Origin of the sequence: Glutamicibacter sp. BW77, from assembly GCF_002332285.1 — a bacterium.
In the GTDB taxonomy this organism is placed as follows: domain Bacteria; phylum Actinomycetota; class Actinomycetes; order Actinomycetales; family Micrococcaceae; genus Glutamicibacter; species Glutamicibacter bergerei.
This window is the reverse complement of sequence record NZ_NRGT01000076.1, coordinates 25,490-83,160: the sequence shown is the minus strand read 5'-3', so window position 1 is coordinate 83,160 and position 57,671 is coordinate 25,490. Positions and strand designations below refer to the sequence as shown.

46 protein-coding genes are annotated in these 57,671 nt (G+C 54.2%); 42 read left to right on the top strand and 4 right to left on the bottom strand.

Features of this window, described 5'->3' with window-relative positions; translation table 11 throughout:
* Positions 1-72: 72 nt before the first annotated feature.
* The 12 genes from CIK74_RS15770 to secA all read left to right on the top strand — a co-directional run bounded on the left by CIK74_RS15770 (position 73) and on the right by secA (position 15,374).
* On the top strand, positions 73-1,164 hold the full coding sequence (locus CIK74_RS15770; RefSeq protein WP_096257159.1) for an ABC transporter permease: 1,092 nt from the start codon (positions 73-75) through the stop codon (positions 1,162-1,164).
* A 2-nt stretch (positions 1,165-1,166) separates the two neighbouring features.
* Positions 1,167-2,144 carry an ABC transporter permease gene (locus tag CIK74_RS15765; RefSeq protein ID WP_096257158.1) on the top strand — a complete coding sequence of 326 codons (978 nt, stop codon included), beginning with the start codon at positions 1,167-1,169 and terminating at the stop codon, positions 2,142-2,144.
* A complete protein-coding gene (locus tag CIK74_RS15760) occupies positions 2,141-3,826 on the top strand; it encodes an ABC transporter ATP-binding protein (RefSeq protein WP_096257157.1) in 1,686 nt (561 codons plus the stop codon). Before CIK74_RS15765 ends, CIK74_RS15760 begins: the two co-directional genes overlap by 4 nt.
* Positions 3,827-3,922: 96 nt before the next feature.
* Complete coding sequence (locus tag CIK74_RS15755) at positions 3,923-4,294, top strand: chorismate mutase (protein WP_096257156.1); 372 nt, start codon at positions 3,923-3,925, stop codon at positions 4,292-4,294.
* Complete coding sequence (locus CIK74_RS15750; RefSeq protein WP_096257155.1) at positions 4,287-5,339, top strand: hypothetical protein; 1,053 nt, start codon at positions 4,287-4,289, stop codon at positions 5,337-5,339. The genes CIK74_RS15755 and CIK74_RS15750 overlap by 8 nt, the downstream gene beginning before the upstream one ends.
* Positions 5,340-5,474: 135 nt before the next feature.
* On the top strand, positions 5,475-6,155 hold the full coding sequence (gene mtrA, locus CIK74_RS15745) for an MtrAB system response regulator MtrA (protein WP_096257154.1): 681 nt from the start codon (positions 5,475-5,477) through the stop codon (positions 6,153-6,155).
* The gene (gene mtrB, locus CIK74_RS15740; protein WP_096257153.1) at positions 6,152-7,966 is read left to right on the top strand and encodes an MtrAB system histidine kinase MtrB; all 1,815 of its coding nucleotides are present in this window, start codon (positions 6,152-6,154) and stop codon (positions 7,964-7,966) included. The genes mtrA and mtrB overlap by 4 nt, the downstream gene beginning before the upstream one ends.
* Entirely contained in the window at positions 7,966-9,669 is a 1,704-nt protein-coding gene (locus CIK74_RS15735) for an LpqB family beta-propeller domain-containing protein (RefSeq protein WP_096257152.1), read from the top strand. Before mtrB ends, CIK74_RS15735 begins: the two co-directional genes overlap by 1 nt.
* Positions 9,670-9,912: 243 nt before the next feature.
* On the top strand, positions 9,913-10,512 hold the full coding sequence (locus CIK74_RS15730; RefSeq protein ID WP_096257151.1) for a ComF family protein: 600 nt from the start codon (positions 9,913-9,915) through the stop codon (positions 10,510-10,512).
* Positions 10,513-10,685: 173 nt separating this feature from the next.
* Positions 10,686-11,384 carry a ribosome-associated translation inhibitor RaiA gene (gene raiA, locus CIK74_RS15725; protein ID WP_096257150.1) on the top strand — a complete coding sequence of 233 codons (699 nt, stop codon included), beginning with the start codon at positions 10,686-10,688 and terminating at the stop codon, positions 11,382-11,384.
* A 68-nt stretch (positions 11,385-11,452) separates the two neighbouring features.
* Positions 11,453-12,577, top strand: a complete 1,125-nt coding sequence (locus CIK74_RS15720; RefSeq protein ID WP_205738296.1) for a crosslink repair DNA glycosylase YcaQ family protein — start codon at positions 11,453-11,455, stop codon at positions 12,575-12,577.
* A gap of 133 nt (positions 12,578-12,710) precedes the next feature.
* Positions 12,711-15,374, top strand: a complete 2,664-nt coding sequence (gene secA, locus CIK74_RS15715; protein ID WP_096257148.1) for a preprotein translocase subunit SecA — start codon at positions 12,711-12,713, stop codon at positions 15,372-15,374.
* Here secA and CIK74_RS15710 read toward each other — a convergent pair.
* Both CIK74_RS15710 and CIK74_RS15705 read right to left on the bottom strand, forming a co-directional pair.
* Positions 15,371-15,886: an Rv3235 family protein gene (locus tag CIK74_RS15710; RefSeq protein WP_096257147.1), complete on the bottom strand. Its 516-nt coding sequence runs from the start codon at positions 15,884-15,886 to the stop codon at positions 15,371-15,373. The genes secA and CIK74_RS15710 overlap by 4 nt on opposite strands.
* 13 nt (positions 15,887-15,899) lie before the next feature.
* On the bottom strand, positions 15,900-16,559 hold the full coding sequence (locus tag CIK74_RS15705) for a LysM domain-containing protein (RefSeq protein WP_188685696.1): 660 nt from the start codon (positions 16,557-16,559) through the stop codon (positions 15,900-15,902).
* Positions 16,560-16,749: 190 nt separating this feature from the next.
* Between CIK74_RS15705 and CIK74_RS15700 the strand changes: the two genes are divergently transcribed.
* The 5 genes from CIK74_RS15700 to CIK74_RS15680 all read left to right on the top strand — a co-directional run bounded on the left by CIK74_RS15700 (position 16,750) and on the right by CIK74_RS15680 (position 25,722).
* Positions 16,750-17,301, top strand: a complete 552-nt coding sequence (locus CIK74_RS15700) for a hypothetical protein (RefSeq protein WP_096257145.1) — start codon at positions 16,750-16,752, stop codon at positions 17,299-17,301.
* Positions 17,302-17,389: 88 nt separating this feature from the next.
* Positions 17,390-18,055 carry a hypothetical protein gene (locus tag CIK74_RS15695; protein ID WP_096257144.1) on the top strand — a complete coding sequence of 222 codons (666 nt, stop codon included), beginning with the start codon at positions 17,390-17,392 and terminating at the stop codon, positions 18,053-18,055.
* The gene (locus tag CIK74_RS15690; protein ID WP_096257143.1) at positions 18,052-19,290 is read left to right on the top strand and encodes a chromosome partitioning protein; all 1,239 of its coding nucleotides are present in this window, start codon (positions 18,052-18,054) and stop codon (positions 19,288-19,290) included. The genes CIK74_RS15695 and CIK74_RS15690 overlap by 4 nt, the downstream gene beginning before the upstream one ends.
* 120 nt (positions 19,291-19,410) lie before the next feature.
* The gene (locus tag CIK74_RS15685; RefSeq protein WP_240520565.1) at positions 19,411-24,216 is read left to right on the top strand and encodes an NAD-glutamate dehydrogenase; all 4,806 of its coding nucleotides are present in this window, start codon (positions 19,411-19,413) and stop codon (positions 24,214-24,216) included.
* 9 nt (positions 24,217-24,225) lie between these two features.
* Entirely contained in the window at positions 24,226-25,722 is a 1,497-nt protein-coding gene (locus CIK74_RS15680) for a PAS domain-containing sensor histidine kinase (RefSeq protein ID WP_096257142.1), read from the top strand.
* Between the two features lie 66 nt (positions 25,723-25,788).
* Here CIK74_RS15680 and CIK74_RS15675 read toward each other — a convergent pair whose 3' ends face one another.
* Positions 25,789-27,507 (bottom strand): LysM peptidoglycan-binding domain-containing protein, encoded by a 1,719-nt coding sequence (locus tag CIK74_RS15675; protein ID WP_096257141.1) that lies wholly within the window; start codon positions 27,505-27,507, stop codon positions 25,789-25,791.
* A 202-nt stretch (positions 27,508-27,709) separates the two neighbouring features.
* Here CIK74_RS15675 and CIK74_RS15670 point away from each other — a divergent pair, with 202 nt between their 5' ends.
* Positions 27,710-28,063: an Rv2175c family DNA-binding protein gene (locus CIK74_RS15670; protein ID WP_096257140.1), complete on the top strand. Its 354-nt coding sequence runs from the start codon at positions 27,710-27,712 to the stop codon at positions 28,061-28,063.
* 208 nt (positions 28,064-28,271) lie between these two features.
* On the opposite strand, the gene CIK74_RS15665 is transcribed toward CIK74_RS15670, so the two are convergent.
* Positions 28,272-29,330, bottom strand: coding sequence for a polyprenyl synthetase family protein (locus tag CIK74_RS15665; RefSeq protein ID WP_096257165.1), 1,059 nt, complete (start codon positions 29,328-29,330; stop codon positions 28,272-28,274).
* Between the two features lie 196 nt (positions 29,331-29,526).
* On the opposite strand from CIK74_RS15665, the gene dinB reads away from it, so the two are divergent.
* From dinB to nrdR, 24 genes are all read left to right on the top strand, one after another.
* Positions 29,527-30,705, top strand: a complete 1,179-nt coding sequence (gene dinB, locus CIK74_RS15660) for a DNA polymerase IV (protein WP_170947912.1) — start codon at positions 29,527-29,529, stop codon at positions 30,703-30,705.
* 182 nt (positions 30,706-30,887) lie between these two features.
* Entirely contained in the window at positions 30,888-31,274 is a 387-nt protein-coding gene (locus CIK74_RS15655; protein WP_096257139.1) for a DUF3040 domain-containing protein, read from the top strand.
* Positions 31,275-31,689: 415 nt separating this feature from the next.
* Positions 31,690-32,103 (top strand): division/cell wall cluster transcriptional repressor MraZ, encoded by a 414-nt coding sequence (mraZ, locus tag CIK74_RS15650; RefSeq protein WP_096257138.1) that lies wholly within the window; start codon positions 31,690-31,692, stop codon positions 32,101-32,103.
* 179 nt (positions 32,104-32,282) lie between these two features.
* The gene (rsmH, locus tag CIK74_RS15645; RefSeq protein ID WP_096257137.1) at positions 32,283-33,275 is read left to right on the top strand and encodes a 16S rRNA (cytosine(1402)-N(4))-methyltransferase RsmH; all 993 of its coding nucleotides are present in this window, start codon (positions 32,283-32,285) and stop codon (positions 33,273-33,275) included.
* Between the two features lie 3 nt (positions 33,276-33,278).
* A complete protein-coding gene (locus tag CIK74_RS15640; protein WP_096257136.1) occupies positions 33,279-34,061 on the top strand; it encodes a hypothetical protein in 783 nt (260 codons plus the stop codon).
* Positions 34,062-34,137: 76 nt separating this feature from the next.
* A complete protein-coding gene (locus CIK74_RS15635) occupies positions 34,138-35,952 on the top strand; it encodes a penicillin-binding protein 2 (RefSeq protein WP_240520564.1) in 1,815 nt (604 codons plus the stop codon).
* Positions 35,946-37,529 (top strand): UDP-N-acetylmuramoyl-L-alanyl-D-glutamate--2,6-diaminopimelate ligase, encoded by a 1,584-nt coding sequence (locus CIK74_RS15630; protein ID WP_096257135.1) that lies wholly within the window; start codon positions 35,946-35,948, stop codon positions 37,527-37,529. The genes CIK74_RS15635 and CIK74_RS15630 overlap by 7 nt, the downstream gene beginning before the upstream one ends.
* A 50-nt stretch (positions 37,530-37,579) precedes the next feature.
* Positions 37,580-39,037 (top strand): UDP-N-acetylmuramoyl-tripeptide--D-alanyl-D-alanine ligase, encoded by a 1,458-nt coding sequence (gene murF / locus CIK74_RS15625; RefSeq protein WP_096257134.1) that lies wholly within the window; start codon positions 37,580-37,582, stop codon positions 39,035-39,037.
* Positions 39,034-40,137 carry a phospho-N-acetylmuramoyl-pentapeptide-transferase gene (gene mraY / locus CIK74_RS15620; protein ID WP_096257133.1) on the top strand — a complete coding sequence of 368 codons (1,104 nt, stop codon included), beginning with the start codon at positions 39,034-39,036 and terminating at the stop codon, positions 40,135-40,137. Before murF ends, mraY begins: the two co-directional genes overlap by 4 nt.
* A complete protein-coding gene (gene murD, locus CIK74_RS15615; RefSeq protein WP_096257132.1) occupies positions 40,119-41,654 on the top strand; it encodes a UDP-N-acetylmuramoyl-L-alanine--D-glutamate ligase in 1,536 nt (511 codons plus the stop codon). The genes mraY and murD overlap by 19 nt, the downstream gene beginning before the upstream one ends.
* 26 nt (positions 41,655-41,680) lie before the next feature.
* Positions 41,681-42,922, top strand: a complete 1,242-nt coding sequence (locus CIK74_RS15610; RefSeq protein WP_240520563.1) for a putative peptidoglycan glycosyltransferase FtsW — start codon at positions 41,681-41,683, stop codon at positions 42,920-42,922.
* Between the two features lie 55 nt (positions 42,923-42,977).
* Positions 42,978-44,102 carry an undecaprenyldiphospho-muramoylpentapeptide beta-N-acetylglucosaminyltransferase gene (gene murG / locus CIK74_RS15605; protein ID WP_096257130.1) on the top strand — a complete coding sequence of 375 codons (1,125 nt, stop codon included), beginning with the start codon at positions 42,978-42,980 and terminating at the stop codon, positions 44,100-44,102.
* A 3-nt stretch (positions 44,103-44,105) separates the two neighbouring features.
* Positions 44,106-45,509 (top strand): UDP-N-acetylmuramate--L-alanine ligase, encoded by a 1,404-nt coding sequence (gene murC / locus CIK74_RS15600; RefSeq protein WP_096257129.1) that lies wholly within the window; start codon positions 44,106-44,108, stop codon positions 45,507-45,509.
* A 17-nt stretch (positions 45,510-45,526) separates the two neighbouring features.
* Positions 45,527-46,258 (top strand): FtsQ-type POTRA domain-containing protein, encoded by a 732-nt coding sequence (locus tag CIK74_RS15595; RefSeq protein ID WP_096257128.1) that lies wholly within the window; start codon positions 45,527-45,529, stop codon positions 46,256-46,258.
* 218 nt (positions 46,259-46,476) lie between these two features.
* Complete coding sequence (gene ftsZ / locus CIK74_RS15590) at positions 46,477-47,649, top strand: cell division protein FtsZ (protein WP_096257127.1); 1,173 nt, start codon at positions 46,477-46,479, stop codon at positions 47,647-47,649.
* Between the two features lie 19 nt (positions 47,650-47,668).
* The gene (locus CIK74_RS15585) at positions 47,669-48,391 is read left to right on the top strand and encodes a polyphenol oxidase family protein (protein WP_096257126.1); all 723 of its coding nucleotides are present in this window, start codon (positions 47,669-47,671) and stop codon (positions 48,389-48,391) included.
* Between the two features lie 125 nt (positions 48,392-48,516).
* Positions 48,517-49,068, top strand: coding sequence for a cell division protein SepF (gene sepF, locus CIK74_RS15580; RefSeq protein WP_096257125.1), 552 nt, complete (start codon positions 48,517-48,519; stop codon positions 49,066-49,068).
* A 24-nt stretch (positions 49,069-49,092) separates the two neighbouring features.
* A complete protein-coding gene (locus CIK74_RS15575) occupies positions 49,093-49,389 on the top strand; it encodes a YggT family protein (protein ID WP_096257124.1) in 297 nt (98 codons plus the stop codon).
* A 225-nt stretch (positions 49,390-49,614) separates the two neighbouring features.
* Positions 49,615-50,352 carry a DivIVA domain-containing protein gene (locus tag CIK74_RS15570; protein ID WP_096257123.1) on the top strand — a complete coding sequence of 246 codons (738 nt, stop codon included), beginning with the start codon at positions 49,615-49,617 and terminating at the stop codon, positions 50,350-50,352.
* 108 nt (positions 50,353-50,460) lie between these two features.
* Positions 50,461-51,033 (top strand): signal peptidase II, encoded by a 573-nt coding sequence (gene lspA / locus CIK74_RS15565; protein ID WP_229677106.1) that lies wholly within the window; start codon positions 50,461-50,463, stop codon positions 51,031-51,033.
* Entirely contained in the window at positions 51,030-51,977 is a 948-nt protein-coding gene (locus CIK74_RS15560; RefSeq protein WP_096257121.1) for an RluA family pseudouridine synthase, read from the top strand. Before lspA ends, CIK74_RS15560 begins: the two co-directional genes overlap by 4 nt.
* A gap of 83 nt (positions 51,978-52,060) precedes the next feature.
* On the top strand, positions 52,061-55,624 hold the full coding sequence (gene dnaE / locus CIK74_RS15555; RefSeq protein ID WP_096257120.1) for a DNA polymerase III subunit alpha: 3,564 nt from the start codon (positions 52,061-52,063) through the stop codon (positions 55,622-55,624).
* Between the two features lie 73 nt (positions 55,625-55,697).
* Positions 55,698-57,050 (top strand): histidinol dehydrogenase, encoded by a 1,353-nt coding sequence (gene hisD, locus CIK74_RS15550; RefSeq protein ID WP_096257119.1) that lies wholly within the window; start codon positions 55,698-55,700, stop codon positions 57,048-57,050.
* Between the two features lie 85 nt (positions 57,051-57,135).
* Complete coding sequence (gene nrdR / locus CIK74_RS15545; protein WP_096257118.1) at positions 57,136-57,624, top strand: transcriptional regulator NrdR; 489 nt, start codon at positions 57,136-57,138, stop codon at positions 57,622-57,624.
* Positions 57,625-57,671 lie beyond the last annotated feature (47 nt).

The window sequence follows — 57,671 nt, the reverse complement described above, 5'->3', positions numbered from 1 at the left end:
CAGGTAGATCCCCTTGGCATGTCCACTTTGGACCAAGCACCAAAATTCTGATCCTGATACTAAGGACAAAAGATGACAATCACGTCGCAAACGGGCACAACACCTAGCCCGACACCTGCGCGCAAACCAGCGAAGCAGAAAGGCGGAGGTTTCCTCCGCTATCTGATTACCCGCTTTCTGCTGATCATTCCCACCGTTTTTATCCTCATCACGGTGGTCTTCTTCCTCATGCGCGTCACCGGTGATCCAATTACCGCGGCCATGGGTGGACGCCTAACCCCTGACCAACTAGCTATAAGAATCCATGAGGCTGGCTACGACCGTCCAGTCTTTATTCAATACATTGAATATCTAGGTCAAGTATTCTCCGGAAACCTCGGACGAACGATGAGCGATAATCGTGCAGTGACCGAAGTACTGGTCACCTACGGCGCGGCCACCTTAGAACTGGCTATTAACGCGGTCATCGTCGCTCTCGCAGTGGGCATTCCCCTGGGCCTCGTGGCCGCAAAATTCCGTGATCGCTACCCCGATGCAGTATTGCGAATCTTGGCAATTCTTTCCTACGCCACCCCGGTGTTCTTTGCCGGGTTGCTGCTGAAGCTAATTTTTGGGGTCTGGCTCGGTTGGCTGCCAATTAGTGGTCGCGCCGATTGGCAGACCGAACTAGCGCTGACTGGACTGCAGAACCCTTCCGGAATTTACTGGTTGGACGCCTTACGTAGCGGCAATATGGCCGCCCTAGGCGATGTCACTGCCCACGCGCTACTTCCTGCTTTGGCCTTGGGCCTGCTCACCGGTGGCGTGTTCTTGCGCCTAGTGCGCACCAATGCGATCGGAACGCTGGGCCGCGAATATGTGGAAGCCGGACGCTCCCGTGGTGTCAGTGAATTCCGCTTGGTGACCAAGCACGCTTACCGCCCGGCGTTGATCCCGATCATCACCGTGATGGGTCTGCAGATCGCTATGTTGCTCGGTGGTGCGGTACTGACCGAGACCACCTTCGAATGGGCCGGACTCGGCTTTAAACTCGCTGAGTATCTCACCGCCCGTGACTTTGTCGCCGTGCAGGGCATCGTGGTGGTGCTCGCAATTATCGTGGCTGTCACCAACTTTATTGTTGACATCCTTGCGGCCCTGATCGACCCGAGAGTCAGGTACTAACCATGAGTATCCCTTCGCTAGCTTCAGCCCGTAAGCCCTGGTTCGCTAGGCTCCCGGTAGTTTCGCACTTGCGCATGTCCTCTGGCCTGCAACGCGGAATGCTCATCGCAGGCCTCGTACTATCGGTGCTGTTCATCGTGTCGGCGCTTTTTGCTCCATTGATTGCTCCGTTCGACTTTGCGCAATCCTCCGATATGTCAGGTGACTTCCCGCGTCAATCGGCACCCGATGACAAATTTATTTGGGGCACCACCGTCACCGGCTACGACGTATTTTCACGCACCATGTATGGTGCACGTACCGCGATCTGGGTCATTATTGCCGCCGTGCTGATGTCCCTATTTATCGGTGTCCTGCTGGGCCTGATCTCCGGTTACCTCGGCGGCTGGTTTGACCGCATCATGGTGGTCCTGGCTGACGCGATCTACGCTTTCCCTTCCTTGCTCCTTGCCATCGTTATGTCGATTGTGATTTCTCAGGGGCAATCAAGCCTGTGGGGCGGCATCATGGCAGCGGCGATTTCCATCACCGTGGTCTTCATCCCGCAGTATTTCCGTGTGGTTCGCGCCGAGGTCATGCGACTGAAGGCAGAACCATTCGTGGAGTCGGCACAAGTTATTGGCTCAAGCCCGTGGCGCGTGATGTTCACGCACCTATTGCGTAACGCCACCCGCACACTGCCATTGATCTTCACCTTGAACGCGACCGAAGCGCTGCTCACCTTGGCAGGGTTGGGCTTCTTGGGGTTCGGCATCGAACCGACTGCTGCCTCAGAATGGGGCTTCGACCTCAACCGCGCGATGTCTGACGCCACCAGTGGCATCTGGTGGACCGGATTGTTCCCTGGCCTTGCCATCGTATTAACGGTGATGGGCCTGACCCTGGTGGGCGAATCAATGAATGATTTGAACGATCCACGGTTGCGCCGTTTTAGCCGCAAAAAAGCACAGCGCATCACGCAGGCAGGAGTCACCCGGTGAACAAGAAACTGAACACAGATCCGCAAAGCAACGATGATGTGTTGCGCATTGAAAACTTGAACATCGACTTTGTCACCGATGCCGGGGCTGTTCCGGCGGTTCGCGGTGTTGATCTGAGCGTCAAACCCGGGGAGATCCTGGCCATCGTTGGTGAATCCGGATCCGGTAAATCGGTTACCGCACGCACCGCGTTAGGTATTTTGGCCGAGAATGGTGCCTCGCATGGTGCGGTGTACCTCAAGGGCAAAAACATGCTCACTCTTCATGGATCAGCCTTGCGCGCCGCGCGAGGCCGCGATGTCTCGATGATTTTCCAGGAGCCCTCCACCGCACTGAACCCGGTGTACACGGTGGGTTGGCAGATTATGGAAGGCATCCGCGCACACACCAAAGTCTCGAAGAAGGAAGCTAAAGCACGCGCCATCGAGGCAATGCGACAGGTAGGAATTCCGGATCCCGAACAACGTGTGGATTACTACCCGCACCAGTTCTCCGGCGGACAGAAACAGCGTGTGGTGATCGCCTCGGCTCTGGCGCTGAAACCAGCTCTGATTGTTGCCGACGAACCGACCACCGCGTTGGATGTCACGGTACAGGCAGAAATCTTGGCCTTGCTACGCAACCTCCGCGACGAGTTGGGTACCGCAATCGTGATCATTACCCACAATATGGGTGTGGTTGCCGATATTGCAGATCGTGTCATCGTGATGAATCACGGGCAGGTCGTGGAGCAAGCTCCAGCAGTTGAGCTTTTCGAAAACCCGCAAGATGACTACACCAAGTCATTGCTTGCGGCGGTCCCACACCTGGGACGCAATTCTTCCTCAGAAGGTTTGAACGAACGACCACATTCTCGGGCTGAGGTACTGGTCGAGGCCAAGGGCTTACGCGTGCACTTCCCAGGGCGCATGGGTGCCCCAGGTTTTACCGCGGTCAACGGAGTGGATCTAAAAATTCATGCCGGTGAAGTCTATGGACTGGTCGGTGAGTCAGGTTCCGGTAAGACGACCATTGGTCGCAGTATCGCGGGTCTGAACAAGATCACCGATGGCTCACTTAATGTGTTGGGCTATGAAATGGCGCAGTACAAAGAACGAAGCTTCAAACCACTGCGTAAGCAGATTGGGTTTGTGTTCCAAGATCCGGCGGCAAGCTTTAACCCGCATCTGACTGTGGGTGAATGCGTCGCCGAACCGCTGAACGTGCACCGAGATCTGAATCCATCACAGACCCGGGCAAAAGTTGCTTCGCTCTTAGAAGCGGTTCAATTGCCAGGTGCTTATGCAGACCGTTATCCGCATGAGCTTTCCGGCGGGCAGCGTCAACGTGCATCTTTGGGGCGTGCCTTGGCACTTGAACCAAAATTGTTGATCGCTGATGAACCAACCAGTGCGTTGGACGTTTCGGTACAGGCGAAGGTTTTGGATTTGTTCCGTGAGCTTCAAACCGAGCTTGGCTTCGCAGCCTTGTTCGTCTCCCACGACCTAGCAGTCGTTGACATGCTGGCCTCGTGGGTGGGCGTGCTATACCGCGGTTCATTGATCGAGGAGGGTCTTGGCTCGCAAGTTCTCTCGAATCCGCAGAACGACTATACCCAGCGTTTGATCGCTTCCCTGCCGGTTCCGGACCCCCGCGAACAGGCCGAGCGACGCAAGCTGATTGAAGAACTGAACCGCGCTTAGGCGTAGTTAACGTTTTTGCCCCGACAACCGATCTTGGTTGTCGGGGCATCGTCACTTAATGGGAAATATAGGAGGTGAACACGTAAACTAAAGACCATGAGCGAGCCGAACAATACTGTGCCCAGCGAGGAATTCGACCCGCATGCCAGCTCCCTGCCTGGAGAGGTTGAGCAGGCAGTCCTCGACGAGTTATATGCAATCCGCGGGAGCATCGATAATTTTGATGCCCAGCTGGTCTATCTGCTTGCCGAACGTTTTAAAGCCACCCAGCGTGTGGGGCTACTGAAAGCTCGCCACGATCTGCCGCCAAGCGACCCAAACCGTGAAAAAGCACAAATTCAGCGGCTGCGTTCGCTAGCCCATGAGGCGCACCTTGACCCGGAATTTGCGGAGAAGTTTTTGAACTTCGTTATTTCCGAAGTAATCCGACACCACCAAAACATTTCTGACGCGCATAAAAATGACTGAAACCGGTGACGATTTCGCCCGCTCGGATGTTTTCGTCACTTCGTTCTGCCACTTTCCGGGGCAGGAACCGATGGAGATCCATAAGGTTGTTCGTGGGGAACTAGGCGAACCAAATCTTGCGGTCATGCCACAGCTGGCCGAACGTGGAGTAGGCGCAGACCCTTTGGGGCGAAGTACCTCGATGGTCAGCGACATGGGATTCGATTTGCAGCCTCATGGTTGGCGCATCGGTGTTGGCGATGGCATTGATGCCCGCCGAGCTCGTAGTTTCCTCAGAAGCGACGAAAACCTGCTTGCCGACGTTCTGGGAGCCGAGAAGAAGCCAGCTCAACGCCTCAAAGTTTCGGTGCTGGGACCATGGTCGTTAGCAGCGGGACTGTATTTGAGCCATGGCGAACGGATCTTGATAGATTACGGTGCCCGACGAGATATTCTCCAGGCCTACGCAGACGGGGTGAAACAGCATCTGCTCCGCCTGCGTTCAAGCACCTCGATTCGACAGTTCACGGTTCAACTTGACGAGCCTGAGCTTCCCGGCGTACTTGATGGAACGCTTCCCACCGCCAGTGGATATCGCACGCTGCGTTCAATCCCGCGCGCCGAAGTCCGCGAAGTTTATGCTCAATTTGTGCAAACCATGGCACAGATTGAGGGCACCAGCGTGATCGTTAACCTGCCCGGAGCCGATACTGACTGGATCAAACGCGTTGATATTCTGCATCAGGCAGGTGTCAACGGGTATTTGATTGACCCGCCATCGATGAACCACCCGCGATGGGAGCGGATGGCATCTTTGATTGAAGCCGGTTCACAAATCTATATGCAACTCTTAGCGCCGGGTATGCGAGCACCTGGCGTGGTCGAAGGCGTGCATCACGTGTTGCGTCCGTGGCAGCAATTAGGTCTTCCGTTGACGCGCCTAGGCCAACTAACACTCATGCCGGCTACGAGCTTCGCTCACTCTAGCTCTAGCCAGGTCATTGAGTGCCTGCAACACCTCACCGGTTATGCCCAAGCTCTGGAGCAAACCCGAGTGGATGCATAGAAGAAGTCTTGATTCGTGCGGTCACACCACGAAAGTGGGGGTGCGTCATGTATCTTAGGAAGAGTGGGGAAAGTAAAAGTACCCGTTTAGGTCACGTGGCTTATGCCAATGCTTTCGGTTTCAGGGGGATGTTGTATGAAGGCTCGGATTTTAGTCGTCGACGATGACGAGGCGCTGTCGGAAATGATCGGCATCGTCCTACAGAATGACGGCTTTGACGCATCATTTTGTTACGACGGATCCGGAGCATTGGAAGCTTTCCGCGAATCAAATCCAGATCTGGTCTTGTTGGACCTGATGTTGCCTGGAATTGACGGCATCGAGGTATGCAAGCAGATCCGTGCTGAATCTGATGTACCGGTAGTCATGCTGACGGCCAAATCAGATACCGCCGACGTAGTGCGCGGACTAGAATCTGGCGCAGATGATTACGTACCCAAGCCATTTAAACCAGCCGAGCTGGTAGCGCGCGTCCGTGCACGCTTACGCCCGAATGAGACTCATGCGGCAGAAACTTTGACCGTAGGAGATGTCTCCATTGACGTCGCCGGACACCGAGTGACCCGCGCGGATAAACAAGTTTCGTTAACTCCTTTGGAATTTGACCTATTGGTCACCATGGCACGTAAGCCTTGGCAGGTCTTTAGCCGTGAACAGCTATTGGAGGCAGTCTGGGGTTACCGTCACGCTGCCGACACCCGTCTGGTCAACGTGCACGTGCAGCGTTTGCGTTCAAAAATTGAGGTAGATCCCGAGAAGCCACAGGTCATTCAGACCATTCGCGGTGTGGGTTACAAGGCTGGTACGGCAAGTTGAGTGAACACGCCACGACCGGAAACGAGATTGTGCCGGTCGATGCGCGTGTCCAAGTCCCTCCGGTAGCTCCTGCATTCTTGCGCTTGAAGCTCTGGATTCGGCGACCAATCGAATGGATTCGCCAGCGCTGGCAGCGACACTTGATGTATCGCACGGTGATTTCCACCCTGCTCTTTACCTCATTAGCGCTGTTAGCAGCCGGCGCCTTTCTTTCCAACCAGATTTCCTCTGCGCTTTTCAGCGAACGCTTCAACCAGATTTCCAAAGAATCTGAACGTGGCCTGACCCAGGCGCGTTCTATTTTGGAATCGGCATCAACCACCGACCGTGTCTCTACCCAGTCATTGGTCAACTCGACACTGGCCACGCTTGAAGGTGATGGAGCCACGGTGATCCGTGACTTTGTACTTAAACCAGTTCCGGTGGCGGGCGATGAGAACCTGTATGTAGGACCAACGGCGTCAGGCTCCTTGACAACTCGCGTTGTTCCCGAAGATCTTGCCGAAAGCGTACAGAGCAATTCGGGGATTTTCTGGCGTTCCATTGAGCTCGGCGTGGATTCTGACCGGCAACCCGGGATTATTATCGGCACCAAGGTACTGATCCCACCAGGTCGTGAATACGGACTGTATCTGGTCTATGACTTATCCAGCGTGCAAAGCACCTTAGAGTTCATCAACCGTGCCATGGCCTTTACTGGTCTAGTGCTCCTGTTGGTCGTCGGTTTCATTTCTTGGTCTGTTTCCCGAACAGTAGTTCGCCCCGTGGCCGATGCCGCTTATGTTTCGGAACGTATTGCCGCCGGCGATCTTGATCGCAGAATGAAAGTTGCAGGTAAAGACGAGGTCGCACGCCTGGGAACCGCTTTTAACCACATGGCGCAGTCTCTGCAAGAACAGATCACTGCGCTAAATAATCTTTCGGCTATGCAACAGCGTTTTGTTTCAGACGTTTCTCATGAATTGCGTACCCCGCTCACGACGGTGCGAATGGCCGCCGAGCTGATTCACGACGCACGCGAAAACTTTGATCCGCTCACCTCACGTTCCGCGGAGCTGATGTACGAACAAATCGAGCGATTCCAGAACCTGCTCAACGATCTGCTTGAAGTCTCCCGGTTCGATGCAGGAGTCGCGGTGCTTGATCGTGAATCTACTGATTTAAATGTCATCGTTCGTAAGGTGATCGACATTGCCACTCCGGTCGCTGATGAGTACGGTTCGATCATTCGATTTAACGCCCCGGCGGAGGGCTGTGTCGCAGAATTTGATCCGCGTCGAGTGGAGCGCATTGTACGAAACTTGGTGTTAAACGCGGTGGAGCATGGTGAGCAGAACCCCATTGATATCACCATCGGACAGAATGACTCATCCGTTGCGGTCACCGTGCGTGACTACGGCATCGGTATGAGTCCCGAAGCCAGCCAGCACGTTTTTGATCGATTCTGGCGCGCAGATCCGGCTCGCGCTCGCACCACGGGCGGATCCGGCCTGGGACTTTCCATTTCTATGGAAGACACTCGCTTGCATGATGGACGTTTGGAAACCTGGGGAAAGAAGGGTGTTGGATCGGTATTCCGGCTCACCTTACCTCGAACCGAATTCGATTCCATTTCCTCCTCACCGCTTCCTCTGGAACCGTCCGTGACCGAAGAGATCGTTGGATTGCTTGGGGATTCCTTCCCGCTGACCGGCGAAGTGCCAAAGATTGGTTACACCCCACTGATTTTGGATGACGAAGATATTTTGATTGAGGATGAAATTTCCCTCAAACCTATGGATCCAACAGACGGCCAAGGGGAGAGTAAATAATGCGCCTACGTCTACCTCAGCTCCTGGCACTCATACTGACCGGACTCTTAGTACTGGCTGGTTGCGCTACTATTCCGCGCAATTCGATGGTGCAACAGATCGAGGCCGAGTCTAATCAGGAAGAGTCCCAGCCCTTCCGCTTCGACGCGCAAGGCCCCACTGAGGGATCGGACGCGCGGCGTATCGTTGAGGGGTTTGTTGAGGCCGGGCGTTCGGTCCTTGAAGATTATGCGCTCTCACGCGAATTCATGACTCCCGAACTGGGTGCCGACTGGCGAGGTGATAGCCGCACCCTGATTTACGAGGCAATGAACGTGCTGACCGGGGCCGACAGCAATCGGTATACGATACAGCTTGAAATATCAGGCGAAATAGATGCGATGGGCGTCTATACCCAGGAACCAGAGCACTCCACGCGTGCGGTGGATGTTGAAGTGACCAAGGTCGAAGACCAATGGCGGATCTCAAAGGCCCCAGACGGCATCATGCTTGAGTCAAGCTCCTTCAGCAAGATTTTCTCGCCCCAGACTATTTATTTTTACGACTCCAGTTTCAACTATTTGGTGCCTGACGTCCGGTGGTTCACCTCTGGCGCCGGCACCACGACTTCCATGGTGGAAGCGCTGCTGGCCGGCCCCGCACCCTATCTGCAGAACGCTGTAGTTTCTGCTTTTTCTCCAGCTAGCACTCTTGTGCGTTCAGCAGTGCCGGTACAAGACGGTGTGGCGACGGTTGACCTTAGCGCCGAAAGCATTCGGGAATCCTCCGACCGTGCGAAGCAATTGATGCAGCAACAACTAGAGCAAACGCTGACCGCCTTGTCCTCGGTCAGTACTGTGCGCATGTTGCAAGAGGAAACCGAAGTAACCCTGGGCGCTCCAGCAGCGAACTTTGTTACCGCGCAAATTAATCCAAGTACTCCAGACACACTCATCGCGATCTCCAACGAGTCGCTGGTGTACGTCAAGGGACGTTCGATTATTCCCGTCGGTGGCGTGCCAGACATCTCGGCTTATCACCCGCGCAACCCGGCTATGTCAGCGGTGGGCAATAGATATGCTTTCCTGAACGGTAAATCCACTCAATTGATGACAATCGATGAAAGTGGAAGAGTTGGACTGGCCGCAACAGGCGGGGCATTTATCCGGCCATCGATTGATGTGGCTGGCTGGACCTGGACAGCGGACAACGCGGCGGAGCATCCCTTACTAGTAGTTCCGGAAGACGTGGCCGGGCAAGGCGAAGCCCGCCCGATTAGCGTGTCGTGGCTTGAGGATACGAAAGTAACCTCGCTATCGATTTCCCGAGATGGGGCCAGGGCGTTGATTGTTGCCGAGAAGAACAATGAATCAACCGTATACATTGCCGGAATAGTGCGTGACGCCGATGGCGTTCCGCGTGGCCTGAGCGATGAACCAATGAAGGTCTACCCCTCCGTTCCGGTATCAACGGCGGTCTGGGACTCGGACCGGTCAATTATCGTGGCTAAACTGAGCACCACCGAACAGGTAGCTGCCGAGCAGCTCACCTTTGAACATGGTTCGGAACGCTTGGGGCTTCTGCTGGGAATGACCGGTATAACTTCTGGTGTAGGCGACCTCCGACCGGTATATGCCGAAACCAGCGAGGAACTTTATACTCGAGTGGGCAATTCTTGGCATGCGCTAGATGATTATGCCAAAGACGTCGCCTACCCGGGCTGAGTCCACAAACCGCCAATAGTTCACTGCGTACGCACCGAGCACCTCCAAGCTTGAGGTATGCCGGTTCCGTCACGCCTACTGAATTTTCTGGACACTCAAATACATTCGCGCAGTGTTGGGTGGCTGATGTTTGCAGTGCGCGAAACGATAAACCTTTTATTACCTGCGAGTTGTGCAATTTGCGAGCGTGCCGATTTTCGGCTTTGCCCCGAATGCCGGCGCAAGGTTCACCAGCAATTATTTTTGCCCCCACTCGGTGAGCAACTCCAGTTCTATGTTGAATTACCTACTCTTCAATGGCAGCTACCGGTCAGTGCGACCGGCATTTATCGTAACGAGTTGGCCCGCGCGATCTTGTCCTTCAAAAATCAGCAACGCTATTTTTTGGCACAAGAATTTGCGCCGTTTCTGGCCGCCGCAATTAACACTGCCTGCCCTCCTCGACTATTCGATCAACCCACGTTGTTGGTTCCCATGCCCAGCTCAGTGCGTGCCATAGGTACTCGTGGCTATCGTCCGGTCCAGGTGATGCTGCACGAGGCGCAACGTAGGGGCCTTCTGGCCGCGCACACTCGAACGGCACCCTTGTTGCATTATCGGTTCGGGCGTCTTTTGAGCGGAGCGCAGAAATCTAAGTCAGGTTCGGCTCGACGTGGTGGCGACTCGCCGTTGATTGCCGAAATTCCGGCAGAACTAAGGCAGCCGATCCTCCTGATCGATGATGTAACTACTACCGGAGCTACGTTGCGCAAAGCTGCGATTGCCTGTTTTGACGCCGGTTATGACGTGGTTGGTGCGGTCGTTCTTGCCTATACGAAACCCCCTATCGATGACGAGGACTAAACGATTTCGCTGAACGCGATATGAAATCTAGCGGTTGGGTACTTGAATCTTGACGGAAGTGGCATAGGGTGAAGTATGGGTTGCATCACAGATGCAGCGAAGGCCCATCTTCAGCCTTTGGGGGAGGAAACCCCCGGGCTGTTGTGTCACCCGACTCCCTATTGGAGGACACCATGGAGCTGAATTACAGCGGACGTAATATCACCGTTTCGGATCGATTCCGTGAGTACGTGGACGAGAAAATCACGAAAGTTGATCAGCTGGCCAGTAAGGTCCAGCGCATCGATGTGAAAGTTGTCCAGGAAACACATGCACGCAATCAGAGCACAGCGCTCAGCGTCGAATTGACGGTCGTTTCCAAGGGGCCGGCCATTCGTGCTGAAGCCCGTGGAGCCGATAAATTTGCGGCATTCGACATTGCATTCGCAAAGCTCCTTGAACGACTGCGCAAGGCACGTGACAAGAAGAAAGTGCATCGCGGAAACCATGCGCCGATCGCAGTTCACGAGGCGACCAGTACGTTGCCGGTAGTGCAAAGCGGCAAGTCGCTGGTTGAAGAAACTCTCGAAGCACAAGCAATCGCTGAGGCTCAGGCTAACGAGAAGGAAGCGGAATACTCACCAGTTGTTATTCGCCGCAAGGTCTTCCCAGCAGAAGTCATGAGTGTCGATGATGCAGTAGACCGCATGGAGCTAGTTGGGCACCCGTTCTACCTGTTCATCGATGAAGCCTCCGGTGCGCACTCGGTAGTTTACGGACGAACCCAGTACCAGTACGGTGTGATCACCCTTGACCCTTCATTGAGTGAAAGCGACGAACTGCCAACCGAAATTCGCGGCTACCGCGATAAGGCTTTGGCAACTGAGGGTTAGTCATTAACAACTCGAACGACCTGGGCGGTCAACGCACTCTGGGCTTACCTCAAGCCCGCAGAATCGCGTTGGCCGCCCAAGGTCTGTCTCGTCCCCGCACCGAAGCAAAAATCTCCCCAAGGCATCTCAAAGGAACTCTTGGCAGGATTGCGCAATTGCAGATCGATTCGATCAATGTGGTCAAGCGAGCCCACTACGTTCCACTGTTCGTAAGATTAGGTCATTACGACACCACGCTTTTAGACACGCTTGTGTCGCAACAGCATGGGCCAATCACCGAATACTGGGCTCATGAGGCCAGTTATGTGCGTAGTGATCTGGTGCCGGACCTTATTCCGTGGCAGCGCCGTCGCTGGGTAGACCGTTCGGAAAGTTTTGATAGTGAGCTCAGTGCATTGGCTGACCGAGTGCTTGTCTATCTCGAAGCACACCCAGGCACCAGTGCTCGTGAATTGAGTATTGCTCTGGACGTAGCGGCGATGAAAGATCGAGAACACTGGGGATGGAATTGGAATGACACCAAGATCGTCACTGAATCGCTCTTTGCTCAGGGAAAAATTCTCGCGTTAGGCAGAAACTCACGATTTGAACGATTGTTCGCTTTAGGGCAAGTAGTCCTGCCTACTCTTCAGAACGTAGAAAGTAGAGCTAAAGAAGACGCGCTGCGAAGGTTAGTCTTGGAATCCCTTTCGGCCCAGGGGATCGGGACTAAGCACTGCATTGCAGAGTACTTCCGACTTCCGCTAAAGGAAGTGGGAAGTGCTTTGGAATCTCTAGCAGAGCACGGGCTAGTCCAGAAGGTGCAAGTTCAAGACATTAATGAACAGTGCTATCTGTTGCCAGAGACAAAAATTCCTCGGAATATCGTACCTGATCTGCGCTTATTGGCCCCATTCGATTCCATGGTCTTCAACCGGCGACGCCTGGAACTATTTTTTGATTTCGAATACCGTGTCGAAATTTATGTGCCTAAGGATAAGCGGAGGTATGGCTACTATGCATTTCCGATGCTTTACGGTGACCGCTTCATTGGTAGGGTCGATCTAAAAGCGGACCGCGCGGGCGGCGAATTACAGGTAAATTCGGTGCATTACGAGAGTCATGCGCCGACTGAAGTTTCTGCGGCCCTCGATTTTGAACTTGAGCGGATGGCCAATTGGCTCGGCTTAGGCGAAGTGAAATATTTTCTGTGAACGGGCTGTCAGTGCAGTTCTTTTTCGCTTGTAGAACATCAAATCGCCCCGGGAAATAGCAGATTGTGCTGTTTCCCTCACGTAGACTAAAGACGCCAGAATTTACTGTGCTTGAGATATTGGGAGCTACCACGTGGCATCATTGCTAGAGCGTATTTTACGTACCGGCGACAAGAAGACTTTAAAGACTCTTCGAGCTTACGCCGACACGATCAATACGTTGGAAGACGAATTTCGCGAAATGTCGGATGAGGAGCTTAAAGCCGAAACCGATAAGTTCCGTGCTCGTCTAGCCGAAGGCGAGAAGCTCGAAGCTTTGCTTCCGGAAGCTTTTGCTGCGGTGCGCGAAGCCTCTGACCGAGTCCTTGGCATGCGGCACTTTGACGTACAGCTCATGGGTGGCGCCGCATTGCATCTGGGTAATATCGCTGAAATGCGTACCGGTGAAGGTAAGACCTTGGTTGCGACAGCACCGGCTTACCTCAATGCGCTGACCGGTAAGGGCGTCCACGTGGTGACGACCAATGACTTCCTGGCGCAGTACCAATCAGAGCTTATGGGACGTGTCTTCCGGTTCCTCGGTTTGAGCTGCGGTTGCATCTTGTCGAATATGGATCCTGCGGCTCGCCGTAAGCAGTACGAAAACGACATTACCTACGGTACGAATAACGAATTCGGCTTTGACTACCTGCGCGACAACATGGCCTGGAATAAGGAAGAACTCGTTCAGCGTGGCCACAACTTTGTCATCGTTGATGAGGTCGACTCGATCCTGATTGATGAGGCTCGTACGCCACTGATCATTTCGGGTCAGGCTTCGGGCGACGTAAACCGCTGGTACACCGAATTCGCTAAAATCGTGAAGCGCCTTGACCGCGATGACGACTATGAGGTCGACGAGAAGAAGCGCACCATTGGTGTGCTCGAAGCAGGCATCGAAAAAGTCGAAGACTATTTAGGTATCGATAACCTCTACGAGTCGAACAACACGCCATTGATCGGTTTCCTGAATAACGCCATCAAGGCAAGGGAACTGTTCAAGAAGGATAAGGACTACGTCGTAGTCAACGACGAAGTCATGATTGTTGATGAACATACCGGACGTGCACTTGAAGGTCGTCGTTACTCCGAAGGTATGCACCAGGCAATCGAAGCCAAGGAAAATGTCAGCATCAAGGCTGAAAATCAGACCTTGGCCACTATTACGTTGCAGAACTACTTCCGCATGTACGAAAAGATCTCGGGCATGACAGGTACGGCTCAGACCGAAGCCGCCGAGTTCATGGGCACCTACAAGCTCGGCGTGGTGGAAATCCCCACTAACCGCCCGGCTATTCGAAACGATCAGGCTGACCTGATCTATAAGAATGAAATCTCTAAGTTTGACGCCGTTGTAGAAGATATCGCTGAACGTCACGCAAGTGGCCAGCCAATCCTTGTTGGTACCACCAGCGTGGAAAAGAGTGAGTATCTCTCGCGTCTGCTCGCTAAGCGAGGCATTCGCCACGAAGTACTCAACGCTAAGCAACACGCGCGTGAAGCGGCCGTAGTCGCTATGGCAGGTCGTAAAAACGGCGTCACCGTCTCCACCAACATGGCTGGCCGTGGTACCGATATTATGCTCGGTGGTAACGCCGAGTTCCTAGCCGTAGCGGAGATGGAACGTCGCGGACTAGATCCAGAGAATAATCCCGAAGAGTACAACAAATTATGGGACGAGGTCTTTGCGAAGGCCAAAAAGACCGTTGCCAGCGAAGCGGAAGAAGTCACCTCACTCGGTGGACTTTACGTACTCGGTACTGAGCGTCACGAATCGCGTCGTATCGACAACCAGCTTCGTGGTCGTGCCGGCCGTCAGGGTGACCCGGGCGAATCGCGTTTCTACCTGTCGATGACCGACGATCTGATGCGACGCTTTAATTCCGGTATGGCCGAACGCATTATGAACAATCCATCGATGCCAGATGACGTGGCACTCGAATCAAAAATGGTTTCTAAGGCAATCGAATCTGCTCAGGCTCAGGTTGAAGGCGTAAACGCCGAACAGCGTAAGAACGTGCTGAAATACGACGACGTGATGAACCGTCAGCGTGAAGCAATTTATGCTGATCGTCGTGCCATCCTAGAGGGTGCCAATATCGACGAGAAGGTAGGTCACTTCCTCGAAGATGTTGTCACCGCCATGGTTAATGAAGTGACTTTGGTTGGTAATCCTGATGACTGGGATCTGAAGCAGCTATGGACGAACCTCAAGCAGCTCTATCCCATCGGCTTGACCATCGACGAGGTTGTCGAAGAGGTCAACGGGCTGGGGCATCTAACGCCAAAGTTCTTGGAGACGGAAATTCTTTCCGATGCTAAGTACCAGTATGAACTTCGTGAAAAAGCCATTGGCTCTGAGGTTCTGCGTGATCTTGAGCGCCGTGTAGTGCTTTCTACCATTGGACGTAAATGGCAAGAGCACCTCTACGAAATGGATTACCTCAAGGAAGGCATCGGCCTTCGTGCCATGGCACAGCGTGACCCATTGGTCGAGTATCAGCGCGAGGGCTTCACCATGTTCCAGACCATGATGGAATCCATTCGCGAGGAAAGCATCGGAACATTGTTCAATCTCGAAGTTCCTACCAGTAGCGAGACCAATACTGACGGCCCTGCGGCGGTACAAACGCCAGCTTCTCCAAAGAACTTGCAGTTCACTGGGCCCGACGAAGACGGTGAAGCTAGCACTCAGGCTGAACAGGCTTCCAATCCCGCTAAGGCAGCCAAGAAAAACAAGAAGGCCAAGCGCCGCTAAATTGTTTCGACGCTTGTGATCTGCCACCGTCCGTGCCATGGCTCAATTCTGAGAGCTACGGCGCGGACGCGGTGTTTAAACGCGATAATTACCGAACATTCATAGGCTCCAGAGAGTGTGGGCCAAAGGTGCAGTGATCGGACTTGCCCATGACTCGTCCCGGGTTCGGGCTGAAGTGTATATCCTCCGGTTTGCAGAATCGCTTGGGCACGAAGTTTCTTCACGCATTCGGGTTCCATAACAAACGCTAATTGACCCACCGAGCGGTAACCGGCGATGATCTCAAAGACGGCCCGAGACACAGCGTGTGAGAGCTCGATTACGGTTTTGCGTTCGGAGGTAGTCACCGCATGGCGGCGGAAGATCCGATCCATTGCCAACGAAATTTGCTGGGGCGATCTCGCTTTATTATTCTCACGATGTCCTGAAGCGATACGCAGCGGAACATTGGCGCAAGTTTGATTGGCCGATTCGGTCCTGAGCTCGGTGATCGTGTCTGATTCAATACTCACTTTGGTTTCCTCCTTAGTTGATAACGGGTAGTTTCAGCTCAAGACCGAGCTGGAGCATATTCGGATCTTCTCCAATCACCTCGCGATTCATCTCGTATATTTGCGGCCACAACTTGGCAATCTCTGCAGACGACCCGTCGCTGTGCAACATTTGTTGGGCAATGCTCCACAGCGTTTGCCCTGACGCAACGATCACTACTTCCTTATCGGGTACTGGCCGATTGCGCTCTTTTCCCGAACCCATCAACCGATTCATCGGAATACTTAGCGAGCCGGGCAACCAGCCAGGGGTGGGAACAGTCGTATTCGGTTGTGCGTTCACCGCAACTCTGTCATCTGAAAACGCCGCAAGTTCTTCGCTCTGAGAAGAGGAAACTTGCGCAATGGCAGAGGGTGCGGCTTGGGCGAGCCCGGTAGAGGCGAATGCCAAGCTAGTGCCCACAACGGAGCCTAAGATCCGACGGGTCAGCGTTGGGGCTATCTGGCAAAAGAGTTCTAAAAGTCCGGTATGTCCGCGTCGTGCTGCGAAGATAGCGATGCGCAGCGTTGCGTAGGCGAGAAGACCCGTTAACACACAGATGCCTGCCGCACAGAGAAAAAGAATCAATGAGTTCTGCAAGAGGTCGCCGTCCGCTTCGAAGCGCGGACCGGTGGAACGTACCCAATCGAGCACGGCAAGGGCAACTACAGAGCAAGCAGAGACTAGCAAACAAATGATGAAGGTCCTCCTGTGACGGATCATTGCTTTGCCTCACTTAGTTGAGTTAGATGCAATTTGATGTTATTAGATATCGATCATGACACTTTAAGTCAATTTAGGGAAGAGGGTTTCGCAATAAACTCTTCTCTCGTACAGTTGGCGCATGCGGTGGGAATCTTTCTTTGAAGACCTTGAGGCGCAAGCGGAAGCACAACATGCAGCGCAATTACGCGATGAAATAGCTGAAGGTATCCGAGTTGAGCGCGCTACCGAAAACATGCGTAACCGTCTGTTGGAGATGCAGAGCTCAACCGTGGACGTCAAGCTGACCGGGGGAGTAGAACTCAATGCCCGGCTCGGACCGGTTGCCACCGAGTACTTCTGTTTGGAAAACGACGGGACGCGATGGTTGGTTCGCTGGCTAGCATTACGGTCGCTCGGAGTGCCATCGATGAAATTGAATCAGGGTGGCCGTTTATCCCCGATAAAATTTGCGGCCGTAGTTCGTGGCGTATTACGCGATCGGCAACGAGTCGTTATTTACGATGTCAGCGGCCAGCTGGTTGCCGAAGGAACATTGTGGCAGGTAGGCGCAGACTTCCTCATCATCGCTATTCATCCGCGCGATGAATATGCACGTGATCGCAATATCACTGGCTATCAACTTTTACCTTTGGAAACCATAGGATGGCTCCAAGTCGCAGGGTCGACTTAATCCACACCCTCACGGCAAAGGGTTCACAGCGTGCGCAAGTTGTCGTAGGCTCGCGAAATAAGCAACTAGCGCGGTCAAAGGATAAACAATGATTGGTGAACAGAGTAGTAGCGCATCTCGTTCAACAACAGCGGCCCGGGTCAAACGCCCTACCTGGAAGGATCCTCGACTCGCTCTGGGTGCAGTACTGGTGGTCGCTTCGGTGGTTGGCACCGTATATTTGGTCCGCGAGCTGAACCATACGACAGAGGTCTATGTCGCAGGTGCCAACATCACACTAGGGGAGGAGCTAACGCTTCAAAACCTCAGGATTGAAAACGTCCAACTTGGTGAGTCAGACACACAATATCTAGCAGCGAACCCGGAATTGATCAGTGAGGCACGCGCCAATACGTTTATCGGAGCAGGAGAGTTCATACCGAACTCCTCGATCACGCACAATGATTTAGGCTCACGCCGTCCAATAAATATTGAACTTCCAGCAGATCTAACACCCGCTATCACTCCGGGGAGTTTTGTGGACGTGTGGATCGCGCAGCGTGAAAAAGCAGGATCAACCTATGGAGTGCCAGAACAACTAGCGAGCATGGTTGAGGTCTCTGCCAGAGTGGCCAGAGCTGGCGGACTGGTGAACCAAACCGGTACCAATCTGGAACTGCTCGTCGAACCGACCCACCTTGAACCTTTGCTCCAAGCGCTAGCTAACGAATCAAGAATTATTGTTATCTACAATCCTGCCGGAACCCAGCAATGAGTATCACCGTCGTTGTCTTAGGAAATGATGAGCATGTGGTGCGCCAAATCGAAGGCTACCGAGGCGAGCTTATGGTGACACGCGTGTGTGAAGATGTTGCTGAAGCAATTGCAGTATGTGCTGTTGGCGCGGTAGACGTGCTGTTGGTTTCGGGCCGAGAGCTTTTGCCCCCTGTTGAACAGATTGATGCGATAGCCGCTCTCCAAACTGTCTTGGTGCTCCTTGACGACAAGCCGCGGACCGAGAACATAATTACCGGTCTTCTGGAAGTTGAACCAAACATCTCGATGATTGAATTAGAACCACTTGTACTGCGAACGCTTCGTGAACTGACCCATCCGGCGAGATCAGATACCGGGAACTTAGCGCCAAACGGTACGGAAACCGATGACGCGACCGGAAAAATTGTGTGTTTTTGGGGAGCGCCAGGTTCGCCAGGGCGAAGCACCGTTGCTTTGAACTATGCGGTGGAAGCAGCCCTTGCAGGGCAATCGGTGGTGATCCTAGACGCGGACACTTTCGCTGCCTCGATTTCGATACAACTGGGATTATTAGATGAGTCTGCGTCAATCGCCCAATTGTGCCGAGTTATTGATTCGGGATCCAAAGAACCAGCCCGTTTGGCTGCAACATGTCTTAGCGTCGAGGTTGCAGCGGTAGTCATCAAAGTGGCTACCGGTTTACCTCGAGCAAGCAGGTGGCCAGAAGTACGTGCGTCAGCTTTACGCCGTGCCACCGAAGTGCTTCGTGAACATCATGATCTGGTGGTGCTGGATGTGGCATCACCCATCGAATTAGACGAGCAACTCAGCTTTGACACGCAAGCACCGCAGCGGAATGCGGTAACTGTAGAAATGCTGCGTAGTTCTGATGAGGTCTTCATGGTTGTTGCAGCCGATAGTGTGGGAATTCCTCGTGCACTTCGAGCCATCGATGAGTTTGAAGAACAAATACCGGGCGTTGAACTTCAAATTCTTTTCAACAAGCTTGGCACTGCCAATACTGGTCACAGCCCCAAACGCCGTCTTTTGGAAGCATGGGACCGGTTTGGACCGCGCCATACTATTGCTGGCTATCTCCCACAGGACACCGTGAGCTGTAACGCCGCGTTGCTTGCTGGATCACCTTTGGCTGAAATTGCCCCCAAAAGTACATTGCGTACTGAAATCAAGGGTTTGGTGGGGATTAAATCTTTGGATAAGAGGAAGAAACGGTTGAGTCGTCGATTTGGCTAAAGGCATGAACTTGACCAAACGAAAACACGGTAGTGTGGATTACATCGGAGATCCGCAAAGACGCGGATTGATAAGAATTTCGTTCTTGGAGGCGTTCACTTGAACTCGTCGGAATCCAACATGTCAGAATCATTTATGGATGCGACACTCACCACGCAGTTGGTGGGCGAGTACTATGGGCAAACCGCGCAAGAGGACGTTGCGGCGTACACGCCCGACGAACTTGAAGCGCGAGTGGCTGCACACTTGGAAATTGGATATGGTCGTGACGTTGACACGGCTAACGTATCTATCACCCGCAACAACGGCGTTTCGGTGGTACATATCGTCACCGATGACATGCCCTTTTTGGTTGACTCCGTCACCGCGGAATTGGTTCGTCTAGCGGCGCCCATCCAGCTTGTAGTTCACCCAACATTCGTGGTCTCGCGTGACCGCGAGAGTGGGTTCATCAAGAAGCTGTCACACTCTGGATTACAGCATGTTGCCAGTGGAGATACTGCCGCACTGTCAGATCTCAGCACACTGACCTCCCTTGATACCCACACTAAGGTTGAATCGTGGATCTCGGTGGAGGTCGCTCGGGACCTGAGCGACGAAGAAGCCGTGACCATCGTCGAAAACCTAAATAAGGTTTTGTCGGATGTGCGTATCGCTGTCCAAGACTGGCCAGCCATGCTTGATCGTGCAAAAGACATCGCTGCAACATTGCCACAGACCGCAAATGCAGGGGACATCGCGCAACTAGATCAGGCCGTTGAGCTGCTGAACTGGATGTCTGATGGCCGCTTCACCTTCTTGGGATACCGTCATTACGATCTCAGCACCGAGCACGGTGAAGATGTTCTGGTTGCCCGAGAAGGCAGCGGTCTAGGTTTGATGCGTGAACTGGAGAATCAGGGTCCACAGCATTTGACTAAGCGCGGACGTGCCATGGCCCGCGATAAGAGCGCTCTGATCATTACCAAAGCCAACTCACGCTCCACAGTGCACCGCGGGGTCTACCTCGATTATGTGGGTGTGAAGAGCTTTGATGCTAACGGCGAGGTCAACGGCGAACGTCGTTTCATCGGCCTCTTCGCTTCGAAGGTTTATACCTCAAGCGTGAAGACCGTACCGGTGGTTCGTGAAAAGGTTGAAGCAGTACTAAAAAACACTGGCTTTGCTGGCGATTCGCACTCGGGCAAGGACATTGTCACGATTCTGGAAGCGTACCCGCGCGATGAACTATTCCAGATTTCAATTGAAGAACTCACCGAAATCGCTTTGGGTATTCTGCGACTGCAGGAACGTCGGCGTACCTCGGTCTTCTTGCGCACCGACTCTTACGGGCGTTTTGTGACCGCAATGGTGTACCTGCCTCGTGACAGATTCTCTACCGATGTGCGTCAGCGTATTGAAAAGGAACTTGCCTCAAGCTTCAACCCGGTATCCACCGAATACGAGGCACAACTTGGTGCTGGTGCGCTGGTTCGTCTCTTCTACCGCCTGCGCCTGCAACACCACGGGCTTGCCCCGGTCGTGGACCGTAAGGCGCTGGAAGACCGTATCGCTAAGGCTGTTCGTTCGTGGAGCGATGCGATCACGGACACCGCACGCCTTAGCCTCTCTTCGGGAGATGCTAACCAGTTGGCAAATGCTTGGGCCGGTGCTTTCCCCGAGGCATACAAGGTGCAATTCGAAATTGAAGACGCACTGGCCGACATCGATTTGCTCACCGAGTTGAATGCCCCGGAGCATCAGGGTCCGGTAGTTTCGTTCTACGACGCACCTTTTGATGAGAGCTCTCCGGTCACCAAGCGCATGAAGATCTTTGTTGATCGTCCATTGCTGCTCTCGCGTATCCTGCCTGTGCTTCAAGATCTGGGACTGGATGTCGTCGACGAACGACCATTCGAGTTGAGCCCAGACGGTCTGGGGGAACGCTATATCTATGACATGGGCTTGCAGGTTGATCCCGACGTTGATTTCTCTGCCATCGAAGGCAAAGTTGCCGACGCATATTCGGCAGTGGTTCGTTCGGCAGCTGAATCGGACAAGCTAAACGCACTAGTACTGCGAGAAGGCCTCACCTGGCAAGAAGTGGCGATGCTTCGCGCCTACGCTCACTACCTGTTGCAGCTGGGCGTCTCGAACTCCACGGGGTTCATTGCTTCGACTCTGGTGAACAATTCCGCGGTAACTCACGGAATCGTTGCACTGTTCCAGGCAACCTTTGATCCTTCCTTGTCCGCTGAGGCTTCGACTTCGGCACGCGACCAAGCACATGCGCAGATCACCGAGGCACTGGAGAACGTACCGACTCTGGACGCCGACACTCTTCTTCGTCGGTTCGTAAAGGTCATCGAAGCAACCAAGCGCACCAACTACTTCGCTGATGGTGTGGCGCTCGCTTTCAAGTTGGCTCCAGAAGAAATTGACTTCGCACCATTCCCACGTCCAAAACACGAAATGTGGGTCTACTCGCCACGTGTAGAAGGCGTTCATTTCCGATTCGGCGCGGTGGCTCGTGGCGGCCTGCGCTGGTCGGATCGTCGAGAAGACTTCCGCACCGAAGTACTGGGTCTGGTCAAGGCACAGATGGTAAAGAACTCAGTCATCGTTCCAACCGGTGCCAAGGGTGGTTTCTACGCTAAGCAACTGCCTAATCCTGCCGTGGACCGTGCAGCGTGGATGGAAGAAGGCAAAGCTTCCTACCGAATCTTCATCAAGACCTTGTTGGACCTGACGGACAACTTGATCACCGATGAAAACGGAGAACACGTTGCGTACCCGGAGAATGTAGTGCGTCGCGACGGTGACGATACATATCTTGTTGTCGCAGCGGATAAGGGAACTGCAAGCTTCTCCGATATCGCAAACTCGATCTCGCAAGATAAGGGCCACTGGTTAGGCGACGCGTTCGCCTCCGGCGGGTCGGTGGGCTATGACCACAAGGGCATGGGAATTACCGCTCGTGGTGCATGGGAATCGGTCAAGCGTCACTTCTTCGAGCTGGGTGTAGACACACAGAGTGAAGAATTCACCGCCGTAGGCGTGGGCGACATGTCCGGTGACGTTTTTGGCAATGGCCTACTGCGAACCCGCACGGTGAAGCTGGTGGCAGCCTTTGACCACCGCGATATTTTCTTGGATCCAAATCCTGAGCCAGAGGCAGCTTTTGTCGAGCGTCAGCGCTTGTACGATCTACCTCGCTCTAGCTGGGCTGATTACAATAAGGACTTGCTCTCCGAAGGTGGCGGGGTCTACTCCCGCAGCCTGAAATCGGTCCCCATCAACGCACAGGTTCGTGAAGTTCTTGGCTTGGACGCTTCGGTGACCAAGATGAGCCCTAACGAATTGCTCAAGGCCATCTTGTCGGCCCCGGCCGACTTGTTATACAACGGCGGTATCGGCACGTATGTGAAATCTAGCGCCGAAACTCACGGGCAGGTTGGAGACCGTGCAAACGACGCGATCCGCGTTGATGGACGAGACATCCGAGTCAAGGTTATTGGTGAGGGCGGAAACCTTGGCATGACCCAACTTGGCCGTATCGAAGCCGCGCAAAATGGTGTTGTGCTCAACACCGACGCGATTGATAACTCGGCTGGTGTTGACACCTCTGACCGCGAAGTGAATATCAAGATCTTCGTTGATCGCCAGATCAAGGCCGGCCAGCTGACCGCTGAGGAACGAAGCGAGTTCCTCTTGTCCATGACCGACAACGTAGGCGACCTGGTCTTGCAGACCAACTTCGATCAGAACGTATTGCTACTCAACGAGAAGCATGCAGCGAAAGTTTGGGCTCCAGCTTACGAACGACTCATGCAGTGGTTGGAGGAGCACGCGGATCTGAATCGTGAATTGGAATTCCTTCCAAGTAACGAGGAACTCGAAGAGCGCAAGAACTCCGGTGGAGTAATGACTGCACCAGAAATTTCGGTGCTCGCCGCCTACGCTAAAATTCAGCTCGCCCACGCGTTAGCCGAATCAGACCTGGCAGATGATCCGTACTACGTTGCAACGTTGCGCCGCTACTTCCCAGAACAGCTCGTTGAGCGTTTTGGGGACCAGTTGGAGACGCACCCGTTGCGTCGTGAAATCATTGCGACGGTTGTCGCCAACGACATGATCAATATCGGTGGCGTCACCTATGTCTTCCGTGCCATGGAAGAGACTGGTGCCAATGAGGTCCAGATCGCAAAGATGTTCACCGCACTGCGCGATGTATACGGCTTCGACCGTCAGTTCGCTGCGATCAACGTCCAGCGGGCCGGCACGGACGTCGAATACTGGGGACGTCAGCACCATGACATGCGCCGTCTGCTCGATCGTACGACCCGTTGGTTCATCAACCGCGTCGATCAGCAGCAGCCGGTAGATGACATCGTGCACACCTACGAGCCGATTGTCAGCCAGCTACGTAAAAGCTTGCCGACCTTCCTTGTGGGCTCGGATCTTGAGCGATACACCGAATGGCAGCTAGACGCCGTCAGCAATGGAATCGATGAGCATCGGGCCAGCATGTGGGCCTCGCAGTTTGAGTCCTACACGTTGCTAGATATTGCCGATCTAGTGGGTCGCTCAGAGTATTCAGCGCAGCAGATCGCTGAGACCTACTTCGTGCTTTACAACGAATTTGGTGCCGATGATTTGCTGAACCGAATCACCAAGTTGCCTCGTTCAGACCGCTGGCAGGCCTTGGCTCGTGCGGCAATGCGTGATGATCTGTACACGACGCTTGTGGACCTCACAGGCAATGTGTTGGATAACGGCGCACAGATTGCCGACCCGGCAGAGCGTGTTGCGGCCTGGGAAGAGGCAAACGCGGCTAACCTTGATCGTGCGAAGACAATGTTTGCTGAAGTAAACAGCCTCGGACGCGACGACATGGCGTCGCTGTCTGTAGCCCTTCGCCTTCTGCGTTCCATCGTCCGGAGGTAACACCCGCTAATGGCCCTCATTACCGAGCAACAACGTCAACGCGCAAATCTCGGGCCCGGTGATGAGGACTGGCTGCACCTACTGGTGGGGGACTGGCAACTAATCTCGGATCTAGCATTCGCAGACTTGGTTCTCTGGTTCCCCACCGGGGACGGTTCTTACGTGGCTCTCGCGCACGTAAGACCGTCAACGTCCCACACGGTATTCCATACCGACTTTGTGGGCGAACGGATCCGCAAGGATCTGCGAATGATGGTTGATCAGGCTTGGGAGAGCCAAAAGGTGCAGAAATCTGCCGAGCAACCAAGCGCAGAACTGATCTCCGGCCTGACCTCGGTCCAAGCGATCCCATTGGTGCGTCAGCATCGATCGGTTGCGGTGATCACTTCACACTTCGATCCAAATCAAGCTCGAACCCCCTCAAATCTTGAACTGGTGTACCGGCAGAGCGCCGATGACCTATTGACCATGGGCACTCGTGGTCTGTGGCCCGATTTTGCAAGCCCCACTGGGTCGCGTCGCGGTGCGCCGCGAGTGGGCGACGGGTTTATCCGACTAAATGTCGACGGTGTGGTGGAGTATGCGAGCCCCAATGCTGTGTCGGCCTTCCGCCGTTTGGGAGCAGCCGAAGTGCTCCAAGGACAACCGTTAGCAGATCTCACGATGGCACTGGTTAGTGACCGTCGTGTAGTCGATGAAACTTTGCCCCTAGTACTCCAAGGGAAAATGCCGTGGCGTACCGAAGTAGAGTTCTCCGGAGTGACGCTCTCGTTGCGTGCCATTCCACTTCGTGATGAATCCAAACGGTGGGGTGCCTTGGTATTGTGCCGAGACGTCACCGAACTTAGGCGTCGGGAGAAAGAACTCGTCACCAAGGACGCCACCATTCGCGAAATTCACCACAGGGTGAAGAATAATTTGCAGACGGTTGCAGCCCTACTGCGTATGCAGTCACGTCGTATGAGCTCCGACGAGGGTAAACAAGGCCTTGAACAAGCAATGCGTCGTGTCTCGACCATCGCCTCGGTACACGACTTCCTATCTAAGGGTCTGAACGAAACCGTAAAATTTGATGATCTTATGGATCGTCAATTCAGGCTGATCGTCGAAATTGCCTCGCCCGGCCAGCGTGTAGCAACCCGGCGTGAAGGTGAATTCGGGATGCTGGACGCCGATTTAGCCACTCCATTGTCGCTGGTCATCAACGAGCTGGTGACAAACGCGGTTGAACACGGGTTAGCGAACCGTGATGGTGAGGTCGGGCTGCTAGCTAACCGCTACAGCGGACACGATGGTAAAGACTGGCTACGAGTAGTGATCCAGGATGACGGGCATGGTTTGCCGGCAGGTCCACGGCGTGAAGGCTTGGGCCTACAGATCGTCCGCACATTGGTCACTAGCGAATTATCTGGTGAAATCCAGTGGATGCAGTCGGAACCGCAAGGGACCAAGGTCGTCATTGAGATGCCATTGCATCGACATCGCAGAGATCATCATAGTGTCTAAACAATTTGGCTGAGCACAAAAAATGCGGGTAAGTTCCGAAAGGAACCTACCCGCATTTTCTTATGTCTAGCTGTACTGCTTCATCAAAGATTTGACGCTAGCAACGTAGCGCTTGGTGTCTTCGAACATCCCGTACTTTCGAACTCCACCTAAGCCCTGGTAGTAGGATGCGATTGCTTCATCCAGGCTGTTGGTGTTATCCAAGTTGAAACGAATCGTAGCAACACCGGCTGCGACGTTGTCCTGAGGCTTCAGAAGGTTCAGATCGCGTCCTAGACGAGATGACATCCACTCGCCGGTACTTGGAATGACCTGCATGGTGCCAAGGGCGTTAGCAGGGGATACAGCACGCATGTCGAAGCCAGACTCCTGCATGGCGTGTGCCATTGCGAGCGACGGGTCTACTCCCATGCTGTTCGCAGTGGAACGAATTATTGCTTTCATCTCGTCGCGGCTTGGGACCGAGACGGAATCGAGGTAATTCTTATTCTCGTTGGCACTGTTCACGGTGGCATCTGGGTAGGTGCGGCCCAAGAAAGAATTACCGATCTTACGGTCCTTCTTCTTTTCAATGTTTCCATTTGGCGATACCGAAGAACCTGAGACTCGGAGTTTTTCACCGATCTTCAGCGCAGTCTGCGAGCTTACCTGCGGGTTCAAGTTCAGCAGCGCAGACAGCTTCATATCGTGCTGACCGGCGATGCCGCCGAGGGTGTCACCACTCTTGACAGTGTAAGTTGCGTTGCCCGACTTCTTTGGTGAGCTCTTCTTTTCGGTGTTTTTCGATTCCGAGGAACCGCCTGAAACAACGAGTTTATCGCCTGGGAAGATGTGCTTACCGGAGCTAATGTTGTTCTTGCTGAGCAAGGTCGACAGGCTCATATCGTGCTTGACTGCGATTCCCCCGAGGGTATCGCCACTCTTGACGGTGTAGGTCGAGGAGCCCGATGTTGATTTAGGGGAGCTCGACTTAGAGTCTGAGTTGTTGCTTGTTGACTTGCCAGAAACGGTGAGCTTATCACCGGGGAAAATCGACTTCGAAGCTGAGAGATTGTTTTTGCTAAGCAGTGTCGACAGGCTCATATTGTGCTTGACTGCAATGGCTCCGAGAGTATCGCCGTCCTTGACGGTATATGTTGCCTGACCCGAGTTCGAGCTATTGCGCTGCGAATCTTTCTTTGGCGCAGATGATTTAGAGCTCCCTGCAACGGTGAGCTTATCGCCAGGGAAGATCAAAGTGCTGGCAGATATGTCGTTCTTGCTCAACAGGCTAGACAGGCTCATATCGTGCTTGGCAGCGATACCACCTAGGGTGTCGCCGTTCTGCACGGTGTAAGAAGAACTCTGCTGGGTTTGCGGAGCAGACTTTTTCTTCGAGGATGACGCATTGCCAGGGACTTTGAGCGTCTTCCCGGCGACAATCACATCATTCTTGAGATTGTTGATCTTCTTTAGTTCGGAGATCGAAGTGTTGTATTCCTTGGCGATGCTCCACAAGGAAGCTCCCGGTTCAACTTTAATTTCCTTGGTGCTGCGCTGCGCAGGCAGACCAAGAGTTGAAACTCGTGAAGCGAGTAAGTGAGCTTTGATTTGGCTTTCAGCAATTTTTAGACTTGCTGGCGAGACGCTTTTAGGTGCAAGCACGCTCGGGCTCTGTGGAACTGAAACAGGTGCCGCGTGTACCGCTGGAGCTAACGCCAGACTGCCGATCACCGCGGCAGGTATAGCGGCGCCAGCTACGACGCCTAGAGCATGCTTAGCTGCATTGCTCGATTCGTGGGGCATGGAGTGAATCCTCAAATCAGTGGAGTAGGTAACAACTTCGTTCGCACGTCCTCGTTGGCAACGGGGCCAATGTGGTTCGTGTTGAAATTGTTATCAAAGTGATACATGAAAATTTACACTACTAGTGGGGCGCAAGGAAACCATTGTGGCGAGTCGGGAAGAAGTTTCTGCACGGTTTACCTTTTTGTGGGAACCTTAAGAGGTGAATGAACTTCAAAAAACCGTTGGCCAGTGGCTGACTCTTCCGGACTTAGCCGAAATTCTTGATGTCGATATCCGGGCAATACACCGGTTACTCGATGAACGAGCCATTATCTCTGTGCGAATCGGAGAGCGAAACGTGCGGTCAATCCCCGCTGACTTCGTTCTTGATGGTGCAGTCGTGGAAAGTCTTAAGGGAACGTTGTCGGTCCTGCTGGATGCTGCGTACTCGGATGAAGAAGCCATCACGTGGCTATTCACCGAAGACGAATCGCTTCCAGGGACTCCAATGAATGCCCTTCGTACTGGGCGCAAGACAGAAATCCGACGCAGGGCTCAAGCTCTAGCTTGGTAATTGAGCAGAACTAATCGTAAAGATTTCATAAAACTTTGGTCTCGAACGTGTTGTTGATAACCACATGTTCGGGACCTTAGTTCGTGCTGGGGTATTTGCGAAAACACATCGACGGTGCCCGGCAATCGAAGCTGGAAATAGCAGTGGCCGACTACGAACAAAAAGTTCGTGGTCGGCCACTGCCAAATGCCTATGAAATTAAGGTTGTTTACTTACTGCGTTTGGTGACGATGTCGCTGAGGTAATGCATCCCTGCCAACGACAAGTCCGCAACGGTGATGCGTTTGAGTGCGGTAAGAGACTGCTCCGTCAGTTCGCTAATACTCGCTTCGGTTTCCACAAGGGCTCCCGAGCTTTTCAAAATTGTGCTCATCTTCTCTACTTCAACGTCGCTCATATCGGAGGCACCGAGGCGGTCTTGGATGAAGTCTCGTTCCGCTGGGGCGGACTTTGCCAACGCATGGGCGATCAATTCGGTACGTTTACCTTCACGCAAATCGTCTCCCGCTGGCTTCCCAGTCACTGAAGGGTCACCGAAGACGCCAAGAACGTCGTCGCGAAGTTGGAAGGCTTCACCTAGCGGCAATGCAAACGCGCTATAGTTTTCTAGCAATTCTGCACCGGCATTAGCTAATGCCCCACCTAATAAAAACGGGTTCTCCGTCGAGTACTTTGCAGACTTAAAGCGCACGATAGTTCGAGCGCGCTTCACGGCTTCTGCCGGATCATAGGCAGAGCCGGCTGACTCTTCCAGGACGTCGAGGTACTGCCCGGCCATGACTTGCAGTCGCATCCTATTAAAAATGGATCGAGTCGCTGAATTGAGCCCATCAATCTCGGCAAATACTTCTTCACTCAGAGACAGGCATAGGTCGCCAGTTAGGATGGCGCTTGCCATTCCATAAGCGGCGGCGTCACCGGTTAGACCGAGTGATGAGTGCTGCGCTTCAAATCTCTTGTGCACGCTTGGCTGTCCGCGACGAGTGTCGGAATTGTCAATGATGTCGTCGTGGATCAGGGCCGCACCCTGAAATAGCTCCAGAGAAACGCCTAAACGAACGATATTCTCGTCATCTGGATTTCCTCCCGCGCCGAGGTATCCCCAGTACGCAAAGAGCGGACGCAGGCGTTTACCGCCACGTACTAAGTCTTGGATGCTGCTGACAATTTCAGTGGCGCTGGAGGTAATCTGAGCAACTTCGTCACCTTTTGAAGACAAGAATTGTTCCAGAAGCTTGGCGACCGCATCGGTATAAGTACGACTCATCTGTTCAGCTTTGGATACCAGAGCTGACAGAGGTTCAAGCGAGGACATGAAAAACCATTTTCTAAGCGTGAACTACTAACGGATACTGTCAACTCTACAGTCATCTTTGTACCGCGCTCACGGAGACTGGATCGGCGGACTTCTCAGGATTGTTCGTGGTCCGCAGAACCGTCGGGTCGCTCACTAGACTAGGGATATGGCAGATCTGGAAAATCGCGCAATATTGCACGTGGATATGGATGCGTTTTTCGTATCCGTAGAGCTTCGCGACCGACCAGAGCTACTTAATGAACCAGTCATAGTGGGATTCCCTGGTGGTCGTAGCGTCGTGCTTTCAGCATCCTATGATTGTCGCGCACGTGGGGTACGTTCGGCCATGCCAATGAGCCAAGCCATAGCCTTGATGCCTCAGGCCACGATCATTGAACCTCGACATAGCGTGTATACCGAAGTTTCGGCACAGATTATGAACTATTTTGAGACCATTACGCCGCTGGTCGAACAGGTAAGTATCGACGAAGCTTTCTTAGACGTGACTGGAAGTATGCGATTGCATGGTGGACCGGTAGCAATCGCACATAAGATCCGTGCGCATGTGGCAGAAGAACTGCATCTTCCTGCGAGCGTGGGCATTGCGAGAAACAAGTTCGTGGCAAAACTCGCCTCGACACATGCGAAGCCAGACGGCCTCATTGTCGTCGCTCCAGAGCGAACTACAGAATTTTTGCATCAGCTCCCGGTGTCAGCGATGTGGGGAGTGGGAAAGAAAACCGGGGAACAATTGCACGCCCTGGGAATTGAAACCATCGAGCAGTTGGCCACCGAGCCGCAATCCCGAATGATCCAACGCTTTGGAGAACATGGACGTTCTTTGCATCTGCTGGCCCACGGTATCGATAACCGTCACGTGCAAACTACCCGGCAGGAGAAAAGTATCTCAGCTGAGCATACTTTTGCTGGTGATGTGAAGGATGTCGAGGTGCTGGAGGAAGAACTGCTGAGGTTGGGCCACCGGATTGGACAGCGCCTAAGGGCCTCTGGAAAGGCCGCGTCAGGGGTGGGGCTAAAACTGAAGTATCAGGACTTTACCGGAGTGACTCGAAGTAGGGCTATGACGGTACCGACCGACTCCTCGGCGACTATAAGTCAACATGCCGTCGAACTGTTGCGCCGCATGACTCCGCTATCTCAGTCCGTCAGGCTGGTGGGTGTCAAAGCGGAAAGGCTAAGCGATCCTGAACTGGGAATACAGTTGAGTCTGGACCCTATAGAAGGAAAAACCCGTGAAGCTGAAAGAGTTGCTGACGAAATAAGCCAACGTTTTCCTGGCTTCGGTTTGTCTCCAGCTCGGTTCCTGCGACCTAAAGAAAAATAGGTCTGCCACTCACAATGATGGAGTTGCCTGAAAGTGCTGAAGATCAACTAGCAGGGGAGCGGCAAAAGAGACTATCCTAATAAGTAGGTAGCAAATACCGATTGGGAACGATTCCAAGTGGTTGTGCGTTATACCTGTAGGCGGTGGTGGACCGCTTCGGAAGTGATTGGAAGGAGAAGGCGATGCCCCTATCAGAGCATGAGCAACGTCTATTGGAGCAGTTGGAGAAGCAACTGCACGAGGATCGTCGCTTCGCTTCCAGCATGAAGGCTCCAGCAAGTACTGGTCGTCTTTCAACGCGCAACATTGCGCTTGGTGCGCTCCTGGTCATCGTGGGACTCGGTGGTCTCATCTTTGGAATTTCCCAGCAGCTGATCATTGTCGGTGTTATCGGATTCGCAGCCATGTTCGCTGGCGTTCTTCTGGCCCTTGCTAAATCGGCGGAAGGAAAAGTCGGTGGCATCAAAGCTCCGGCCAATTCCAAGCCATCGGGATCAGGAAATTCGCCGTTCATGAGCGGTTTGGAAGAGAAATGGAACCAGCGTAAGCGGGACCAGTCCGACGGATAGATTTTAGTTTTCGAGGTGTAACCCTTTGTGGGGTTGCACCTCTTTTTCTTTTAATTGACCTTCAACAGGCGCCGGCACAATTCTCGGCAGATTCCTAGGTAACGGGTTTTATGGGGTATTTGCCCACCCCCACTTTCCTCCCCGCACCCCTCCATAGTGCTCCCCAAACTTAGATTCCGCCCATAAACAGCGGTATCTCGGCCTTTTTACGTCAGAACTCCTTAACTGTCGGTCCATTCTTCCTTAGACCCTCCACAACAGAAGCTGGGAAAAACCCGCGAAATCAAGGCCTTTTTTAATTCCAACACCTCGCGAAAACGCGTTGTTTGCGTTGACAGTGGAGGGTTGTGGAGTAAAGTGGAGTGCAGTAGAGGGAATTGGGTAATTGGACCACTTTGCGGGAGAGGCGGTGTGCATGTTCCTTGGAACGTACACGCCCCGACTCGATGAAAAAGGTCGACTAATTCTGCCTGCTAAATATCGTGACGAGCTCTCATTTGGCCTAGTGCTTACCCGAGGGCAGGAACGTTGCATCTATGTCTTTAGCCAGCGCGAGTTTGAGAAGCAACATGAGCAACTAGCTCAGGCATCACTGACTTCGCGTAAAGCACGAGATTATGCGCGTGTGTTCTTGTCAGGCGCTTCTGATGAATTGCCAGATAAACAAGGACGAGTCACGATTCCGCAGGTATTGCGCAGCTACGGAGGGCTGGACCGTGAAGTGACGGTCATCGGTGCGGGAAACCGGATCGAGATTTGGGACTCCGCTGCCTGGCAGCAGTACTTGCAAGAACAGGAAGAAGTATTTTCCGAAACGGACGAAGACTAGAACCCTTGACGGGTTCCGGTATTTTCCACAGAAACAAGAACGCTGGGATGAGATCTCCAGCCACCTTGACGGTGACTTGCTCTGGTTCCACTTCCCCGGATCCAGATCAAAGTTCACTGACGCGAGGTTGGAGGGGGATCTGATTCCAGCGGAGACAACAACAGCGAAAAGGGGGCGCAGTGCCGAATCAAGATTCTCAGCGACCAGCTTCGGAACGGCATGTTCCGGTATTACTGGATCGATGCGTCAATCTTTTGGCACCGGGCATCGAGCGCGCCAATGCCGAGGGACGTAGAGCCGTTGTTGTGGACTGCACCCTAGGAATGGGTGGACACTCCGAGGCGATCCTTCAACGCTTCGACAATCTCCATCTGATCGGTCTTGACCGTGACGAGCAGGCTCACCAGCTTGCGGGAGCTCGACTTGAACCCTTCGAGGATCGAGTGGACCTAGTACATGCGGTCTACGACGAAATCTCGGATGTGGTGGAAGATCTGGGTTTCCCGGGAATCGACGGCGTACTTTTTGATCTTGGTGTTTCCTCATTGCAACTCGATGAGCGTGAACGAGGCTTTGCATATTCCTACGACGCGCCGCTAGACATGCGTATGGACACCTCGGTTGGTCCAACTGCCGAAGACTTGGTCAATGACCTGGACCGTGAGCGACTGCTACGGATTATTCGGCAATGGGGTGAAGAGAAATTTGCAGGTCGAATTTCTACAGCCATCGTAGAGGCACGAGCCAAAGAACGAATCACGACGACAGCCCAGCTTGTCGATGTGATTCGCTCGGTAGTTCCTGCTGCAGCAGCACGAACGTCAGGGCACCCCGCAAAGCGCACTTTCCAGGCATTGCGTATTGCGGTGAATGAAGAGCTTGACGTTCTGGAACGAGCCATACCTGCGTCGATGTCTTCACTAAATATTGGCGGCCGGGTGGTCGTCATGAGTTACCACTCACTTGAAGACAAAATCACCAAACGTCACTTCGTCAAGGGTTCTACCTCTTCGGCACCTCCGGGTTTTCCAGTTGAATTGGACGAGCACAAGGCCGAATTCAAGGTACTCACCAAGGGCACCGAGAAGCCGACAGAAGCAGAAATCGCAGAAAATCCACGTGCTGCATCGGCCCGCTTGCGAGCGGTCGAAAGAGTTCTGAAAAGGAGCTAGCCCATGACCCAGCGAGCCCAACGTCGAGTCACCAAGACCGCCGCAATGACCGCACAGACGGTTGTCGACGGTAGTGCTGCTCGCGCCGTTCGTCCGGAACCAGTGGCTGCAAGTGAACTTCCAGAGATTGATTCGCGTCAGCGCGTTACACTCTCACTCGTACCACGTATTAACGAGACCAACAAGCGTTCCATGTTGGTCATGGTGATTGCGCTGGTCGTCGTGGCATTCTCGGTGATTGTTACGCTTGTGCTGATGAACACGTCGGTAGCTCAACGACAATATGACATTGTGTCATTGCGAAACCAAGAACGCGTGCTCTCGCAAGAAAACCAAGCACTGCTCAAAGAAGCTCAATCGTTGTCGGCTCCGCAGGCGCTGGCCAAGAAAGCGAAAGCGCTTGGCTTAGTGGCACCGGGGGCTCCTGGCTTGGTAGATCTCAACGACAACTCCATCACCAAGTCGGCAGACAAGGCTGTGAAGGCGGAAGGCAATTCCGCTAACTACGCAACGTTGCCACTACCGGGCCAGAGCATCCGCGACAAAGCAAAGGCCGAAACAAAGAAGAGCGAGTCCAAGGCTCCAGTGCCTACTGTGGGCAATACCTCTAAAGATGATGCGAAGTCGGCTACTGATTCAGCGGACTCGAAGAATTCCACGAAGTCTGTAGTGAAAGACGAAACGACAACCCGCAAGGTTGCCGACGACGGACGCCCGGTCTTCAAAGATAGCGAACTCAACGGCGGCACGATCCCAGCACCAATGATCAAATCCCCGACGAACTAGCTTTCGCTTTCTAAGCTAGAACCACGACGGTAATTCTCGCTGTCAAGAAACCACGTTGAGGGGACTGAGTATCACCGTGAGCTCGACCGCACTGGACACAGCAAAAAAGCGTATGCGTTTTTTGCTCATCTTATCTTTGGCAGCACTCTTAGCAATCGCGGGCCGGTTGTTTTGGGTACAGGGAATTAACGCTTCGACCGTAGCTGATGCCGCGCAGGCAGACCGCCAGCGCGAAGAAGTCATCGCGCCTACTCGTGGTTCTATCGTTGATCGCAACGGCACGTTGTTGGCGGTCAGCGTGGACCGTTACGACCTGGTCATTGACCAGCGAGACCAGCGAGATGAGTTTCGCCGCGCCAAACGCGATGGCACCATCGGTAGCGAGTTCATCGGTTGGGATCAGGCGGTCAAGGAACTAGCCCAGATTCTCGACCAAGACCCAGCAGAACTTGCCACTTCCGTTCAGCCGCAGGACGGTGCTAAGCCCAAAGGCTACGTGGTCCTCGCCAAGGGGGTCACTCCAGAAGTCAAAAACGAAGTTATGGAAGTCGGCATCCCACGCCTGTCCCCATTGCTACGTAGCGAAAGACAGTACCCGCAAGGTGTGATCGCCGGACCACTACTAGGTTTTGTGCGAAACTCTGAGGATCAGACATCCGTGGTGGGTGCTGAAGGCTTAGAGCTGAGCCAAGAAAAGCATCTTAAAGGAACCGAAGGCAGTCGCAAGATTGAGGTCAGTGCCGACGGCGTCCGCATTCCGGTCACCGAGGTTGAAGAGACTCCCGCGGTTAACGGCCAAGACGTCATGCTGACCATCGACTCTGACGTCAATTACGTCGCGCAGCGTGAGGCCGAAAAGAAGCAGAAGCAATTTAACGCCCAATGGGTTTCGGTCGTTGTGAAAGAAGTGAAGACTGGCAAGATTCTTGCCATTGGCGACTCTGCCCAATTAGATCCCAATGATCCTGGCGCCACCGATCCGGAATTCCGTCGTTCCGTCTCCATTACCCGTGCTTTTGAGCCAGGCTCCACCGGCAAAGCTGCCATCTTTGCTGCGGCAATTGATCAGGGAGCGATAACGCCCAAGACCGAGTTCCGAGTTCCTAACAAGTACACGGTCACCAAGGAAACGATTAACGACTCCTTGCCACACGATACTTTCGACATGACTGCCGCTGGAATTTTTGCCCGTTCCTACAACACCGGCACGGTGATGGTCGGAAACAAGCTGACCAATAAACAACGCTATGACTACATGCGTAAGTTTGGGCTAGGGAGCCCGATTTACCTGGGCCTTAATGGCGCAAGCGCTGGACAGTTAGCGAAACCAGAAAATTGGGATCGCCGCCAGCAGTACACCACGATGTTTGGCCAAGGTTATTCGCAAACCGTCCTGCACACCGCCTCGATTTTCCAGACTCTAGCCAACGGTGGAGAGCGCATCGCACCGAGCCTCATCGAAGGTTATAAAAACGACGATGGAAGCGTAACCGAACCGGATACGCCTAAATCGAGCCGCGTTGTGAAGAAAGAGACAGCAAAAGAGATGCTGAAGCTCATGGAAGGTGTCGTGGAATCGGGCACCGGTACTAAAATGAAGATACCGGGATACCGCGTAGGCGGTAAAACGGGTACCGGACAGGCCGCAAGTGATAAGGGCTATGACGGGTACAGCTATTCCTTCGCTGGCGTAGCACCACTGGATGACCCACAGTACGTTGTGGTGGCAACCATGTACCGTCCGCAGGGTAGCTGGAAAAACTTTTCGGTCGCCGACACGTTTACTGAAGTGATGAGTCACGTGCTCAACACCTACAACGTGCCACCAAGCTCCACAAAATCAGAAGCGTATGACGTCTTCGTTGGTAAGGAACAAAAGAAACCTTGGTAGTTCAGGAATCAGGCACGCCACGCGAGCTGGAACATCATTTGCGACCTAGCACGGTCAAAGGAATCGACTTTGATCAGTTGCTAGAACCTCTCGCTGCAACCGCTCATGGGGCTGCTAACAAGCGACCCATTACCGGAGTGAGCCTGAACCCACAGATAGTTCAGCCCGGGGACGTATTCCTGGCCATCTCGGGTGCAAAACGTCACGGCGCAGAATTCCTAGACACCGCCCTAGCCAATGGAGCCGTCGCGCTGATCACCGATGAGTCGGGCCTCAATCTGTTGGCGGAACCGGCATCGATTCCGGTGGCAGTAGTCAGTGACGTGCGTAAAATTGCAGCTCGCGCCGCCAGCATGGTCTACGGTACAGCGAAGAACTGCCCCGAATTGTTAGCGGTGACCGGCACCAATGGCAAAACCACCACAACCTTTATGATTCGGGCGATTACCGAGGCCCTCGGATTACATGCAGGTCTTGTAGGCACCATTGAAATGTCTGCTCGCGGTCAGATTATCCCTAGCGTGCTCACTACCCCCGAGGCGACCCAGCTGCATGGTGTCCTGGCACGAATGAATGAACAAGAAATTTCTACGGTGGCTATGGAAGTTTCTAGCCATTCGCTGAGTTACGGGCGGGTAGACGGATTGCAGTTTGCCGTATCCGGATATACCAACCTCACCCAGGACCATCTCGATCTGCATGGTTCGATGGAAGATTATTTCCAGACCAAAGCGCAACTGTTTACCTCGGGCCATAGCCAGCGTGCAGTGGTGATGGTCGATGACTCCTATGGACAGCGACTGGCGCAGAACGCTTCAATTCCCACCGAGTCGTTGAGCCTTGATGCACATACCAATGCCGACTGGCACGTAGTGAACATCGCGCCCAGCGTATTAGGACATCAGTTCACTATCGTGCATCGCGATGGACGCGAAATTCACGCCCGCACCGGCCTGCCGGGACTCTTTAATGTCGCCAACGCGGCGCTGGCAACCGTGATGGTGCTGGCCAGCGGTGTTGCTCTAGAACAGCTCCAGGAAGCACTGAAGCAAGCTGACCCGCTGTCGGTATCGGTTCCAGGTCGGATGCAAGTCATCGGCGAGTCACCCGTGGCAGTAGTGGACTTCGCGCATAACTCCGATGCCATCGCCAAGGCCTTGGAATCGATGCGCGTCACCGGGCAAGGACGTCGAATTATCGTTTTCGGTGCCACCGGCGATCGTGACAAAACCAAGCGCCCGGACATGGGCGCCGTGGCGGCGCGCCATGCAGACATCGTCATTGTCACCGATGATGACCCGCATGGGGAAGATCCAGAACCAATTCGCGAACAGGTTGCCGCCGGCGCGCAAGCCGTGATCGACGCTGAACGTGCAGCGGTGCAGCTATTCAACATCGCGCCACGCGCTAAAGCCGTTGAATTCGCTGTGAGTTTGGCTGGAGTGCAAGACGCGATACTCGTTGCCGGTCGCGGACACGAAGTTAGCCAAGACGTCGCCGGTATTGACGTTGAGTTAGATGACCGCGTCGAACTGGCCAATGCGCTAAAGCTTCATGGATTTGTGACCATTTACTAGCTCACAGAAGTCCTCCTCACCCGCCGCTCAAGTGTAAAGTCCTAATTGCCATGATTGATTTGTCTCTCTCCGACCTGCTCGCGATCACCGGGGGTCGCGCGACAGCTTCTGTCGCCCCATCCACCGTCATCTCATCGGTTACTACCGATTCGCGTGACGTGCTTCCCGGAGCCCTTTTTGTTGCTAAGCCCGGCGAATTTTCTGACGGGCACGCCTTTATTGACAAGGCCCTGTCCAGCGGCGCCACGTTGGCTCTAGCCGAACGTGTCACTCTCGACGAGCAAAGAGCCGAGCATCCGGCAATTATTGTCGATGACGCGGTCGAAGCGATGGGTCAGATCGCTGCACACATCGTTGAGTATCTGAAGAAGAAAAACGACGCGGTGGTCATCGGGATTACCGGCTCAGCCGGCAAAACAACCACCAAAGACCTTTTGGCAAGCATCTTGTCCAAGGTTGCGCCGACGGTGTCCCCGATTGGCTCCTATAACGGAGAAGTCGGAGTGCCGCTGACCGTATTCAGTGCCACCGAAGACACCAAGTACCTGGTGATCGAGATGGGCGCTACCGGTATTGGACACCTGACTTACCTCACCGATATGGTGCACCCGAAGATCGGGGTGGTGCTTTGTGTAGGCACCGCACACGCCGGGGAATTCGGTGGAGTGGAAAATATTGAAAAGGCCAAGGGTGAACTTGTTGAAGCCTTAGACGCTTCCGGGACCGCTCTACTGAACTATGACGACTCACGAGTCGCACGTATGGCGCAGCGCTCCGGGGGAGCGGTACGTTACTTCGGTACCGTCAGCAATAAACCAGAGAACGTGAGCGTCTGGGCTGTGGATGTGGTTGTCAACTCCGATGGTCAGCCTGAACTAACTCTAGAATTTTCCAATGGTTACAGCCAGCGAATCACCTCAGGTCTGCTTGGACGCCACCATGTCTCGAATATCTTGGCCGCTGCCGGTGCAGCGGCTGAATTAGGCATCGAAGCGGCCTTGATTGCACAAACCCTTGATGGGCTCACTGCCGGCAGCCGGTGGCGGATGGAACGCATTGAGCGCGCCGATGGAGTCACCATCATTAACGATGCGTACAACGCGAATCCAGAGTCCATGCGCGCCGCACTACGCACGCTAGCCGAACTAGGACTTCCGAACGAGCAAGGTGTTGCCCGGCGTACCTGGGCGGTCCTAGGCGAAATGCTAGAGCTCGGCGACGAATCCCGACACGAGCATGATGTTCTGGGGCGCATTGCGGTACGGATGAACATCAAAAAGTTGTTGGTGATTGGCTGGGGCGCAAAGCTGGCATATAACTCCGCGGTGCTCGAAGGCAGTTGGGGCGATGAAGCCTACTTCGTGGAAACCATCGAAGAAGCACGTAGCCAGCTTGCCGAGCAGCTTCTACCCGGCGACATAGTTTTGTTCAAATCTTCAAATGGCGCCGGGTTACGACACCTAGGTGATGACATCGCAGCACTTGTGAAAGAAGGCGAAGACGCATGATCGCATTGATTCTAGGCGCAGGCATTGCCTTAGTGCTGACCATGGTGGCCATGCCGCTGTACATCCGGTTACTGACCAAAAAGCAGTACGGACAAGTGGTGCGTGACGACGGACCAAACTCACATTCGGTGAAGTCCGGTACCCCCACCATGGGTGGCGTGGTCTTTATCCTTGCGGTCTTTGTTGCTTACTTCCTCACCCACGGCATCCTAGGTCTGATGGGGCGTACTTCCTCGGGGATTACCGCCAGTGGCTTGCTGGTGTTGTTATTGTTCGGCGGTATGGGACTTGTCGGCTTCCTGGATGACTTCATTAAGATCGCCAAGAAGCGTTCCTTGGGACTGCGTGCCTACCAGAAGATCATCTTGCAGGCAATTGTTGGCATCAGCTTCGCAGTTCTTGCCTTGCAGTTCCCTAACTCCCAGGGGCTAACTCCTGGGTCAACGGCGATTTCATTCCTGCGCGATCTGAACATTGACCTAGCATTCGCCGGACCAATGGTGGGCCTGATTCTCTTTGTGCTTTGGGCCAACTTCATCTCCACCGCGACCACCAACGGTGTGAACCTCACTGACGGTCTTGACGGTCTTGCGACTGGTGCTTCCATTATGGTGTTCGGCGCTTACACGCTCATTGGTATCTGGCAACAGAATCAGGCCTGTGGCCGCGATAACGCGATGGAAGTTTGCTACACCGTGCGTGATCCGCAGGATCTAGCACTGCTCGGTGCAACGATTTCCGGCGCACTGATCGCCTTCCTCTGGTGGAACGCAAAACCAGCGAAGATCTTCATGGGTGATACCGGTTCGCTAGCTATTGGTGGCGCCCTGGCAGCGATGGCGATCCTCTCACGCACCCAGCTGTTGCTGGTTGTCATTGCTGGCTTGTTCGTCATCATCGCATTGTCGGTGATAATCCAGGTTGGTTACTTCAAACTTTCCGGTGGCAAGCGCGTCTTCAAGATGGCGCCGTTGCAGCACCACTTTGAGCTCTCCGGATGGTCCGAAGAGAATGTTGTTATTCGTTTCTGGATTCTGGCCGGTCTCTTTGTGGCAGCCGGACTGGGTCTGTTCTACTCCGAATGGGTTGTCGCACTGTGAGTGAAAAACTGGCCAATCTGACCAGCTGGGATGCAAACTGGAAAGACCTGCGCGTTGTTGTTGCGGGTCTGGGACTCTCCGGATTCTCCGCCGCCGACACGCTGATCGAGCTTGGCGCCATAGTCACCGTCATCGACGGACGTGATGACGAGATCAACTCGCAGCGTGCCGAGACACTGAAAATTGTCGGAGCGCATCAGGTGTTGCTCGGTACCGAACATATTGACTCGTTGCCACAGGTTGACGGCGGCGCGCCGGATCTCGTGGTGGTCTCGCCGGGCTGGAATCCACGCCACCCAGTATTGGCGGCGGCGGCAGAAGCCGGTATCGAAATCTGGGGCGATGTTGAACTTGCTTGGCGCGTGCAGAACCGTGCAGGGCGCACTGCGCCACAGTGGCTAGCGATCACCGGTACCAACGGTAAAACTACGACCGTAGGCATGACCGAAGCGATCTTGCAGGCTGCCGGGTTACGTGCCATCGCCGTGGGAAACGTAGGGACCCCCATTTTGGATGCGGTTCGTGAACCGGTGGACTACGACGTATTTGTTGTTGAACTATCGAGCTTCCAGCTTCACTTCACCCACAGCATCTCTCCTTTGGCCTCAGTCGTCTTGAACATCGCCGAAGATCACGTGGACTGGCATGGCGGCTTTGAGGCCTACCAGGCGGACAAAGCTAAAATCTATGAGCGAACCCAAGTCGCCGCGATCTTTAACGTCGCAGATGCCAAGACGCTTCAAATGGTTGAGAACGCGGATGTCATCGAAGGATGCCGCGCCATCGGCTTCTCCACCTACAGCCCAGCCGTTTCCACCGTAGGGATCGTTGAAAGCCTATTGGTGGACCGCGCATTTATCGAAGAGCGCCGGAGCAATGCCTTAGAACTGGTGGCGCTGAGCGATATCGGCGAAATCGTTCCGAAGCATACCGCAGCCAACGCCGCCGCGGCCGCTACTTTGGCCCGCGCGTATGGGGTTGAAGCCGAGGCAATAGCCAAGGGTCTGAGCGGTTTTGATTCTGGTGCTCACCGTATTCAAGCCGTCGCGCGACGCAATGACATCTTGTGGATCAATGATTCAAAAGCCACCAACCCGCACGCGGCTAACGCCTCACTTGCGGCATTTAGCTCGGTGGTGTGGATTGCAGGCGGACTGTCTAAGGGTGTGGACTACACCGAGCTGATTAGAACTCATGCACAGCGTTTACGCGCCGTACTGCTGATTGGTACCGATAACGACTCACTGCGTGCGGCACTGGCCGAACACGCTAGTGACGTCGAGCTGGTAGACATCACCGCGCTGGGACAAGCTGCCACGGACATGGCCCCGACAGGCTCGCAGGTGATGACCCAAGCAGTGCGCAAGGCTGCAGAACTTGCGCAGGCCGGGGATACAGTATTGATGGCACCGGCAGCTGCCTCGATGGACCAATTCAGTTCCTACGCCCAGCGTGGCAACGCATTTATCAGCGCTGTCAGTGATCTCATGGATGAGGGAACCGCAGGAACTAAGTAAGCAATCTGACCGGACGGGAGGCAATGATGGCAACAGCACGTGGCAAAAAAACCAAGAATAGAAAGCCAAAGTTCTCCCCGGTCGGTCGGCTCATCGGCAACATCGAATCCGGCAGTGCACGCACCGCTTCGATCGACTACATGCTGGTGTTCGTCACCTCGATTGCCTTGGCAATATTTGGTGTGCTGATGGTGCAGTCCTCGGCGTCCGTTGAGGCTATTGCTCGCGGAAATGATGGCTTCACCGTGGCATTATCCCAAGCAATGTTTGCCGGAGTAGGCATTGTCGCGATGATAGCGATGCAGTTTTTCAAACCTGCAACGTTGAAAAGGCTGGCCTGGCCAGCCGCACTCGTGGCGGTACTACTGTTGTTCCTCGTGGCGTTCACTCCGCTCGGCCATGAGGTTCTGGGTAACCGAAACTGGATCCGTATCACCAGCACCATCGGCCTGCAGCCCAGTGAGTTTGCCAAGTTAGCGTTGGCAGTTTTTGCTGCATTTATGCTTGAAAAAAAGCAAAACATGCTCCACGACTACAAGCACCTATTTGTACCGATCGTCCTTCCAATCGGCGGCGCCATTCTTTTGCTGGTGTTAGCCGGAAAAGACGTAGGTACCGCGCTGGTATTGATCTTGATCATCGCCACCGCGCTTTTTCTTGGCGGGCTGAAGATGAAGTGGCTGGCGCTGGCAGGCATTACAGGCTTTGCCATGCTCGCGGTGCTGGTATTCGCGTCCTCTAACCGTCGTGCTCGTGTGTTGGCATGGTTGAAAATTGACTGCGGAGTCGATGACAGAATCTGTTACCAGTCCAGCATGGGACTGCACGCATTCGCCTCCGGCGGTTGGTTCGGCGTCGGGGCTGGTCAATCACGACTAAAGTGGTCCTACGTTCCCGAAGCGCAAAACGACTTCATCTTCTCAATTCTTGGCGAAGAATTCGGATTTGTCGGTGTCCTCTTTGTCCTTTGCATGTTTGCACTGCTGGCCTTGGCCATGTTCCGTATCGCGATGCGCGCCAATGACTTGTACACCAAGGTATTGATGGGTTGCATTTCCACCTGGATCATCGGACAAACCTTCATCAATCTTGGTACGGTCAGTGGATTGCTACCGGTCATCGGTGTGCCGCTACCTTTCATTTCTTCCGGTGGTTCGGCGATGCTTGCGGTAATGCTAGCTATGGGCTTCGTGCTTTGTTCGGCACGTGCTCAAAAACTCGCAGCCATAGCGAACTTTGCTACGGACACCGGAAAGTCGCCAAAGTAAGTTTTACGTTGATTGTGCCTAATCGCTGGTCTTGGACCCGAGGAGTATAAAAGCCATGAGTGATCCGATCCGTCTGGTCGTTGCCGGAGGCGGAACCGCCGGCCATATTTCGCCAATGCTGGCCATCGCAGATGCAGTGCGTCAGCAAGATACACAGGCAAACATCGTTGCACTGGGTTCCCCCGGCGGGCTTGAAACTAAGCTGGTTCCCGAAGCCGGGTATCGGTTAGCGCTAATCCCCAAAGCGCCTATGCCACGAAGCATCAACCTTGATCTGCTCAAGTTTCCTTTCCGGTTCCTCAAAGCAATCAATGAAGCAAAGAAGATACTCCGGGAAACCAAAGCCGAAGCATTGCTCGGAGTCGGGGGATACGTCTGCACTCCGGCTTACCTAGCGGCTAAAAAGCTTGGCATCCCAACTTTCGTTCACGAAGCAAATTCCGTTGCAGGTATGGCCAATAAGTTGGGTGCAAAACACGCGGTGGGTGTCGGAACCACATTCGCTAATACCGGATTGCCAAACGCACGTCAGGTTGGAATGCCGATGCGATCTAACGTTGCGTTGATGGATCGGGCAGCGATTCGTGACGAGGCTCGTGCCTACTTTGGCCTAACCGATCAGTCGCCGGTGCTGGTGGTGACCGGTGGGTCCTCCGGAGCGCAGAGCATCAATGAGACTATTGTTGCTTCGCTTGACCAGCTCCACGCTGCAGGCGTGCACGTAGTGCATATCACCGGGCGAGGGAAGCAAATCACCGATGCGCAAGGAAACAGACTGGAACACGCCGGTTATACGCAACGCGAGTATGTGGAGCGAATGGACTTTGCTTACGCAGCGTCAGACCTAATGATCTGCCGTTCCGGCGCGGGCACGGTGTGTGAACTGGCTGTGGCGGGAACCGCCTCAGTTCTAGTTCCATTGCCAATTGGCAACGGTGAACAGAAACTCAACGCGAGCGCGCTGGTAGCAGCCGGAGGCGCGTTACTGGTTTCGAACTCGGACTTTACTCCCGGCTATGTCACCGACACGGTCCTGAACTTGATCACCGATCAGCATAAACTTGAACAGATGTCGCAAGCTGCTGCTTCGCTGGGACAACGAGATGCTGCCGAACAGATGGCAGCAATGATTATCGACGAAGTTTCATCCCGACGTTCCGCGTCGGGCCAGAAAGGCTAAATCATGGCACAGCAGCCAGGCAACCACATTGCCGAATTAGGCAAGGTACATCTGATGGGCGTTGGCGGCGTCGGTGTCTCGGCCGTAGCCCGACTGCTCTTGGATTACGGGGTAGCAGTCTCGGGTTCAGACGCTAAGGATTTACCGGTCCTTGATGGCCTACGCGAGCGTGGCGCCCGGATCCACATCGGCTACGACCCCCAAAATTTGGGTGACGCGGACACCGTGGTGATCTCCTCGATCATCAAACCAGGCAACGCGGAATACGATGAAGCATTGCGCCGTGGACTGAAGATCATGCACCGTTCCGAGGGACTCGAAGCGACTATGCGTGGACACCAGCAAGTGGTGACAATCGCCGGAACCCACGGAAAAACCACGACTACCTCGTTGACCGCCCATATGCTCAAAACCGCATCGGCCGCGCCATCCTTCGCCGTGGGAGCAAATATTCCAAGCCTCGGTACGAATGCAGAATTGGGACGCGGAGAGATTTTCGTGGCGGAAGCCGACGAGTCTGATGCCTCATTCCTAAACTACCGACCGAATGTCATCGTCGTCACCAATATTGAGGCAGACCATCTGGATCACTACGGCACTGCCGAAGCGGTCCACCAAGCCTTTGTAGAGTTTGCCCGTTTGCTACCCGAAGACGGTCTGCTCATCTGTTGCGCCGATGACCAAGGTGCTAACGATCTTGCGCGTAAGATGCGTCAGCAACGTCCCGAATTGCGGATCCAGACCTATGGCTTTGCGGATCACGCAGATCGCCGACTGAGTAACGCTCGGGCCTTGGACAATGGCCGATTCGAGGCCACCATCGAGTGGGGTAGCGGTCAGAGTCATTTACTGAACCTCGCGGTGCCGGGGGAACACAATTTGCTTAACGCCGCGGCGGCACTAGCCGTAGGCATGGACGCGGGTCTGGAGATTGAAGAAGCCTTAGTGGCGCTGGGAAGCTTTGCTGGTGCCGCTCGCCGCTTTGAATTTAAAGGCGCGGGCAATGGCGTTCGAGTCTATGACGATTACGCTCACCATCCCACCGAGGTTGATGCTGCGTTGAAGGCAGGCCGAGCGGTGGCAGGTAATGGAAAATTACACGTCATCTTCCAGCCTCATCTCTTTAGCCGGACTCAGGAATTTTACCGTCAGTTCGCCCAAGCCCTGTCTTTGGCAGATAGCGTGAGGGTGCTAGAGATTTACCCTGCGCGTGAGGAACCGATCCCTGGCGTGACCAGCGACCTCATCGCCCAGCGCATCGAAGTACCTAGCGAGGTACTCACCCCACTAGCTGCGGTAGCCCACGCGGTGGAGTACGCGGAGCCTGGTGACGTGGTGATGACCATCGGTGCTGGTGATGTGACCGAACTGGGCGAGCAAATCGTTGCCGCATTGTCCTTCAACTAAATCTGGAGGTTAATGTGATGGAAAATTCCAAGGTAGTCGAGCTTCCTGCGAGTCCGGAGAAAAAGCGGCGTAAGCTGCTACTGATTATTGCCGCGAGCATTGTGGCTTTGAGTGTTACCGCCGTGCTGGTGCTGAGTTTTTCTCCGTTGCTTGCGGCGAAAAAAATCGAAGTGACCGGCAGCAAATTGGTCAGCGAGAAAAAATTACTTGAAGCCTTGGCCCCTTTGGAAGGGGTGCCGCTGCCACGAATCTCAGAGTCGCGCGTAGCGGAACTAATCGGTGATGAACCGGCCGTAGATGAAATAGTTGTTCGAGCAAAGATGCCAGATACTCTCGTAGTTGAGGTCGTTGAAGCTGAACCTGTAGCGATCTTAGTGGACGGCAAGAACTCATTTATTGTTTCCTCGTCTGGAGAGAAGCTGAAGAAGGTTGTCGAGAAAGATAAAACCAAACTTCCCCGCGTCAAAGCATCAGATGAAACGAAAGATCCCGAGAAATTTCAACTGTTGACGGGCATTTTGAGTACCGTGGAGCCAAAGGTGCTCAAGCAGGTGTCAACGGCGACCCTTACCCAAGCTGGTTTCATGGAGCTTGCCTTACCGAACAAGCGAACTCTGATTTGGGGAGACGGAGACAAAGCCGCACTCAAAAACGAAGTCGCTAATATTTTCCTGCAACAGCTCAAAGAAAATAAGGCCAAGGCTAAAGTCATCGACGTGACCAACCCAGAAAACCCGGTGACGTATTAAGTCGTTCGCCACGGGCGAGGGATGAACATTCTCAAGGGAAATTCTGGAAAGATAGGTTTCAATAGACGACACGCCCCAGCGGTCGTTGCAGAAAGCCAACATGGCTCATAGCGTTCTTAATAACGATAGCTTGACACAATCTTAACCTTAAGGTTAAGAGTCAAGGTTTTACGCATGAATCGTGAATTATGTAGCACATCTAACAAGGGAAGCGGGACGTGGCAGCTCCACAGAATTACCTCGCGGTCATTAAAGTCGTCGGAATCGGCGGTGGCGGTGTAAACGCAGTCAATCGAATGATCGAAGTCGGTCTCAAGGGCGTTGAGTTCATCGCCATCAATACCGATGCGCAGGCTCTACTCATGAGTGATGCCGACGTAAAGCTAGACGTGGGACGCGAACTTACGCGTGGCCTCGGTGCTGGTGCTAACCCTGATGTGGGACGCCAGGCAGCCGAAGACCACGTAGAAGAGATCGAAGACGTTCTACGCGGCGCCGATATGGTCTTCGTGACCGCCGGCGAAGGTGGCGGCACCGGTACCGGTGGCGCACCTGTCGTGGCACGTATCGCCCGCGGATTGGGTGCACTGACCATCGGTGTCGTAACCCGTCCATTCACCTTCGAAGGTCGTCGTCGTGCTAACTCTGCCGAAAACGGCATTGAAGCATTGCGCGATGAGGTCGACACGCTGATCGTTATTCCTAACGATCGCCTGCTGTCCATCTCTGACCGTAACGTGTCGGTGCTCGACGCATTCCGTCAGGCAGACCAGGTCTTGCTTTCCGGCGTTCAGGGCATCACCGACCTAATCACCACCTCAGGGCTGATCAACCTCGACTTCGCGGACGTCAAGTCCGTGATGCAGGGTGCTGGTTCGGCATTGATGGGCATCGGCTCGGCCCGAGGCGAAGATCGCGCGGTTAAGGCCGCCGAACTAGCAATCGCTTCGCCACTGCTGGAAGCTTCCATCGACGGCGCACACGGCGTGCTTCTTTCCATCCAGGGCGGTTCGGATCTCGGCTTGTTCGAGATCAACGAGGCTGCTCGACTGGTGCAGGAAGTCGCACACCCAGAGGCAAACATCATCTTCGGTGCCGTCATTGACGACGCCTTGGGCGACGAAGCGCGTGTCACGGTGATTGCAGCAGGCTTTGACGAGCCAGATGTCACCAGCAAGCCAATGGCACCGTTGGTCTCCAAGCCAGCATCGAACCGTCCAGCGCAAGAGCAGCCTGTTCCACAGGCTGCACCGGCAGAAGCGGCGCCAGCGCCGGAAGCGAAGCCGGTTGCTGCAGAGCAGAACAACTCCTTCCAGGATCTTCCTGATGTCGTCGATTCAGACCTTAACGGTTCGAACGATGATCTGGACGTTCCTGACTTCCTGAAGTAAACCAGCGATTAGCTGAGCAGTGCTACATTTCGCGTCGAACCTCGATTCGAGTATCCACCTGGCGTTTACCACGCAAGCCGAGGGAAACCTTGCCTTGCATGTGAACGATGATCCCCACCTAGTGGGGGAACATCGAGCCAGATTGGAAGACTCGATCGGGGTTCGACGTTTTTCTTTGCACTTCATGAACCAGATTCATTCCACCGAGGTTGTGCACATAGCCTCACAGCGGCGCACCTCGTGGACAGAGCCAGAAGCGCCAACCTGCGACGCACTGGTGGACCCCACCGGACGCGAAGCGTTGGCAGTAATGGTTGCCGATTGTCTGCCGGTGCTGTTCGTCGCAAAGGACGCTACCCAGAAGCAAACGTTCACCGCCGCAGCTCACGCGGGTCGACGCGGACTGCTGGACGGAATATTGACTCGTACAGTGGGTGAACTTCAAGCATTGGGGGCCACCCACATCGAGGCCGTTATTGGCCCAGCAATCTGCGACCGATGCTATGAGGTCCCAGAATCAATGGCCGCCGAATCCGAGGAATCTCGTCCCGGAATACGAAGCAATACTAGCTGGGGAACGGCGGCTCTCGATTTGCCGGCATCCGCGCAAAAGGAACTGTCAGATCTCGGAGTAAGCGTGCAGCAAAGCGGTGTCTGCACCCTAGAAGATGAGAGATTCTTCTCCTACCGAAGAAGTTCACGGTCGGGCCGACTGGCGGGGCTGATTTGGCCGAAAACATAGGCCCGCGCGACACACCGCGCAAAAAAATCGAATGAGCAATGCCAGTCGTTTGGCGTGCGGTAGCGTCAGAGTAGCGGAATCATGCACCTGGGGTTGCATGCACGGGACAACTGAGGAGAAAAAACGTGGCTGACGGACTACGCAAGGCAATGGTCTATCTCGGCTTGGCGGATGCCGTTGAGCAGAGTGAGGTCGAAACGGACAACTCAGAACCGAGGACCCAGGTACGGGCCGTCGATGATGTTGCAACGCAACGTCCAGTCGAGGCCCCGCGCCCGCAGCCGGTTGTTAAATCGGTTGCACCGCATTCAGTAGCCAAAGAACCAGAGAACGAATACCGTGCTCCGGTCACACCCATTAAGCGTGCCCCTTCAGTACGGGATGAGGATTCCGAATTGCGTCAAATTACTACCGTGCACCCACGTTCTTACAACGATGCCAAAATCATCGGTGAGAACTTCCGTGACGGAATCCCGGTGATCATGAATGTCACCGACATGGGAGAAACAGATGCCAAGCGTTTAGTCGATTTTTCGGCTGGCCTGGTTTTCGCTCTCCACGGCTCGATTGAACGAGTAACTAACAAGGTCTTCTTGCTGTCCCCAGCCACTGTTGAAGTACTGGGTGAAGACCGCAAGCAGTCCGAAGCCCAGGCGACCTTCTTTAACCAGAGCTAAGTTGCCAGGAGCGAGCGCGTAAAAATGGTGTTCGGGATAATTTATCTCTTGTTAGCTGTCCTACAAATTCTGCTAATAATGCGAATTGTGTTGGATATAACTGAAAGTTTCGCTCGGCACTGGCACCCTAAGGGGATTGCTCTGGTCGCTGCGACAACAATCGTCACGATAACTGACCCTCCACTCCGGTGGCTGCGTCGCAAGATCAAACCTCTGGATATCGGTGGAATCCGGCTTGACTTGTCATTTTTGATCCTGTTTATCGTCGTAATGATTGTCAAATCGATCGTAAGTGGCGTAGGTTACAACCTAGGGAACTGATTAGGCATTTCGTAGAAGAATACGAGGTTCTAAAGAGCTCCTGAAGGGCGAAAAACAGTAAAATTGAGTTGAACCGGCAGTTCGGTTTCGTAATTAGTGTCCGAATCGTTATATCCTTTAGGAAATGGTGCTCCGACTTCACCGGTCGCGACACTGAATGAACGGTAAGTGTTTCGCAAGACAGCAACTGTCGGGCGGAAATGATCCCAGTATTGAGGTGACCCAATGGCTTTGACGCCAGAAGACGTAGTCAATAAGCGGTTTCAGCCGACCAAGTTCCGAGAAGGCTACGACCAAGACGAGGTAGATGACTTCCTCGACGAGATCGTTGTGGAATTACGTCGCCTGACCGGTGAGAACGAAGAGTTGCGCCGCCGCTTGGCAGGGCAGGGTGGAGACACTAACGTCTCGGCCAAGGAACAGTCAGTTCCTGCTCCAGTTGCCGCCGCTCCAGCTGCTAAGCCAGCTGAAGAGAAGAAGGTCGAAACCAAGACCGAAGAGCCTAAGAAGGTCGAGACTCCAGTTGCTGCTCCAGCCGCTGAGGTCAAGAAGACCGAAGCTCCGGTTGCTGCAGCTAAGGTCGAGGACAAGAAGGACGCGGCTCCTGGAGCCAACGCTGTTCCTGCTGCTGCCCCTCGCACCGAGTCCGCAGAATCCGCAGCTAACGTGCTTGCCATGGCACAGCGTCTGCACGATGAATATGTCGCCTCCGGTGTTGAGCAGCGCGACAAGATCATCTCGGAAGCTAAGACCGAGGCAAACTCGCTGGTTACCACCGCAGAAGAAAAGAGCCGTAAGACTCTCTCTGCACTGGAGCAGCAGAAGTCGGTACTTGAGCGTAAGCTTGAGCAGCTTCGCGGCTTCGAGCGTGACTACCGTGCACGTCTGAAGACTTACATCGAAGGACAGCTCCGCGACCTTGAGTCGCAGGGATCCATTGATAACGCAGGGAAGACCAACTAATCCTTATCGGGTTTGATGGCTTGAACTAAATATCAGTACAATTAACGGTGGTGCTCGGATTGATCCGGCACCACCGTTGTTGTTTAAAGGGAATTAATGGGTAACAGTGTGAGTGCTTCACCATCTAGGAGTGCTGCCGCGGCTAAGCGCTTCACAGGTCTTGGCCTGATCATCGCCTTAGTAGCGCTAGTTCTTGATCAAGCCGTCAAGATTCTCGTTGAGAGAACAATGAAACTCGGAGAATCAATTGAAGTGATTCCGAATTTCTTGGATATCCACTACATTCTCAACCCGGGTGCAGCCTTTTCCATCGGCGAAGATTTCACCATCATTTTCGCCATTCTGCAGGCTGCGGTAGCCGTATACGTGATTTATCTGCTGTTGCGCAAAGTGGGCACACGCGGCTGGGCGATCGTCTTGGGTTCTTTGCTCGGGGGAGTGCTAGGAAATCTGACCGACCGCTTGTTCCGCGAACCGGCCTTTGGCTTCGGCCACGTTGTCGACATGTTTTCAGTCCAACACTTCGCAATTTTCAACGTTGCAGACTCATTTATTGTTTGTTCGATGATCGTCGTGGCCCTGATGCTGATACGCGGACGCAACCTCGATGGAACCATTGGTGATCCGCCCAAAAACAACAAGACTGACGCTGACGATGAGAAGACGGAGCCCACAGCATGAGCACTACTGGGGGAACTCAGATCCATGAACTGCTCGTGGCTGACGAGGATGCCGGACAACGGCTGGACTCGTATCTTGCCAAGGTGTTGGAGATCCCTAGAGTTTTAGCGAAGACGCTGTTCAAAGACTCCATGGTTGAAGTTAATGGACGTGTAGTGACGAAGCCGCTGAAGGTTAGAGCGGGCGACGCGTTGCGCGTAAGTATTCCACCGCAGTCCGACCCACTAGAAATTAGAGTAATTGCCGTGGAAGATTTGAAGATCATTGCCGACGAAGACGACTACGTTGTCATCGATAAGCCGGTCGGAGTCGCCGCACATCCTTCTCCTGGATGGGTCGGGCCTACTGTCGTAGGTGCGCTAATGGCCGAAGGCTACAATATTTCTACCTCTGGTGCCGCCGAGCGTCAGGGCATTGTCCACCGCCTCGACGTGGGAACGAGCGGACTCATGGTGGTAGCCAAATCTGAGCGTGCCTACACGGGTCTGAAGCGCGCGTTTAAGGAACGCACCCCCAAAAAGGTTTATCATGCGGTAGTTCAAGGGCTACCTGATCCTCTTGAAGGCACCATCGATGCACCGATCGGCCGGCACCCAGGTCATGACTGGAAGTTCGCTGTCCTGGAAGGTGGACGCGACTCCGTCACGCACTATGAGATGCTCGAAGCCTTCGGCCGAGCAAGTCTGGTAGAAGTGCATCTAGAAACCGGACGCACCCATCAGATTCGTGTGCACTTCTCCGCCTTTGGGCACCCCTGCGTTGGCGACCAGACCTATGGGGCCGACCCTAACCTAGGTGCCGCGTTGGGGTTGACGCGCCAGTGGCTACATGCCAAACGGCTGGGATTTAATCACCCGGTCACCGGAGAATGGGTTGAATATGAGAGCGAATACCCGCATGACCTCGCCGGTGCGCTAGAACTGTTGCGCGAAGGTGGCTACTAGTCCTATGGCCCACCGGCTATGAGAGCTCCCACAGCCGGTGGCAGGTGGACGATATTCGTGGCGTAAATCGTTAGACTGGTTCAGTGAGCGCGACACGTGACGGATTTGTCCATCTGCATACCCATACCGAATACTCCATGTTGGACGGGGCGGCCCGGCTTTCGGAGCTTTTTGAAGAAGCTAACCGACAAGGCATGGAAGCCATGGCGATTACCGACCATGGATACCTTTTTGGTGCCTTCGACTTCTGGAAGCGGGCTACCGATGCCGGAGTAAAACCAATCATCGGCGTCGAAGCCTATGTAACTCCTGGCACGGCGAGAAACGATAAGACTCGTGTGAAGTGGCGCACCGACGAATCCCAAAAGGGTGACGACGTCTCCGGTGGTGGCCTGTATAACCATATGACCTTGTTGTCTTACAACAACAAGGGTATGGATAACCTCTTCAAGGGATCCTCCCGGGCATCGCTTGACTCAGTCTTTGGCAAATACCCACGCTGGGACCGCGAACTGCTCAACGAGCACTCCGAAGGCCTGATCGCCACCACAGGTTGCCCCTCAGGTGAAGTCCAGACCAAGTTACGTCTAGGCCAGTATGACGCGGCCAAGGCTGCGGCAGCCGAACTTCAAGACTTGTTCGGCAAAGAAAATTATTTCTGCGAGATCATGGACCACGGTCTAGAGATTGAACGCAGAATCACCAAAGATCTTCTGCGCCTGGCCCGCGAACTAGACATCCCGCTCGTTGCCACCAACGATCTTCACTACACCCATGAAGCCGATTCGAAGGCCCATGAGGCGCTACTGGCAATCAACTCCGGTTCCACTCTCGACGAGCCGACCTATGACCAGGGCGGCAGCCGTTTCGCATTCTCTGGATCTGGCTATTACCTAAAGAGTGCACGCGAAATGCGTGAGTTGTTCAAAGAACACCCCGAGGCATGCGACAACACCCTTGAAATCGCTGACCGTGTTGATCTTTCTTTCGACACCAACGCAAACTACATGCCTAAGTTCCCTTGCCCGCCGGGAGAAGACGAAACCAGCTGGCTCATTAAAGAAGTAGACAAGGGACTGCACTACAGGTACCCCAATGGCATCCCCGAAGACTCACGCAGGCAGGCCGACTACGAGCTTGATGTCATCATCAAGATGGGATTCCCCGGCTACTTCCTAGTCGTCGCCGACTTTATTAACTGGTCAAAGAGCAATGGCATCCGCGTGGGTCCAGGACGTGGTTCCGGTGCCGGTTCAATGGTTGCCTACGCGATGCGTATTACCGACCTGGACCCATTGGTACACGGGTTGATCTTTGAACGTTTCTTGAACCCGGAACGTGTTTCCATGCCCGACTTCGACGTGGACTTCGATGATAGGCGCCGCTCGGAGGTCATCAAGTATGTGACCGAAAAGTATGGCGACGAACGTGTTTCAATGATCGTCACCTATGGTTCCATCAAGACCAAGCAGGCATTGAAGGACTCCTCTCGTGTGCTGGGCTACCCATTTAGCATGGGTGAAACCTTGACCAAGGCCCTGCCACCGGCAGTGATGGCTAAAGATATCCCACTGAACGATATTGATAACCCAGATTCAAAGCGTTATTCAGAAGCCGGAGATTTCCGTAATCTGGTGGCCAACGACCCAGAAGCTGCACGTGTTTTCGAAACGGCCAAGGGCATTGAAGGGCTCAAGCGTCAGTGGGGCGTACACGCCGCCGGCGTGATCATGAGCTCGGATCCGATCATCGACGTCATCCCGATCATGCGTCGTATCCAAGACGGCCAGGTTATTACCCAGTTCGACTACCCGACCTGTGAAGGCTTGGGTTTGATCAAGATGGACTTCTTGGGGTTGCGTAACCTCACCATCATTTCCGACGCGTTGGAAAACATCACGTACAACACGGGGGATGAGCTAGACCTCGAGGTACTGACGCTCGAAGACACCGAAGCCTATAACCTGCTAGCTCGTGGTGACACCCTTGGTGTGTTCCAGCTCGATGGTGGGCCAATGCGCTCACTGTTGAAGATGATGCGCCCGGATAACTTCGAAGATATCTCCGCTGTGATCGCCTTGTACCGACCAGGTCCCATGGGCGCTAACTCGCATACAAACTATGCGTTGCGTAAAACCGGGTTGCAGGATGTCACCCCGATCCACCCGGAGCTCGCAGAACCACTAGCCGACATTCTCGGCGGAACCTACGGCCTGATTGTGTATCAGGAGCAGGTTATGGCGATCGCGCAGAAGCTTGCCGGCTACTCGCTGGGCCAGGCAGATATTCTGCGCCGTGCCATGGGTAAAAAGAAGAAGTCAGAACTGGATAAGCAGTTCGCCGGCTTCAAACAGGGTATGAACGACAACGGATATTCAGACGCAGCGGTGAAAACCCTGTGGGACATTCTGCTGCCGTTCTCCGACTACGCGTTCAACAAAGCCCACTCAGCTGCCTACGGGGTGGTGTCCTACTGGACCGCATACCTCAAGGCGCACTACCCGGCCGAATACATGGCAGCATTGCTCACCTCGGTCGGCGATGACAAGGACAAGCTGGCGCTGTACCTAAACGAATGCCGGCACATCGGCATCACCGTACTTCCGCCAGATGTTAATGAATCAGCACTGAACTTCACCCCTGTGGGTAAAGACATCCGCTTCGGCATGGGTGCTATCCGTAACGTCGGTGCTAACGCGGTGGCCGGCATGGTTGAAGCGCGAACTGAAAAGGGCGCGTACCGGGATTTCAGCGACTTTTTGAGCAAGGTCCCTGCAGTGGTCTGCAACAAGCGCACCATTGAGTCCTTGATCAAGGCCGGCGCCTTCGACTCGCTGAAGCACCCGCGCCGGGCTCTGGTGGCCATTCACGAAGAGGCCGTCGACTCGGTCATTCAGCTCAAGCGCAATGAAGCGGCGAACCAGTTTGATCTGTTTAGTGCACTGGATACCTCCGATGTCTCAGATGCGATGACGGTAGCAATTCCTGATCTTCCCGACTGGGAGAAGAAGGAAAAGCTTGCCTACGAACGAGATATGCTCGGTCTCTACGTCTCGGATCACCCGCTGCAAGGTTTGGGCTCCGCCCTTGACCAGTACGCGGACATGCCGGTGACGAGCGTGTTGTCCGATGAAGGACCAGCCGACGGACATGTCATTTCGATAGCAGGAATGATCAGCGGGCTGCAGCGACGTATTGCCAAAAAATCTGGCAACCCCTACGCACGCAGTGAAATTGAGGACCTTTCCGGTTCCATGGAAGTGATGTTCTTCGGTCAGGCCTACCAGCCAATCGCCGAGATCCTGGCCGATGACTTGATTGTCGTGATCAAGGGACGTGTACAACGCCGCGACGATGGATCGATCACACTTAACGCCCAAGAGATGATGATCCCCGAACTCTCCGATACCTCAGGTACCGGACCGGTAGTTATCGGTATACCTACGCATAAAGCTACCGAGACGCTAATCCAGAAACTCGGAGATGTGCTGCGCACCCATAGCGGAAACACCGAGGTGCGGGTAAAGCTCAGCGGAAGCCGTGGTACCTCCTTGATGAGACTAGGCATGAATTTCAGGGTTAATCCGAACCCTGCTCTGTTCGGAGATTTGAAGGTACTGCTCGGCCCGGCCTGCCTGGACGTGTAGCAATCGCATAATGTATGACCGGATGGGGTAACTTATGGGAACCCAATCCGGTCTTACACGTTAAACTGGGGTGGTGACCTTAAACCCAGATACCGATTTTTCCGAACTCGCGACCATTGATTGGCGTGGAGCGAAACTCAACCGTGCTCAGCTCAAAGCCAAATTGCCTCGACCTGAAATGAATTCGCAGACGGCCGCAGAGGTTGTCCAGCAAATCATCAACGACGTGCGTGAACATGGTATGGAAACGCTCAAGGACCTCGCCAAGCGGTTCGATAAGGTTGAACTGGAACATACTCGGGTCCCGCAAGCAGAATTAGATCGAGCCTTGAACGAGCTTGATCCGCAGGTCCGCTTGGCTTTAGAAGAGTCCATCAAGCGTGCCCGCTCCTTTGCTCAAGCTCAGTTGCCGCAGGACGTCAGCGTTGAATATGGCCACGGTGGAACCGTGACGCAGCGTTGGGTTCCAGTGCGACGCGTTGGTCTCTATGTCCCGGGCGGATTGGCTGTTTACCCTTCCTCGGTCATCATGAACACCATTCCGGCGCAGGCTGCAGGGGTCACCTCGCTCGCGCTGGCAAGCCCACCGCAGGCGGATTTTGGCGGTCTGCCACACCCGACGATCCTGGCTGCAGCGAAGCTGTTAGGAATTACCGAGGTACACGCAATGGGCGGGGCCCAGGCCGTGGCGGCTTTCGCCTACGGGGTGCAGGTCCCGAACGATCAGCGTGGAGATATTGAACCGGTAGATGTTATTTCCGGTCCGGGCAATGTTTTTGTGGCCACAGCGAAGCGTCTGGTGAAAGGCGTCGTCGGTATCGATGCGGAGGCCGGACCCACCGAAATTGCGATTTTGGCCGATGAAACTGCCAACGCATCATTCGTCGCGGCAGATATGATCTCGCAAGCCGAACACGACGCTAATGCGGCTGCCGTGCTGGTGACCGATTCGCCGGCTCTCGCCACCGCTGTGCGCGCCGAACTTAGCACGCAGGTAGCGGCCACGAAACACACCGAACGCGTCCAGCAAGCCCTGTCCGGAAGACAGTCGGCAATCATCCTGGTTGATGATCTCGATCAGGGCGTCGAAGTGTGTAATGCTTACGCGGCTGAGCACTTGGAAATCCTCACCATAAACGCGGCGGAGGTGGCCGCACGGATCAACGCTGCCGGGGCGATTTTTGTCGGAGAATTTGCTCCGGTGTCCCTAGGAGATTATTGCGCAGGCTCAAACCATGTGCTGCCAACCAGTGGTACCGCACTGCACGCCTCGGGGCTGAACGTGAACACGTTCCTCAAAGCCATCCAGGTGATCAACTACGACAAGAGCGCGCTTGCTGAGGTGGCCACTCACGTGATCAATCTTGCCAATGCCGAGGACCTCCCAGCACACGGTGACGCGGTCGCGGTGCGCCAAGCCCATTAGACGCTAAACTGTTAGGTGACGTGTGTGAATTTCTATACGCCGACGGCGTTGGTTAGCACCACGATCGCAAAAAGTTGGAGGTGTCATGAATTGCCCTTATTGTCGCAACGCTGATTCGCGTGTGGTCGATAGCAGAGTCGCCGATGATGGCGTATCAATTCGACGTCGTCGTCAGTGCACCGAATGTTCGCGCCGTTTTACCACCACTGAAACTGCTGCGTTGAACGTGTTGAAGCAGTCTGGCGCGGTTGAACCTTTCTCGCGCCACAAGGTCATTAATGGCGTGCGTAAGGCATGCCAAGGACGCCCGGTAACTGATCACGATTTGGCCATCCTTGCCCAAGAAGTTGAAGAAACGGTCCGTACTTCAGGTGCAGCGGAAATTCCCGCGCATCAGGTCGGACTGGCCATCCTTGAGCCGTTGTCACGTCTGGACGAGGTTGCGTACCTAAGATTTGCCAGCGTCTATCACAATTTCCAGTCGCTCACCGATTTTGAAACTGCGATGGCGAAGTTGCGTGATCGCCGTTCCACAACGCCACAGGGCAACCAACGCCCACTAACCGCAAACTAACTTTGCACGCCAATGATGGCGACAGATACAGCGCAGGCCGAGTCCCA

Bases quoted from the DNA above. Each gene is read 5' to 3' on its own strand.
- CIK74_RS15770 (WP_096257159.1), top strand. From the start codon at position 73: ATGACAATCACGTCGCAAACGGGCACAACACCTAGCCCGACACCTGCG.
- CIK74_RS15765 (WP_096257158.1), top strand. From the start codon at position 1,167: ATGAGTATCCCTTCGCTAGCTTCAGCCCGTAAGCCCTGGTTCGCTAGG.
- CIK74_RS15755 (WP_096257156.1), top strand. From the start codon at position 3,923: ATGAGCGAGCCGAACAATACTGTGCCCAGCGAGGAATTCGACCCGCAT.
- CIK74_RS15750 (WP_096257155.1), top strand. From the start codon at position 4,287: ATGACTGAAACCGGTGACGATTTCGCCCGCTCGGATGTTTTCGTCACT.
- mtrA (WP_096257154.1), top strand. From the start codon at position 5,475: ATGAAGGCTCGGATTTTAGTCGTCGACGATGACGAGGCGCTGTCGGAA.
- CIK74_RS15735 (WP_096257152.1), top strand. From the start codon at position 7,966: ATGCGCCTACGTCTACCTCAGCTCCTGGCACTCATACTGACCGGACTC.
- raiA (WP_096257150.1), top strand. From the start codon at position 10,686: ATGGAGCTGAATTACAGCGGACGTAATATCACCGTTTCGGATCGATTC.
- CIK74_RS15700 (WP_096257145.1), top strand. From the start codon at position 16,750: ATGCGGTGGGAATCTTTCTTTGAAGACCTTGAGGCGCAAGCGGAAGCA.
- CIK74_RS15695 (WP_096257144.1), top strand. From the start codon at position 17,390: ATGATTGGTGAACAGAGTAGTAGCGCATCTCGTTCAACAACAGCGGCC.
- CIK74_RS15690 (WP_096257143.1), top strand. From the start codon at position 18,052: ATGAGTATCACCGTCGTTGTCTTAGGAAATGATGAGCATGTGGTGCGC.
- CIK74_RS15685 (WP_240520565.1), top strand. From the start codon at position 19,411: ATGTCAGAATCATTTATGGATGCGACACTCACCACGCAGTTGGTGGGC.
- CIK74_RS15680 (WP_096257142.1), top strand. From the start codon at position 24,226: ATGGCCCTCATTACCGAGCAACAACGTCAACGCGCAAATCTCGGGCCC.
- CIK74_RS15675 (WP_096257141.1), bottom strand. From the start codon at position 27,507: ATGCCCCACGAATCGAGCAATGCAGCTAAGCATGCTCTAGGCGTCGTA.
- CIK74_RS15665 (WP_096257165.1), bottom strand. From the start codon at position 29,330: ATGAGTCGTACTTATACCGATGCGGTCGCCAAGCTTCTGGAACAATTC.
- dinB (WP_170947912.1), top strand. From the start codon at position 29,527: ATGGCAGATCTGGAAAATCGCGCAATATTGCACGTGGATATGGATGCG.
- CIK74_RS15655 (WP_096257139.1), top strand. From the start codon at position 30,888: ATGCCCCTATCAGAGCATGAGCAACGTCTATTGGAGCAGTTGGAGAAG.
- mraZ (WP_096257138.1), top strand. From the start codon at position 31,690: ATGTTCCTTGGAACGTACACGCCCCGACTCGATGAAAAAGGTCGACTA.
- CIK74_RS15640 (WP_096257136.1), top strand. From the start codon at position 33,279: ATGACCCAGCGAGCCCAACGTCGAGTCACCAAGACCGCCGCAATGACC.
- murF (WP_096257134.1), top strand. From the start codon at position 37,580: ATGATTGATTTGTCTCTCTCCGACCTGCTCGCGATCACCGGGGGTCGC.
- mraY (WP_096257133.1), top strand. From the start codon at position 39,034: ATGATCGCATTGATTCTAGGCGCAGGCATTGCCTTAGTGCTGACCATG.
- murD (WP_096257132.1), top strand. From the start codon at position 40,119: ATGGGTTGTCGCACTGTGAGTGAAAAACTGGCCAATCTGACCAGCTGG.
- CIK74_RS15610 (WP_240520563.1), top strand. From the start codon at position 41,681: ATGGCAACAGCACGTGGCAAAAAAACCAAGAATAGAAAGCCAAAGTTC.
- murG (WP_096257130.1), top strand. From the start codon at position 42,978: ATGAGTGATCCGATCCGTCTGGTCGTTGCCGGAGGCGGAACCGCCGGC.
- murC (WP_096257129.1), top strand. From the start codon at position 44,106: ATGGCACAGCAGCCAGGCAACCACATTGCCGAATTAGGCAAGGTACAT.
- CIK74_RS15595 (WP_096257128.1), top strand. From the start codon at position 45,527: ATGGAAAATTCCAAGGTAGTCGAGCTTCCTGCGAGTCCGGAGAAAAAG.
- CIK74_RS15575 (WP_096257124.1), top strand. From the start codon at position 49,093: ATGGTGTTCGGGATAATTTATCTCTTGTTAGCTGTCCTACAAATTCTG.
- CIK74_RS15570 (WP_096257123.1), top strand. From the start codon at position 49,615: ATGGCTTTGACGCCAGAAGACGTAGTCAATAAGCGGTTTCAGCCGACC.
- CIK74_RS15560 (WP_096257121.1), top strand. From the start codon at position 51,030: ATGAGCACTACTGGGGGAACTCAGATCCATGAACTGCTCGTGGCTGAC.
- nrdR (WP_096257118.1), top strand. From the start codon at position 57,136: ATGAATTGCCCTTATTGTCGCAACGCTGATTCGCGTGTGGTCGATAGC.